Source organism: Ornithinicoccus halotolerans (assembly GCF_009602535.1).
GTDB lineage: Bacteria > Actinomycetota > Actinomycetes > Actinomycetales > Dermatophilaceae > Ornithinicoccus > Ornithinicoccus halotolerans.
Genome location: NZ_WIQI01000001.1, coordinates 56,769 through 113,456 on the forward strand (window position 1 = coordinate 56,769; position 56,688 = coordinate 113,456).

Consider the following 56,688-nt stretch of genomic DNA (forward strand, 5'->3'; position numbering starts at 1 on the left):
CCCGACCCGCACCCTGCAGCACGAGGGGCTGCTGTGCTGGGACGCGGAGGACCTGCGCGCGCAGGTCCTCGCCGGGCTGCGGGCGGCGGCCCGGGTCGGGCGGGTGGACTCGGTCGGGATCGACTCCTGGGCGGTCGACTACGGTCTGCTCGACGGGCACGGCGCACTGCTCGGGCCCCCGGTGAGCTACCGGGACTCGCGCACCGACGGGGTGATGGAGCAGGTGCTCGAGCGGGTCCCCGCCGAGGACTTCTACGCCACCACCGGGTTGCAGTTCCTGCCGTTCAACACCGTCTTCCAACTGGTTGTCGAGCAGCGGCAGGCGCCGGCCCGGCTGGCGCAGGCGGCGCGGCTGCTGCTGCTCCCGGACCTGCTGGGGTACCAGCTCACCGGGCAGGTCGGCGCGGAGGTCACCAACGCCTCCACCACCCAGCTGCTCGACGTGCGGACCCGCACGTGGGCCCGCCCGCTGGCGGAGAAGGTCGGCGTGCCGCACCGGATCCTGCCGCCGCTGCGCCGGCCCGGTGACCGCGTGGGCACGCTGCTCCCCGAGGTTGCCGACGCGACCGGGCTGCCGGCAACCACGCCGGTCACCGCGGTCGGCTCCCACGACACGGCCTCCGCCGTGGTGGGCGTGCCGCTCACCCCAGGGCAGCCGGCCGCGTACATCTCCTCGGGCACCTGGTCCCTGGTGGGGCTGGAGCTGCCCGAGCCGGTGCTGACCGACGCCGCGCGGCGCGCCAACTTCACCAACGAGGGCGGCGTGGACGGCACCGTGCGGTTCCTGCGCAACGTCTCCGGGCTGTGGGTGCTGGACGAGCTGCTCCGCGCCGCCGGCCAGCAGGAGGAGCTCGCTGAGCTGCTGCAGCGGGCGGCGACGGTCGAGGGTCCGGTGCCGGTGGTCGACGTCGACGCCCCCGAGTTCCTCCCTCCAGGTGACATGGCGCCGAGGATCGCCGAGCAGTGCCGCCGGACCGGGCAGGCGCCGCCGGAGGACCTGGTCACCACGGTGCGGGCGGTGCTGGAGAGCCTGGCGCTGGCCTACCGGCGCACGGTGCGGGAGGCCGCGGCGCTGGCCGGCCGGCCGGTCGAGGTGGTGCACGTCGTCGGGGGTGGCTCCCGCAACCGGCTGCTGTGCCAGCTCACCGCCGACGCCTGCGGGCTCCCGGTGGTGGCCGGGCCGGTCGAGGGCACCGCGCTGGGCAACGTCCTCGTGCAGGCCCGGGCGCTCGGGGCCGACCTGCCCGACCTGGCCGCCATGCGGGCGCTGATCCGCGCGACCGAGCCGCTCGTGCGCTACCAGCCGGCCGGGACGCAGCAGCGCTGGCGGGACCTGGAGGACCGGCTGACCGGCTGAGTTCCCAAACGTTCAAGCCGCGCGCCGGTGGGCCGTGCCAGCCTGGGGCCCATGACGCACCACGAGGAAACCGCCCTGCACGCCAAGCTCGTCGTCCACGACGCCGACGCCGCGATCGGCTGCTACCAGGCCGTCTTCGGCGCCGAGCTGGAACAGCGCTACACCGCCGGCGACCAGGTCGTCTTCGCCGAGCTGCGCATGCTCGGGACGGCGGTCCAGCTCAAGGACGAGGACGAGCACGACCCCTCACCGCGGACCCTGGGCCGTCCCGGCGTGCTGCTCGACGTGGTCACCGACGACCCGGACGCCGTCGCCGCCCGGATGGAGCAGGCCGGTGGCGAGGTGCTCTTCCCGGTCACCCAGCAGCCCTACGGGCCCCGGCAGGGCCGGGTGCGGGATCCGTTCGGGCACGAGTGGCTCGTCGGCACGCCGCTGACGACGCCACCGGAGCAGATCCAGGCCGCACTGGACCGCTACGTCGAGGGGCAGTAGCGGCGAGCGGCGGCCGGTGACCAACCCGTGCGAGTGCTGCGTTGCTCACGCGCCCGGGCCGGTGGGTCGTGATGGACCCGTGCGAGTGGTGAGTTGCTCACCGCCTACCGCAGGGCCCGGTGTCAGGACCGCTGCGGCGTGCGGTGCAGCGCCCTCCGGAGCCGCGTGGGGGCCGCGCCGAGCCGCTCCTCGATCCCGGCACGGGTGCGCTCGTCCAGCACGCCGTAGCTGAACGCGTCCTGCCCGTCCGCACGAGCGGCCTCGGCGCACTCGCGTAGCAGCTCGCGGGCCACCCGCAGGTCCTGCGCCTCCCCGAGGACGTCGGTGAGGTCGTGCCAGGCACGGGCACCGCGGCGAGCGGGCTTGCCCAGCTCCGGTCGCAGCACCTCGCAGGCGAACCGGGCCGCCTTGGCCTGCTTGCGCACCTCGTGCCAGCCGGCGCTGCGCCGCGCCAGGCCGACCGCGGGGCCGAGTGCCTCGACCTCACTGGCGGCGCGGTTGGCGCGTCGGCGCGCCCAGCGCGTCCGGTCGAGCAGGTCGTCGACCGTCACCGTCGTGTCCTCGCGCAGCGGCACCGCCTCGGCCCACCGGGTGAGCTGCGCCTGCAGCACCGGCGGCATCGGCGGGCCGGACCGCAGCCTGCGCCGCGCCTCCCGCTCACGGCGCCGTAGCTCCCGGCGCACCCGGGTAGTCACCGGGCCGACGCGCTGGTCCCGGGGAAGGACGGCGACCTCCGCGAGGAGCAGGCCACCGGCCTCGGTGACGTCCCGCAGCTCACCCAGCCCGGCCGCGTACTCCCGCAGCCCGGCCCGCAGCCGCTCGGCCTCGGACCGCTCCAGGTACGGCCGGGAGACGCGGGTGGTCGCCCGCACCCGGCGCGCGGAGGTGCGGCTGTCGTGGACACCCTCCTCGTCGAGCGACCCCGCGAGATCGAGGAGTGCTCGGGCGTGGCGGGAGAGGTACCCCGCCAGCAGCTCGCGTGCCTCGGCAGCCACCCGGCCAGGCTACGACCGACCCGGCACACTTGGACCTGACCGACCACCTCGAGGAGGAGAGATGCAGTTCCTGCCGAAGCCGCCGACGCAGAAGGGACGGGAGGAGTGGTTCACCGGTGACGTCTACCTGGACGTCATCGCCAAGGGGGAGGAGCCCTCGCGGATCCGGGTCAACGCGGTGCGGTTTACGCCCGGAGCCCGCACGGCCTGGCACCGGCACGCGGTCGGACAGACGCTGCACGTGACCGACGGGCTTGGGCTGGTGCAGTCCCGCGGCGAGGACGTCGAGCGGATGCGGGCCGGGGACACCGTGCACACCCCCGCGGGGGAGTGGCACTGGCACGGCGCCGACCCTGAGCACCACATGACGCACCTGGCGATGTGGGAGTCTCCCGGCCCGGACGCCGGTGTCCCCGAAACCGAGTGGGGCGAGCACGTCACCGACGAGGAGTACCGGGCGGACCCGCAGCCCGGCTGATCGGGGCGCGCTGCCCCGGCGTCACGCCGGCGTTACGCGGGCGTCGCGCCTGGCGGCGGAGGCGGCCAGCCCCGCCGCTACAGTGCTGGCCATGGCGGCCGGACCTGGAGCGGTGAGCAGCCAGGGCCTCTACCGGCGGCTGGTGCGCGCCGACCGTAGCGGCCAGAGCAAGCCCGAGCAGCAGCAGGTCGCCCGCAACGGGCTGCGGCACCTGGCGGCCAACGGCCTGCAGGCCGTCGGGGACCAGGTCGTCAACGCCCGCACCGTGCTGCCGTGGCTGCTGTCGGCGCTCGGGGCGCCAGGGGCGTTGATCGCGCTGCTGGTGCCGGTCCGCGAGTCGGGGTCGATGCTGCCGCAGGCCTGGCTGGCGCCGGTCGTGGAGCGCCGGGCGCGCCGGGCGCCGCTGTGGGTGCTTGGTGCCGCGGGGCAGGCGCTGGCCGCGGCGGGGATGGGGCTCGCCGCCGCCACCATGACAGGGGTGGCCGCGGGGCTGGTCCTGGTGCTGTGCCTGGCGCTGTTCTCGCTGGCCCGGGCGCTGTGCTCGCTGGCCGGCAAGGACGTCCTCGGCCGGACCGTGCCCGGAGGGCAGCGCGGGCAGATCAACGGACTGGTCACCGTGGCCGGGGGCGCCGTCGCCATCACGCTGGGGCTCGTGGTCCGGGGGCTCGGTGACGTGGGCGCCGTGGCCCCGCTCGCGGCGCTGCTCGCGGGTGCGGCCGTGGCGTGGGTGGCGGCGCTGCTGGTCTACCGGCGGATCGAGGAGCCGGTCGAGGAGGTGTCCGCGCGGGGCGCGGCGCGCGGCGATGAGCAGCCGGCGAGAGGCGAGGGCCAGGAGGGCGGTCTCGCCCGCAGCTGGCGGCTGCTGCGGCAGGACCCGGTGCTCCGGCACTTCGTGGTGGTGCGGTCGCTGCTGCTGGTGTCGGCGCTGAGTCCGCCGTTCGTGGTGGCCCTCGCCGCCGAGCGGGAGGGCAGTGCGCTCGCGGGGCTGGGGTCCTTCGTGATCGCCCAGGGGGTTGCGGCGCTCATCGGTGGCCGGCTCTTCGGCCGGCTCGCCGACCGCTCATCCCGGACGCTGATGGCGGCCGGCGCGGGCGCGGCCGCACTGGTGGTGCTCGCGTTCCTCGCGCTGCTGGCCGTCCCGGCGGCGAGGGACGCGATGCTGCTCTACCCCGCTGCCTACCTGCTCCTCGCCCTCGCCCATACCGGCGTGCGGGTGGCCCGCAAGACCTACGTGGTGGACATCGCCGAGGGGGACCGGCGCACCGACTACGTGGCGGTCTCGAACACCGCGATGGGCGTGCTGCTGCTGGTGGCCGGCGCGGTCTCCGGGGGGCTGGCGGTGCTCGGGGCAGAGGCGGCGCTGGGCTTCCTCAGCGGGTTGGGCCTGCTGGGCGCCGTCCTCGGCCGGCGGCTGCCGGAGGCGCGGGAGGAGGCCGCGACTCAGACCCGCGGCGCCCCGTAGGTGCGCTCGACGGTCACGGTCATGACGAGGCGACCTTGGTCGACCTGCGCCTGCCGGTACTCATCCCAGTCCGGGTGCTCGCCGGACAGCCTCCGGTAGTAGTCGACCAGCTGGTCGACCACCTCGTCGTGCGGGTCGGCCGCCACCGCGCTGAGCTCGGCCCGGCCCTCGGCGACCAGGTATCCCCAGAAGTCCTCGGTGCTCACGTGCAGCGCGACCCAGGGCTCCCGGGCGGCGTTGTGGGTCTTGGCCCGGTCGGCGGTCACCGAGACCCGGGCGGTGCCGGCATCGCGGTGGTACTCGTACAGGACGTTGGACAGCTGCGGGCGGCCGTTGCGCCGGATGGTGACCAGCGTGCCCTGGGACCGGGCGGCGAGGAAGTCGTGGTGCTCGTCGGAGATGCGCTGTGGGTCCATGCCGTGGCAACGCACCGACTCCCGGATGGTATCCCGCGCCGGCCGCGACGACGAGGTCAGCCGGCGGTGCGCACGTCCGACCAGGTCGCTACCTCGGCGTCCAGATCCAGCTGCTCGACGACGGCGGCATCCGCGTACTCGCCCCACGCCTCGCGCGGCAGCAGCCACATGATCTCGAACTCGTTGCCATCAGGGTCGGTGCCGTAGACGCTCTTGGTCGCCCCGTGGCTGGACTCGCCTGCGTAGGCGCCGGCTTCGCGCAGCTGGGTGCGGAACTCGACGAGCTCCCCGATGGTGTCGAGCTGCCAGGCCAGGTGGTAGAGGCCCACGCCACGGCCGCGTGGACCCTCAGGTGCGTCGATGCCGAACAGGCCGAGGTCGTGGTGGTTGCCGGACCGCGGCAGCCGCAGGAACGCGGCGTCGAGCGCATCCACACGAGTGACCAGCTCCATGCCGAACACCTCGGTGTAGAACCGCAGGGACCGGCTCAGGTCGGCCACGAAGAGGACCGCGTGGTTGAGACGGGTGGGGGAGACGGCGATGGGAATGCTCCTCGGGACGTGAGCCAGCAAGCACGCGGCTCAGACGGTCGTTGTGCATTCAACTATAGCGGACGCTGCAGGAGCCGAGCATGCCGTCACCCACGGCGTCCGGACCGCGGTGGTGGAGGTTGACGCCCCGTGGGCACCGGCGTATACCGAGACTGAGGCGGTCTCCCTACTCCCCGCAGAGGTCGTGATGGCGCCAGTCGGTGCTGGTCGGCGGGTCGCCGTGGCGGCGGCCGCGCTGGTGCTCATCGGCGGGTGCGGAAGCGGTGCGCTCAGGCCGCCGGGGCAGGCCGACGACCCGCCGGCAGCCACCAGCCAGCAGAGCAGCGGCGCGGAGACCACCGGCTCGGCGGGCACCGGCGGCGCCACCGGCACCCGTCACACCCCAGGTGCCGGTGGTGGTACCGGCGACGCCGGTGATGACGACGGAGAGCTGTTCTCGTTCGGGCTCCCGGAGGGCCCCAGCAGCATCGCGGGCATCCCGGTCGACGACGTCTACATCCCGCTCGCGGCGGGCCGCTGCGCGCAGGCCCAGACGGACCTGGACCTGCGGTGGGAGGACTTCGAGTCCCCCCGCACGGTGCTGCTCTACCAGGCGGGGATCAGCCTGTGCCTCGGCGACGAGGCCGCTGCCCGCGACTGGCTCGCCCGCGCCGGCGAGCTCGGCTGGTCGGGCGTCGGGCGGGAGGTGCCGGTGGTCAACGACGCCGGTGTGCAGACGGGCACCTTCCGTTACGACTGCGAGCTGTACCGCTCCCTCGTCCACGTGCTGGCCAGGGTGCCGAGGGACTCGGTGAGCTGTCCCGACGGGGAGGCGCCCCCGTGGTCGCAGCCGGGCGTGGACCCACGCCTCGGCACCGCCGGTCCGGCGACCACGGCGACGGGTGACGACACCGGGACGGCGACCGACAGCGGCGCCACGGACACCGGCACCACGGACACCGGCACCACGGACACCGGCACCACGGACACCGGCACCACGGACACCGGCACCGGCCCGGGCGACGACGCCGCTACCGACACTGCCGCGCCCGGGGACGGGTAGGCCCGGTGGACCGCGCGCCCGGTAACGACCCACCCCACCCGTTCACCCGGCAGCCGCCCGTGGTGGAGGGACTGGCGACCGTGCTCCGTCCGGCCATCTCGCTGTTGGCGAACGTCGCGGTCGTCACCGCCCTGCTCGTCTACTTCGGGTGGCGGCGCAGCTCCGTGCACGCCCAGCAGCTCGGGTTGTCGGAGACGGTCTTCGGGATCACGACCCAGGACTACCTGCTGCGCAGCGTCCGACCGGTGCTGGTCCTGCTCATCGGTGTCGCGGTGGCCGGCGTGCTCTGGGTCCTCCTCGACCGGTGGCTGGTGCGCCGCCTGCCGCAGCGCTCCGGGCGGCGTCACGGCGGTGACCCTGCCCGGCCGCTCACCGCCTGGGTACTGCGGCTGCTGACCTGGGCATGGCTGGTACTGCCGACCGCGGTGTTCCTGCTGGGTTTCGTGTGGCGGGCGGTGGCGTACGTCCTCTTCCCGGCCGCGATCGGCGTCGGGGTGCTGCTGCTGCTGTATGCCGCTCACCTGCGCGGGGTGGACGCTGCCGGTGACGCGCACGCGCCCCGCCGGGTGCAGGTGCTGCGGGCGAGCGGGGCACTGATTGCCGGGGTGTGCATGTTCTGGACCGCCGCCAACTACGCCTACCTGGAGGGGGTGCAGCTGGCACGAGCGGTCGATGAGGACGTGTCCGACCTGCCTGGGGTGGTGCTGCACAGCGACCGGCCGCTGCATTTGGAGGGGCCCGGGGTCACCGAGCAACGGGTCGGCGATGAGGCGGGGGAGGAGCCGGCTTACCGGTACGGAGGGCTGCGGCTCCTGGACCACTCCGGCGGCCGCTACTTCCTCGTCTCGGACGGGTGGAGCCGCGAGCACGGCGTGGTGCTCGTGCTGCCTACGGAGGACCCGGGCGTGCAGGTGCAGTTCGTGCGGGGCTCGGGGTGAGGCGCCGGAGGGCCGCTGGCACGCCGCTACCGGTCGGGCATCCAGTCGGCGGTGAGGGGAATGGGCAGCGGGACGACGGTGCCGTCCAGGCCGTGGCTCAGGCACCAGGAGGCGGTCTCGCGGCTCAGCCGGTCTGGGCCGGCGAGCAGGAGCCGGCGCAGCTGCTCGTGGCCGGCCACGCCGTCCGGGAAGTGGACGGTGCGCGGCAGCGCCGCGAGGAACAGCTGGACTCGGCGGGGCCAGGCCGGCATGCCCCACCACTGCTCGCTGCTGCAGCGGCAGGTCTGCATCGCCACGTACAGCCGCGCTAGCCGGGGGTCGCGGGCGGCCATCTCGGTGAGCACGTCGGCCACGCCGACGGCATGTCTGGTCAGCTCCTGCAGTCCGCGCTCGCTGCGGGCGTAGGCGCTCAGCGTGCGCCCGTCCGGCAGCAGCCGGTGCGGAGCGGTGAGCAGCGCCGCTACCCGGTGCCAGTCCGGCGGCTCCTCGACAACCAGCACCTCCCGCAACTGCCGGGTGAGCGCGGCGGTGTCGCGCATCATGTCGGGGCCGTCCAGGCCGCCGGGCGCGGAGTGCCAGTCCTCCCAGACGCTGTTGCGCAGCAGGTGCGTCACCGCCCCGACCGCGGCGGCCCAGCCCAGCTGCTCTGGATCCTCGACGTCGACGCCGCGCAGGCTCAGCGCCTCCCGTGCTGCCTCGGGCAGCAGTTCAGACACGGCCTCGACGTCCACGGTCCGACGTTACCCCTGCCGGCGACCGCGGGCCGGTCCTGGCGGCGCCGGGACCTGGACCGCCGCGACCGTGGCGGTTCTCCGGGCCTACGGTGCAGGCACATCGTCCCCTGCTCTCACCGGTCGCCTCGCACGTGCGCCTTCTTGACGGTGGGGTCGGCGGAGGAGACCATGCCTTCACACCTGGCAGGTGCCGCTGTCGGGGTCGAGGGGGAGAAGAGGGAGTGATCGGGGTGGGTTTGGACGTGTTTCCGGGGGCGATCCGAGTCAGTGGCACGTGGACCACGGACGTCGCAGTGGACCGGGGCGCAGTCCCCGCATCCGGTGCCGTGCTCCGTAGAAGGAGGGGGAGCTGGTGAGTGAGTGGTTGCCGCAAGAAGAGGAGCACCGCGGGCGTCGAGCCCGCATGGCGTGGGGTGCCGGGGCGCTGGTGTTGGTGTTGGCCGCGGGGTTCGCAGTCGCGGTCCTGGCGATGGGCGGTGAATGGGGAAGGGACGCGGCGGACGCCGGTCCTGGTGAGGCGTCCGCGACCGTGCCCGCCCCGAGCACGTCACCAGCCCACCCGGAGCAGACGGAGCAGCCGACCCCCACCCCTGAGGTGACGACTGCCCCGCCGACGGAGACGGAGGAGCCGGAGGAGACGACCGCGCCGCCGTCGGAGACCGACGGGACACCGGAGCCGAATACCGGCACCGACGACCCGGCCGCTACCGACGACAGCGAGCAGCCCGGGACGCCCACCGACTCTGCGGGTGGGGACAGCGAGTGGGGAGAGCCATTGGCCGAGTGCTCCACCAGTGCCTACACTGCCGGGTCGGCGCAGACTGAGGGGTTGCCCGAGGAGGTCGCTCGCACCGCGGTCGCGCTCGTCCGCGACGCGATGCGCTGTGATGAGCAGGCGCTGGTCGAGCGCGCCGCACGGGACGACACGTGGCTGTCCGTGGGCGAGGTCACCGCCCAGGAGGCGCTGTCCATCCCACAGGAGGACCCGCAATACCTGGTGATGGCGGCGCTGCTGACACAGACCGACTGGACGCTCCTGCAGCTGGGCACCCAGGAGCCCTTCTACGCCTGGCCCGCCGTCGCCGATACGGAGACGGCTTCCGAGGAGGACTGGCAAGACCTGCGCGAGGCGGGGGTCATGGACCCCGGCCTGCTGGAGGACATGCAGCGGCACGGTTACTACAACGGCTGGCGCGTCGGAATCACCAAGTCCGGCGAGTGGCGGGTGCTGGTCGCTGGTGACTGAGGTGTTGCAGCCCGGCCTCGCGCCGGCCGACTCGGTGCGCTGACCCGCTCGAGCGCGGGCCGCTCGACCGCTCGCGCTGCGCCCCTTCCCCGGCAGCGGCGGCGCTGCCATGCTGGGCCGCACCAGTCGGCATGCGGGTCGGCGGGATGGCCAGGGAGGTGCCCGTGGGGCAGCGGTTGCCGATCATCTACGTGCGTGGGTTCTCCGGCGGCCAGTCGGGGATCGACGCCTCGACCGACGATCCGTTCTACGGGTTCAACGTCGGCTCGACCCACGTGCGCGTCGGGGCGCACGGCACGCCCACGTTCTACCAGTTCGAGAGCCCGCTGCTTCGGCTGATGCTGGACCACGGCTACGAGCTGAAGGTGCACGGCGGCCAGCTGGCCTGGCTCACCGCCCAGCCGGAGGGCTCGGTTCCGGCGGCGACCATCTGGATCCACCGGTTCTATGACGTCTCGGCCTCCACCTTCGGGCAGGCGCCGCAGGAGTACAGCCTGGAGGCGGCCGCCGAGAGCCTGCTGGAGCTGATCGAGCTGGTGCGGGACAGGACCGGCGCGCCGCGGGTGTTCCTGGTGGCGCACTCGATGGGGGGCCTGATCTGCCGGTGCCTGCTGCAGAAGGTGATCCCCGAGCGGCACGGCGAGGGCGCCGCCGTCGACTACGTCGACCGGCTGTTCACCTACGCCACGCCGCACGGCGGCATCGAGTTCGACATCGGGTTCGGGCTGATCGAGAAGGTCCGCGACCTGCTGGGGGTCCACGGGGCGGACATCTTCGGCCCGGACCGGATGTGGTCCTACCTCAACCCGGGGGACCCCGGCCCGCGACCCGGGGACTGGGACCCGCGGCAGGTGCCTGCGCACCTCTTCCCACCGGAGCGGATCTTCACGTTGGTCGGGACGAACCCGGAGGACTACGACGTGGCCCGGGGGTTGTCCTCCCGCGCCGTGGGGGTCAAGAGCGACGGGCTGGTGCAGATCGAGAACGCCTACGTCCCGCAGGCCCGGTTCGCCTACGTGCACCGCAGCCACTCCGGCCGCTACGGGATCGTGAACTCCGAGGAGGGGTACCAGAACCTGCGCCGGTTCCTGCTGGGCGACCTGGAGGTCACCGCCGACCTGGTCGGTGTGCGGCTGCCGGAGGACGGGGAGGAGGTGGTGTGGCAGGCCGAGGTCGAGCTGGCGGTCCGGGGGCTGCCGGTGCTGCTGCACCAGCAGGTGGCCGCGCATCACTGTCCGGTGATCCTGGAGCTGCCGGCCGACGACAGCGACCGGCCGCAGCCACTGGTGACCACGTTCCTGATCACCGACCCGGGACTGCGGCCGCCGTCGGCCCAGACCGCCCGGTACAAGCTGGACGTGCGGCTGCTGTCGCTGCGGCAGCGCCGCAGCGTGTTCGACTTCGGCGACCACCTGGAGCAGACGCCTGACTTCACCGGCACGCTCGTGGTCGACATCGGCGACCGGGACGGTCAGCTGGTGGCGTGGGCGGTGTGGCAGTCGGAGCTGAGCGTGCCGCTGCGTGACTATGCGCCGACCGGGCCGCCGCTGTCCGATGAGGACACCGCGCCCGGGCGGTGGGTCAAGCGCATCGGCTTGCCCGCGCATGCCCGGGAGTTCCTGGGCGAGCAGGCCGCGGTTCGGCTGACGGTGCGAGACCGTCACGGCGAGGGGACCGCGCCGGCCGAGGCCGGCCTGGGACGGGCCTGACCGCCATGGCAGCCTCACTCCCGACCACGATCGAGGGCGTGCTGACGCGGCTACGGGCCATCGACGGCTCGCTGCCCTCTGGTGACGGTGCGGCGGTGTTCAACCGGATGTACCTAACGGTCACCGAACGGGTGGCCGAGGCGATCGAGCGCGCCGAGTTCACCGACGCCGGGTTCATGGCTGAGCTGGACGTCCGGTTCGCGAACCTGTGGCTGGCTGCCTACGACGCTGTCGCGGCCGGCGACCAGCCGACGTCGGCCTGGCGACCGCTGTTCGAGACACGGGCAGCGGCAGGGGTGCTGCCGGTCCAGTTCGCGCTGGCGGGGATGAACGCCCACATCGAGCACGACCTTCCGCTGGCGGTGGTGGCCACCTGTCGTGCCCGCAGCCTGGATCCCGGCCCGGCGGTCCGGGAGGACTACGAGCGGGTTAACGCGGTGCTGGCGGGGGTGGAGTCAGAGATCCGCCGCTCGTTCCTGACCTGGGTCGGCAGGGGGGTCGACCAGGAGGTCGGCTCGGTGGTGCACCTGGTCAGCGCCTGGAACATCGACAAGGCCCGTGATGTCGCGTGGGTCACCGTGGAGATGCTGTGGGCGCTGCGGGCGCTGCGGCGGCTCTACGAGCGCTGTGTGGCCACGCTCAGTGACACCGTCGGCATGGCCTCCCGGGCGCTGCTGACGCCGGTGCCGGGGGTGCGCGGACCGATCGGGTGAGCGCCGGCGGGGCCGCCTGGGGCGCCCTGGCCGTTGTGGTCGTGGTGGTCGTGGTCGGCCGCCAGTGGGCTGGTCTCGTGTGCGACCGCCCTCCTGCTGAGGCAGGTCAACCCGACCGGGAGTCCGCTGGCGCAGGAGTGGTACGGCGACGTGCAGTCGGCCTCCTCGGCGCTCGATACTGAGCACGAAGCCGCTTCCCCTGGCCCACCTCCTGGGGCTGGCGTCCCTTTGCCGCGATCATCGGGTTCATGGCCGCCCGGCCACGGGGCCGTCTCCTCGGTGGCCTCCTCCGAGGGCCACCGACACGCCGGAGCATGGCCGCCATCCCCGTGGATGACCCGTCGGGCCCAGGAACGGCCGGCGACAGCTCAGACCCGCCCGAGTGGCCTACCTCGGCTCCGTGAGCAAGTCTTTCCCTCATGGCCAAGCACACGCTGACGATCAGCCTGGACGCAGAGATCACCGACGAGGCCGCCCTTGTCGAGTCCGTCCAGTCCGAGACGCCCGGGGACTCGCTGTCCCCGCAGGACATCCGCGAGGAGGACCGCGCCACTGCCACCCTGGTGGCAGGCGTCTCCAAGGCGCTCAAGGGTCTGTCGGTCCCGGGCGTGGAGATCGGTGAACCGAAGGTTGTCGCGCGCGACGAGTAGACCTGATCCACCGCACCAGTCCGGCCGACTCCGGTCGGGATGAGGACCGAGGGCGATCCCCAAGGAGCCGATCAGGAGGTGCTCCGGGGCCCCGTCTGCTGGCCACGCTGGTCGGTTGACGGCCTGCTCGGCCTCTGGTGGAGCGCCGATCAGATGTCGAAGTAACACCTGAACTCCATTCTCACCGAGTGTTGCGCAGGGCCGTGACCTGCGAGGATCCCATCGTACCGGTGCCTCCCTAGGTAGGTGATCGGCGTTTAGTAAGCACCCCACTATGCGAAAGCTATGGCAATGAGAACCCGCTCAAGCAGCCCGGGCGCGGATCTAGCCCTCGCCACCCACGGGCGCTTCCCTTCAGTCCAGCTCGGGTGCCATTCCCTCCAGGAGTCGCTCCAGGAGCAGACGCCAGCCGTCTTCTGACAGCGGCTCGTCCCAGACCGGTGCGAGTGCGGCGACGCCGACCAGGAGCGCGTTGAAGAACTTCGCGACAGTCGCAGGGTCCAGATCCTCGGTGAGGCTGCCCTCGCGCTGACCGCGGGCTATCAGCGCGGCCAGCTCCTCGTTGGAAGCCTCCACCCGCTGCCTCATCACCTCATGGAGCCGGGGCTCGCGGCGCGCAGCGACCAGGGCTTCCATCGCCATCGGCCGCATTCCCAGGTCGGGGTCGGAGGCCAGTGCCGGCCCGATTGTGGCGATGATCTGACGGGCATCTAGATCCCCGAGCGCCTCCAGCTGCTCCAGGGCGGTGGTGCGCTCTTGCAGTCCGGTCGCGGCCAGCAGCAGCTCGTGCCGGCCGGCGAAGTGGGCGTAAATCGCGCCGGTAGTCATCCCGGCCCGCTTGGCGATCTCTTGCACCCGGGCGCCCTCGTAGCCACGCTCGGCGAACACCTCGGCCGCGGCGCGCAGGATGCGCTCCCGTCCGGTGCCGCGCCCGGAGGCGCGCTTCGTCTCGTCCTCAGTTGTCATGAGCCCAGCGTCTCACACACAGAACGTTCTTTACGTTGACATCACGTGGTGCTCCATGGTTCTCTAGATAAAGAACGTTATCTATGACTCTGAGGAGAGCGACATGCGACGGATGTGGAAGGCCGCGGCCGGCGCGGCGCTGGCGGTCGGAGCGGCGCTGGCCGCGCCGGCCGCCGGTGCGGTGGACGCGGTGGGCGTGGTGGAGGAGGGCGTCGAGGTGGACGGTGAGCGGATCGATGAGTGGATGCAGGACCGGATGGGCGCCCACGGGATCCCGGGTGCTGCGGTGGCGGTGGTGCGCGGTGGTGAGGTGGTGCACCTGGCCGGGTACGGGGTCGCCGACCCTGAGGGCACGCCGGTGACGCCGCACACGCCTTTCGTCATCGGCTCGGCCAGCAAGCCGTTCACCGCGATGGTGGTGCGGCAGCTGGTCCAGGAAGGAGAGCTGTCGCTGCAGGACCGGGTCGAGCCCTACCTGAGCGGGCTGGTCGAGGAGATGCCTGCCGGGTTCGAGGACGTCACCGTCGGCCAGCTGCTCAACCACACTGGCGGGCTGGGCATGGAGGTGGGGCTGGCAGGCACGGTGGAGGTCCACGAGGGTGAGGACGCCCTGGACCGCCGGGTGGCCGAGCTGCTGGACCAGCCGCTAGCCCGGGAACCGGGCCAGGAGTGGGAGTACAGCAACGCCGGGGCCATGCTCCTGGCGGCGGTGGTGGAGCAGGTCACCGGGGAACGGTTCGCTGACCAGCTGCGCGGCCGGGTCTTCGACCCGCTGCAGATGAGCGACAGCTTCGCCTCCGAGGAGGATCCCCGAGCCGAGGCCCTGGCCACCGGGCACTGGTCCTGGTTCGGCCAGTGGCGAGCCTCGGGCCTGCCGTACGACAACGCCGGCGTGGCGATGGGCTACATCGGCTCTTCGGCCCACGACCTGGCTCGCTTCCTCCAGGCTCACCTGGGCCACCACGACGGGCCCGGCGTCATCCCAGCCACGGCAGCCGAGATGGCCGCCGGTCCGGTGGCCGACACCGGCTGGGACTTCCCGCTAGAGGGCGGCTACGGGCTGGGCTGGTTCGTCGACGACCTCGGCGGCGAACCCGTGGTCAGCCACTCGGGCTCCCTGGGCCACTTCACCGCCCACCTGGTGATGGCCCCCGGGGCCGATGACCTCGGCGTGGCGGTGCTGTCCAACGCGAGCGCCTTCGTCGCATCCGGGCACGAGGGGCAGTACGACCTGAGCCTGGGGCTGACCCGGATGCTGCTGGACCAGGACCCCGAGCCGACGACGGCCAGCCCGCTGATGACCGTCGTGGTGCCTGTGGCCTGCTGGGCGCTGCCGGTGCTGCTGACGGTTGCCGCCGCGCGGTTCCTGCTGGTCACCCGCCGCCGCTACGCCGGAACCGTCCAGGCCAGCCGACGCGTCTGGGCACGGCTGGTGGCCCTGCCCGCCGCGGCCTACCTGGCCCTGGGCGCAGTGATCCTGACCACGGTGCCGCTGGCATCGGCGCGCCACTTCTACCCCGACGCCGGGTGGGGACTGACCGTGAGCGCCTACCTGGCCCTCAGCTGGGCGGTGCTGCGCACGGTGCTGGCCGCGACCGCGCTCACCTCAGCAACCAGGAAGCCGGGAGCCGACACCGCGACCGGCGAGCACCGGTCTGCCAGGCGCCCACAGCCGGTCCCTCTCACCCGCTGAGAAGCACACACGCCCCGACTTCTAGCCGGCCACCGGCGCACGCACCCGCGGCCACCGACCACCACCCCAGAAGGGAGACCCGATGTTCACACCACGACGCATCACCTACAGCGTGCTCGGCCTCTGCGTCGGCCTGGCAACCCTGTTCGGGGTGGCCGCGGCAGGGATGAGCACCCTGATGCGCACCCCGGCGCTGCCGGTCGCAGACCCCCAGCACCCGTGGCCCGAGCCTGTCCCCTCCTCCGATGGCCCCATCGTGGTCGCGGTCGCCCTCGGCCAGAGCGGCACGGTGGCCAGTGACGCTCTGGCCCCATACGAGGTGTTCGCGAGCTCACCGCGGTTCCAGGTGTACACCATCGCCCAGACCCGCGGCGCCACCCACCTGGCAGGCGGACCGGCGGCCCTGCCGGTGCACACCTTCGGCGACGCCGACCGCGGCACGGCGCCCGAGCCCGACATCATCGTCATCCCCGCCGTCGGGGACCCCGCCGGCCCCCAGGAAGCACAGCTGCGCCGATGGGCCCGACGGCAGGCCGACCGCGGCGCCCACGTGCTGGGGGTATGCGCCGGGTCCCGGGTGCTGGGCGCCGCCGGACTGCTGGATGGCCGGCAGGCCACCTCGCACTGGGACACCATCACCCGCCAGGAGGCCGACTACCCGCAGACCGACTGGATCCGCGGCCGCCGCTACGTCCAGGACGGACCGGTGACCACCACCGCCGGAGTCACCTCTGGGATCCCAGCGGCACTGAAACTGGTGCAGGACTTCGCCGGCGAAACCGAAGCCCGCCGAGTCGCTGACCTGGTCGACTACCCCGGCTGGACACCGGACTCCACCACCATCCCCGGCCACCGGTTCACCCTCTCCGACGTGCCGATGATGCTGGCCAGGGGCCTGCCGTGGTTCCGGCCCACCTACGCCGTCGCACTGGCCGACGGCATGAGCGAGCTCGACATCGCCGCCGCCTTCGAGGTCTACGACGTCTCCGCCGCCGCCCGCACCCTGGCAGTCACCCCCGACGACGGTGCGATCACCACCCGTCACGGCCTCGTCCTGCTGCCCACCCCGCAGAGCGCGGCCACCACCACGCCGACCCGACTCCTCGTGCCCGGAGCAGCCCACCCCGACCAGGTTGCGCCCGCGATGCGCCACTGGGCAGCAGCCCACGAAGCAGAAGTGACGCCCCTGAGCAGCGCCGGCAACGGCCACTTCGACGCCGCACTGGAAGACCTCGCGCGACACGCCGACCGCAACATCGCCGCCTCCAGCGCCAAACGACTCGACTACCCCACCGAGCACCTCACTCTCGCGGGCAACGGGTGGCAGTGGCGACCCCCAGCGCTGTTCGGCCTCAGCCTCCTTTTGGCCACCGTTGTCGGCTCCCTGCCGGCCATCGGACGACGAGCCGTCCGCGTCGGCCGCGCCAGGTGATAGCCGGGGTCGGAGGCGAGGCACCGGCGGCCTGGGCTGCTGTCGGGTCGCCTCAGCCAACCCGCAGTGTTCAGGACTGACTGAGCTTGGCCTCGACTCCGAAGTACGCTGCACACACGCCGCGACGCCGTCGCGTGCGGACCGCGCGTGGGGCTCGACGGCTTTCTTCTGTGGCATCTGTTCGCAAGCTGAGGCTCGCGACTACGGCGGTGCACTCAAAGATGCCAGGCGCGCTTCAGCCGTTGTCGGCGGCCTCTGTTCCGTTGCTTGCCACCGACAAGGCCGTGACCGGTGAGCAGCCTTTGCAGTCCTGGGCAGGAGCCTTTCGCTGGCCCGACGAATCGGGCAAACGAGGCTGCGTGCTCAAGCAGTGCCCGCCCGGGCCGCCCAGGCGGCGATCTCTGCGCGGTTGCGCAGGCCCAAGCGGGTGCGGATGTGCTCCACGTGGGACTCGGCCGTGCGCGGTGAGATGACCAGTCGGGTGGCTATCTCCCGGTCAGTGAGGCCCAGCGCCACCAGGTTGGCCACCTCCACCTGGCGGGCGGTCAACGGCCCGGCGCCAGACCGGTCCGCCGCCCGGAGGACTGGGGGGCCGGCCGACGGGCCGCCCAGCGCGAGGGCGAGCGCCGCGGGCCGATCCAGGGCGCTGCCCTCGCCGTACCGGGCCGACCACCGGTGCGGCCCTAGAGCCTGGCGGGCCGCCTCCAGGTAGTCGTGCTGCAGCGCGACGACCGGGGCGGGTGCCTCGGCGGGGATGGAGCGCCACAGGGCGTCCTCGGCGCCGCTGAGGCGGGCGGCGTGGCTCCACTGCTGCTGCGCGGATGCGGCACAGGCGAGCGCCCCGATGCACAGCGCGCTGCCGCTGCTGTCGTCCACGGCCTGCATCAGCACCAGCGCCTCCTGCTCCAGCTCGAGCGCCTGCCGGGCGTCGCCGCAGCGCAGCTGGACCAGGCCGAGCCCCCAGAGGGCGTGCGACTGGGTCCATGGGTTCCCGTGCTCGTTCAGGGCCAGGCTGCGGAGGAAAGCCTCGTTGGCGTCGTCGAGGCGCCGCTGGAGCAGCGTGACCACCCCGATATCGGCCCAGCAGAAGGCGGCGAGCCGGTTATCGATGCGCACGTACAGGGCGGCCGCCTCGCGCAGCAGGGCCTCGGCGGCGTCGAGGTCACCGCCGAAGAGGGCGGCCTGCCCAAGATACTGGGTCGACATCGCCACCACGGTCGGATCGCCACTGGCCTCGGCCAGATCCCGGGCCTCGGTGAGGAGCGGCGCCGCTACCGCCGGGTCGGTGCCCGCGAGGGCCAGGTAGCCGGCGACGGCCAGCGCCCTGGCCCTGTCCGGGTGGTCGGGGCACGCTGCCAAGAGCATGTCGAGTCGGTGCCGGCCCTCGGCGAGCCGTCCGCGGGCCTCCCAGTAGAGCCAAAGGTCGCTGGCGATCGCCAGTCCGGCGGGCTCCTCGCCCGGGGTTGCGGCGCAGTAGTCCAGGGCGGCGCTGATCTCGTGGTGGTGCCGGCCCAGCTGGTCGAAGGCGGCCACCTGGTCGGGGCCGAGGAACTGCTGGGCGGCCGAGGCGGTCATCGCGGAGCACCACCGCTGGTGCCGCTGCTGGAGCCGGTCGGTTTCCTCGGACGCGGCGAGCCGGTCGCGGCCGAAGGCGCGGACGGTGTCCAGCATCCGGAACTGCGCGCGGCCCTGGACGGTGACCTCCAGGAGGGAGGCGTCGACGAGCCCGGTCAGCGCGTCCAGGAGCCGGTGCGCCGGCAGGGCGTCGTCGGAGCAGACCGCCTCCGCGGCCTCCACGTCGAAGCCGCCCGCGAAGACCGAGGCCCGCCGCCACAGCAGTCGCTGGGGCTCCTCCAGCAGGTCGTGGCTCCACTGCATGGTCGCCAGCAGCGTCCGGTGCCGCTCGGGGACGGTCGCCCCCGACCGCCGCAGCAAGGTGAACCTGTCGTCGAGACGGTGGAGGACCTCCGCGGGGCTCAGGGTGCGCAGCCGCACGGCCGCCAGCTCGATCGCCAGCGGCAGCCCGTCCAGTCGGCGGCAGATCTCCAGCAGCTGCGGGCCGTCGGCGGGGGCGAGCCGCAGCGCCGGCGCGGCCGCCTGCGCCCGCTCCTGCAGCAGCTGCACGGCCTCGCCGGGCCGGCCCTGGCCCGCCACCGCCTCACGAGAGACGCCCAGCGGGGGCACGACGAGCAGGGACTCCCCGTCCACGTCCAGCGGCAACCGGCTCGTAGCCAGCACCGACAGCTGGGGGCACGCGCCGAGGAGAGCGTGCACCACGACAGCGGCGGCATCGCGCACGTGCTCGCAGTTGTCGAGCACGACCAGCACGCGCTGGTCCCCGATGACCTGGGTCACGTAGTCGGTGAGCACGTCGGCCGAGGGGTCCCGCACCCCCAGCGCGGCCGCGACCTGCTGCGGGACCAGGTCGGCCGTCTGCACGGCCGTCAGGTCCACCAGGAAAGTGCCGTCCGGGTACCTGTCCGCGAGATCGCTAGCGGCCCGCAGCGCGAGCCTGGTCTTGCCGACGCCGCCGGGCCCGACGAGGGTCAGCAGCCGGGAGGCCGGCAACAGGCGGCGCACGTCCGAAAGCTCCTGCCGTCGGCCGACGAAGGAGGTGCGTTCCGGTCGCGCCACAGCGTGCGGGACCCTCATCGCGTCAACGTACTCCAGCCCGGCACGCCCGTACAGGAATCCGGAGAACTACCGATGCCCGGTGGCGCCGCGTCGCCCACGCTTGGGGCGTGAGCAGACAACAGGAACAGGGCACCGACCGGGACCCTGAGCCGCTCCTCTTCCTCGTGGAGCTGCGGGCAGCCATCGGCGTGCCCACCGACCTCAACGCCATGCGGGGGTCCCTGTACGCAGCGATCACCAAGCTGCAGTACGGCGGTGTGGACATCGGCCAGGCGGACGCGTTCCTACTCCCGGGTGATGCCCGGTGCCTCTGCCTAGTGCAGTCCTCCGACCAGGCCTCGGTCGCGCTCGCCTGCGACGCCGCCGGTCTGACGGCCGCTCCGGTCCACGAGGTCCACCGGTTGCCGGCACCAAGCCGCGCCTTCCGCGACCCCCAGGCGGAGCAGCCCACCGTCCCGGCTGCCGTGGTCGGCATCGCCCCGGAGACACCATGATCGAGGCGCGGCAGTTGACCAAGACCTACGGCCGCACCAGGGCCGTCACCGATCTGTCGTTCGCCGTCAGTCCGGGACGGGTCACTGGCTTCCTCGGGCCGAACGGCGCGGGCAAGTCGACGACCATGCGCCTCATCATGGGACTCGACCGTCCCACGGATGGCCAGGTGACCATCGGAGGCCAAGCCCTCCGCGACTACCCCCGACCGCTGCGGGTCGTCGGCGCCCTGCTGGACCCGGGGGCCATGCACAGCAGCCGCAGCGCCTACCACCACCTGCTGGCGCTCGGGCTGACCAATGCGATCCCCCGGCAACGGGTGGAGGAGGTGCTCGCCATGGTCGGCCTCACGGACGTGGCCCGCCGGCGGGTCCGTACCTACAGCCTGGGCATGCGGCAACGAGCGGGCATTGCGGCAGCCCTGCTCGGCGATCCGGAGGTCATCCTGCTGGACGAGCCGGTCAACGGCCTGGACCTTGACGGCATCCGGTGGATGAGGGGACTGCTCCGCCGGCTGGCCGGGGAAGGCCGCACCGTCTTCGTCTCCTCCCACCTCATGAGCGAGATGGAGCTCATCGCCGACCATCTCGTGGTGCTGGGCAAGGGGCGCCTGCTGGCCGATGTGCCGATCGAGGTGATGCACGGCGGCTCGGGACCGCGGGTGGTCGTGCACTCCCCTCACGCGGCGGCTCTGCGGGAGGTCCTGGCGCGAGACCAGGCGGCGGTGACCATGACCGGCGCCAACGAGCTCTCGGTCGTCGGAGTGCCAGGGTTCCAGATCGCGAAGGTCGCCCTCGACCACGGCTTCCTCGTCGAGGAGCTCAGGACCGCCGAGACCTCCCTGGAGGACGCCTATCTCTCCTTGACGCAGGGCGATGTGGAGTACCCCGTCGGCGGGACCGAGCCCCGGCAGCGGGAGGGGACACAGTGAACGGCCGCCGCTCCCTGCCGCGACGCGTCATCCTCGCCGAGCTGGTCAAGCTGGGCAGCCTGCCCTCGAGCATCTGGTTCCTCGCGACGACCTCCGTCGTGATCGTGGGCTTCGGCGTCTACGGCGCCATCGGCCAGACCGTGCAGGAGGACATGGGCCTGGCCACCTACGACCCATTGGGCGGGACGCTGGGCGGAATCAGCTCGGCTGCGGTGGTCGTGGGCACGCTCGGCGGGCTCTTCGTCACGGGTGAGTACATCAACCGCATGGTGCGCACCACATTCAGCGCCGTGCCCCGACGCTGGGAGGTGGTCCTGGCCAAGGCCGTCGCGGTCGCGGCCGCGACGTTCCTGGTCGTCCTCGCCTCGCTAGCCCTGACACTGGGCGCAGCCGCCCTGATCCTGGGCAACCGCGGAATGTCCCTGGCGCTCGGGGCACCTGGCGCCGCGCGTGCCCTGGTCGGGTCGGCGCTGTTCCTCGCGCTCGTCGGTGTGATCGGGGTGGCACTCGGGTGGCTGTTGCGGTCGACCGCGGGGGTGCTCACCGCCATCGTCGGACTCCTGTACGTCCTGCCGATCATCAGCATCCTCCTTCCCCGCTCCGTGGGCGAGCACGTGATCCCGTACCTGCCCAACAACGCCGGGGTGGCCGTCATGCAGCTGGAGAGCTCCGGCCTGCTGACACCGTGGACCGGCTTCGGGCTCTTCGCGGCCTACGCGCTGCTCGCCCTCGCCCTCGCCGCCGCCGTCATCGAGATGCGGGACACATGACCAACACCGACCACCCCTGTCATCCACCAGCGGCTGGCCTGGCACACCACAGACAGCGAGCACTCACCAGGAGAACCTCATGACCGCCACCTACCACTCCCCGCGAGGCGCTACCTCCCAGCTCCGGCCCCTGTCCGCCGGGCCGGATGACCGATCCCTGCGACCCTTGCTGGTGTTCGCGGCCGTCGCCCTCCCGGTGGGCTGGCTCCTGCTCTCCCTCTACCAGATCCTTGACCTGCCGCAGGAGCTATTCGTCCTCGGGGCCACCTTTCTCGGGCTGGTCACTCCCGCGCTCGCACTCACCTACCGGCAGCGCGGTCGCGCAGGCGTATACGCGCTCCTGAAAGATGCGGTCAGGCCGTCTCGGCCGCTCTGGTGGACCCCGCTGGCCGTGCTGGTCCTGCCGGTCCTCGTGTGGGGCACGGCCTCACTCTTCGGCGGTGCACAACCGCTGACCGCCTCGTTGCTGATCGAGGCGGGAGTCCTGTTCGTGAGTGCCGCGCTGATCATCAACATCTGGGAGGAGATGGCCTGGACCGGGTTCGTGCAGCGGCGGGCCATGGCGCGGTGGGGTCTCCTCATCGGCAGTGTTGTCACCGGCCTGCTGTTCGCGGCCATCCACCTGCCGCTGGCCTTCGACGGTGCCTCCGGCGCCGGCGATGTCGGTCTGGGTGTCGCCGTCCTGCTCGGGACCGGCATCGGCCTGCGCCTGCTGATCGCCCGCCTGGATGTCTGGAGCGGTCGCAGCCTGTTGACGATCGGCCTCCTGCACGCCTCGTTCAACACCACCGCGGTCTTCATCGATCCTGCCTACGACTGGATCCGTCTGGGCGTCACGATCCTGCTCGGCGTTCTCGCCGTCACCGTCCCTAGCCGGAGGACTTGAGCACCTCTCCCCGGGCCCAAAAATCACCCGAGCCTGCGCCCCTCCCGCGGGCGCACTACCGCAGGCAAGCGCGTGTGCGGTTGCAGGCGGTTCGCGGTGTACTCCTGGGCGCCGGCCGCGACGCCGGAAGCAGCGGCTCGCCCCCGGGGGGCGGCCCGGCCGGGGAGTGCCGGTCAGTGCGAGCGCTGCGGCGCCGCGCCCTCCTCGAGGCGGCGCAGCCCCTCGAACAGGGTGTGGAACGGCGACGGCGCGCTCCACCGGTACCGGCTGATCCGGTACGACGCCTGCTCGATCGGGGTGCGCCACCGGGTGGCGAACTGGTAGATGCGGTGGAAGGCCGCCAGGTCGGCGGACCGCGCATGGACCGGGCGGCGCTTGGTTGCATTACGGTAACGAAGCCTTGTGCATCCCTCTCCTGAAGAGCACGCTTAGGTCACGAATAGGTCAAGGAATCGTCTGGTGCAGTCCAGACGTGGGGGGGCGCACATGGCTGGGCGGCGGTTCACGGTGGTGGCAGCGGCAGCGGGACTGCTGCTGGCTGGATGTGGTGTGGGCGGCGAGGGGCAGGTTGTCGAGGCGGACGCGGCCGACCAGGAGACGCACTCCGAGCGCGAGGCCGACGAGGGCCGGGAGCAGGAGAGCGACGCGGCGACCGAGAACCGGGCCAAGCAGGCCGAGAAGAGGGCTGAGCGGGCTGAGGAGCGGGCGCGTCAGGCCGAGAAGAGGGCCGAGGAAGCGAAGACCAAGGCCGCCCAGGCCCAGTCGAGGGAACCAGGGTCCGTGGACGCTGACGCCGTCGCTGAAGAGCTGGCCCAGAGGCCCGAGCTGCAGCGGATGTCGCTGGACATCGGATGGGAAAGCGTCACGGACGCCGAACGTGAAGCCTTCTGCGCGTCTTGGGCGATGGACGGTGACGTTCGCGAGCTGATCCTCGACGCCACGATCGAGGCCGCCCGGGGCGTCATCGAGCGGGACGTAGCCAGTGCCTACTACGACGAGAAGTGCTCCTGACCGGTCCCAGGCCGGGACGACGGCCGGTGATCCCAGCGCGGCGCCGGCCGCGATGACCAGCGGTCCGGCGGCGTCGCCGGTGTCGGAGCACAGCCGCCAGACGCCCAGGAACGCGGACCTGTCTCTAACGGGTGCGACGTCGGCGCCGATCGTCATGTCGACGCCGTGCTCGGTGCAGAGCTCTCGGAGCATCCCCGCCCCCGGCGGCACAGCCGGGCGACCGCGGCGGGAACCGCGGTGAAGGCGCTCCCAACGGGGGAGCAGGGGCTACTGCCGGTACAGCCAGACCTCGACCTCGTCAGGGCTGACGCGGCGACCGATGCGCTGGGCGGCCTCGCGTGCCCACCGGTCCACCAGCTCGACGTAGGACCGGTACGTGCTGGCCCGCCACTGCGGCAGCGTGCTCAGGGTTGTCCACCGGTAGCGGTCGCGCAGGACGGTCGCGACGACGGTGTCCATGATGACGGCCCGGTGCTCGGCATCGCCGGCACCGGCGAAGTACAGGTATTTGGTGAAGAACGCCGGGCCGAGCTCACGGATGCGGTGGTCGCCGCGGGGCTTCATGCTCTGGTAGGCGGCCACCGGGTCGGTCGCGGCCAGTTTGCCCGCGCCGTGAAGCCGGGTGGCGGCCTCGACGGATCCCAGGGCAGCCACGGCCCCGACCCGGGCGCGCTGGTTGCGGTACCCGCTCCCGGTGCCCCACGCCAGGACGTGCCACAGCAGCCGGAGTACCGCCTCGGTGTCGCCGGTGGCGGTGTCCTCGGCGAGCGCGAACAGCTGGCCGCGGGTGATGCCTGGCCGCCCGTCGCGTCCGGCGGGGGTCTGCAGCGGTCCTCCCGGCAGCCCATGCTCGGTCAACCGGGAGTCCCACCAGCGGGGATCGACGGGAACCCAGTGCTCGTGAACGTGGGCGTGCCGGCTGGTGGAGGCGAGCGCCGTGACCAAGTCGGGCGGGACGGGCAGGTTCACCGAGGGGGACTGGCTCATCCGCGACAGCATGGCAGAGGTCCGCACGTCGCTCACGGATCGCCACGGGGGGCCCAGGCAGTGCGGCTGCTCAGCCCGGCGTGACCTGCCGGGACTGGCTCTGGCGGGCGGAGTTCTAACGGCAGCGGCACGGCAGGTGACCGGGGACGGACGGCGCCGGTACGCAGCCGCACCGGCGCGTGGAGCTCCCTTGCCGCGGCGCGTTCCCGCGCCAGCCCCGCGTGGTCAAGCCGCTCCGGGTCCACGGCGGTACTGCGAGAGTCGGGTTTGGGGGGCCTGTTGCACCGAGGCTGTGAAGCCGATGAGTGCGACCAGAAGCGGGTCGTAGCCGCCAGTCGCTGGGTGAGCCGGTCACGAACGGGACCTGCTCGACGGCCGCCCCCGAGCCCGCTGCTTCAGCGTCGGTGCGAGCTGGAGCAACTCTTCGGCGTCCTGGCGCAGGTCCACGCGCATCGCGCCGGCGGGCAGTCGCCAGGACAGGCCGCTGTCGGCTGGCACGCCGGTGGGCAGGATCCGTCGCCAGGTCTCGCCTCGTTCTCGCCAGCCGTCATCGCCCAGCTCGAGGGCCTGCGCATCGGTGGCGTTGGTGTAGGAGTACTCGATGATGCCGTCGGTGGCCTGCAGGACCTGGTCGTAGGCGTCCTGGTTGGTGAACAGCATCACGTACAGCGACCGGTCGTCCTCCGGGTCGGGTAGCAAAGTCAGCGCGTGGCGGGCAGCCTGGACAGGCCGACGGAGGCGCACCACTTTGCCAGCCCGCCTGGTGGTGTCGGTAGGACCGTCTTGTCTCGTCGGCTAGGCAGGCTGCCCGGATCTCCTCGGTGAGTTCGGCGATCGGGTCGGGGGTCGGGACGACCTGCAGGTGCCGGCCGCGTCCGCGGTCGGCGGCCGTGACTGGCTGGGAGGGTGGGGGACCGAACGGTAGTGGAGCTGAGGGGGTCGGCTGGGAGGGCTGTGCCACGGCAGAGCTCCTGGGTAGGGGACGTGTCGCCGGGGGACAGTGCGTGCTGTGGTCGGTGGTGCACTCACCTGCATGTCGCCGGGGCTTGCGGCCAGCACGCACTCGGTGGAGATGTGGTGAGTCGTGGCGAGCGGCCAGGGGGGTGCTGTCAGGTGTTGTCGGTCTTGGGTTCGATGTGCCCGGTTTGCAGGATGGCCTGGTCTGGGGCGCCGTCTTGTTGACGTCGACGAAGGGGAGCAGCGCGTTGGGCCCCGCAGAGGTCGCCCGTGCGCGCGGGTGGGTGGTCGTGGCTGGCGAGGGGCTGCCGGTGGCTGCCGGGGCCGGGTGCCTGCGCGGGACCGGTAGGGGCGGCCTAGGCACAGCGCGTCGGCCACGCCCGTGATCCCGACACGCACCACGCGTACGGCGGGCTACTGGCAAGGAGCCACCCCGGGTGAGGCAGCCCCGGAAGTTCCGGCGTCGCGCACGCGCCGGTACGCCTGGTGCCTGGCGGGCCGGTCTGCGTCTTCGTGGCCGGCAGCTCACGCGCTGGGGGGTGACCTTAGTTGCGGGTGGCCGACCCGCGGTGTGAGGGTCTGACCTGCGATGACACGTGAACAGCGCCAACCTCGACCGCTGGTTAGGGTGGTAACCAGCGGTCGAGGTTGGCGCAATATTGGGCTCCGCGTCCGAAGTTCCCCACGCAGGTCGTGGGGCGTGTGATGCAGCTGCTAGTCGTTACAGCGAGGAGATCCTGTACGTCGCCCCTTGATGACGAAGCGGGCGATGTCCGGGCCGGGATATTCCCGCGGCGCGGCGACGGCACCGGCCGGACCAGGGCAGGCGGATCCTGCTCGCCGTCGCCGGCGGCTCCCGCAGCAACTGGGCGAGCAGGTGAGGGGCGTCGGGGTCGCTTCTGGCCGGTCGGGGTCGTCGCCTGTCGTCTCGAGAGCGGGGGCCCGGTCTGCGGGCTCCGACTGAGCCACCGGCTCTGGGAAGTCGGTGACCGGCGTCGTGTGCGGTTGGCGATGCGCTCGACGTGGTCGCGAGCCTTCTCCGTTCCGGTGCCGCCGACGGTCCGCGTCAGCCGCGACCGGATAGCGGTCTCCTTGCAGCGGGAAGGTCAGGCGGGCGCGGACCGCGGCCCCTCGTCATACCGGGGTTCGCAGCTGGTCCCATCGGGTACTTGGTGCATTCCCTTCTGGGCCTCCTTGGGCACGATGTCCTGCTCCTGGGACGTCTCCTGCTGCTGGGACGTCTGCTGCTGGCGCCAGTCGTGCACGGCGTCTGCTGCGACACCGGCGGAGAAGTCCCCGAGCCACAAACCTGCCACGCTGGCGAGGGCGACCAATGCCTTTCGTACCCGCCCCGGCGGCTTCGCCGGATGACTCGGCGGGGCATGGCCCGCGCTGTCGGTGTGGACGTTGACCTGGATGCCAAGCAGGGCTCTCAGCTCGGAACCGTGGCTGGCGCTCTCCACCTCCAGCCCGTACGCGACCGGAGTGAGCTCTCGCAGTGCCGCGCTGAGCGGCATCGCGCGAACGCGGCGGTCCTGGAGGGCTTGGTAGAGCTCAGTGTCGGGGTCGTCGGGTACGTCCGGGTCGGGCGGCTCGTTGAGGACCGCCAATGCCTGGGCGAGAATCCACCGTTCGTGCAGGGCCAGCAGCATGTTCCCAGCCGCCGCCGCGGTCGGCTCTGGTATCCGCACCGCCAGCCCTGTGGGCACGGGCACCGCCGGCAGCCCGCCCTCCACCGACGCCTCGACGTGCTGCCAGAGCCGCTCGGCCCGGGGCATCATGCGAGACAGGGTCCAGTCGAGGGAGGGTTCCAACCCCAGCTTCACGCGCACTTGGCCGCGCACCTGGTCCGTCACCGGCAGCACGCTGCCTGCCGAGCTGCCCATTCGTCCTAGTCCTTGATCGGAAGCGCTAGCGCCACGTTCCGGCTCCGGTGGCTGCACGACCATGGCGGTCCTCCCTCTCCCTGCATCTTCAGATTAGCGCCGGTTCGCGTGCGCTTGCCATGGTCAGTTTCATAGGGGCTCCTCACAGGCGTTGCTCCGTTGTGGTGTCCGGCGGCGCAGGGTGCCGGTGTCAGTCGTGACGAGCAATCACGTTCGCCGGGTCGTGCCCGGGCGCGGAGGGCCGGGTGGCTGGTGGTCGGTGGCAGGCGACGGGGTGGCGGGTGCGGTAGTGGGCGCGGGCGGTCGCGGCGGTGAAGTGGGCGGGGTCGTAGAAGACAGCTCTGCCGTGGACGCGGGTGGTGTAGATGCGGGGCCGGCCGGTGGTGTCGGTCTCTCGGCCGCTTAGGTCGCGCCGGGCGCTCTGGTGGGGGGTGGCGCCGCCGATGCGGATGCCGTTGGCCGCGGCCAGGTGGAGGGCTTCGTGGGTGTCGATGGCTCGGGGTGGGCGCTGACGGAGTAGGGCGCGAATGAGCTGTTCGCGGGTGTTGCCGCCGCGGTAGGAGGGCTGGTGGCCGTGGAAGAGCTCGCCGAGGATCTTGTCGGCGATGCGGTCGCCGGTGTGGGCGGCCCAGAGCCGTTGGGGGCGGGGGCAGCGCCGGTTGGCGGTGGGCGCTGAGGTTCTGGTGTTGAGGAGGGTCCAGCCGCCGGTGGCGAGCTTGCGGGCCAGCCGGGCTTCGAGGAGGTGGCGCAGGTCAGTGCTGGGGGAGTAATCGGTTCGGCGGATGAGGGCGACGGCGGTGGGGTGCAGTCTGCCGAGGCGGTTGCTCCAGTGGTGCAGGGAGACCCCGGCGCGACGGGTCTGGGCGTGAGTTCGTCGACGGGTCGTTCTGGCGGGAGCCGGGGCGGGGCACGAGCACGATGCTGACGCGGTTCGTCCGCTCCGGCGGGCACGTGCAGTGGCCGCGCCACTTCGAGTCCTTCGACTGGTAGCGCTCGCGACGGGCACCCTCATGGGCGGGCCGCCAGCCGTCCCGTTTGTCTCGACTGTGTGACATGTGCGTGTGTCACGGAATCCTGACGGTGGCGCTGTAGATCCCCAACCGCGGCACACCGAGGTACACGCACACTCGCGTGCGGGACACTGCGGCCGCCGGTGGGGCTCGCCTCTTGGCGCTCGGGGGTAGCGGTCGGCACCGGCCGGGAGCACCCTGGTGGGATGGACGGCGCCGTGGCCGCCGACCATTGGCTGGACGTCACTGCCGAGCTGCTGCAGCGGCCACTGACACGGTTCCCGCACGAGCTGGTACAGCGCGAGCTGCGGGCCACCTTCGAGGTGCGCACGGTCTCCTGGAACTGGGCAGACGGATCCACGCTAGGTTTCCACCTCGACCCTCCGGTCGGGGGCTGGGGTCCGGGGCTCGTGCCGCTCGAGCACCGGTTTGCCTACTACCGGCATCCGCTCATCCAGTGGTTCGGTGCTACTGGGGATCCCAGGCCGCAGACGGTCGGGCGGGTGCCGGCACAAATCAGTCCCGACCGGGACAAGGCCGCCATCGCAGAGCTCCTTGCCCCCGTCGGTACCGAGCAGCAGCTGTCGGTGCCGTACGTGCTGCAGCCCGGAACCCACCGGGCGTTTGTGCTGGCGCGATCCGTCGACGATTTCACCGATTCCGACCTGGTGTTGGCCGGGCGGCTGCAGCGGCTGTTCCAGGCGGTGCACGCGCAGGTGCGAGTGCTGGGTGCGATGTCGATGGTGAGCGTGGAGGAACTCCGGCGGGCCGGGCTGACCGGGCGGGAAGCCGCGGTCCTGGCGCTGGCCGCGCAGGGGCTGACTACCACGGCGATCGCCCACCGGCTCGGGATGGCTCCCGGCACGGCCCGCAAGCACCTGGAGCACATCTACCGCAAGCTCGGGGTGAGTGGCCGGGTGGAGGCCGTCCAGGTCGCGGCCATGCTCGCTGCAGAGGGCATCGCCCTGGAGGCCGAAGCTCCGCTCCCCGCTCCGTGAGACGTAATCCGGGCAGTCAACCCTGTAGCCCGGTCCAGGAGCTCCCGGTACCGGTCGCTGCCGTCGAACCGGGCCGGGTCGACCCCCGGCGCTCCAGACCATGCGCCCGTACACGTCGGGGTGGCCGACGGCGGCCTCCGTCCGGGCGTCTCTGTCCGCACACGGTATTGCTTACTCGTCCCCCGGGGGATGTGCCCTCCTGTAACCACGGGCGCAGGCACGGCTCACATCTCGCCCACCCCGATCATCGGGGTATTGCCCAGCGGCGGGTCCTAACGGCGCAGTCGGGAGTAGGCGGTGGCGGTTCAGCCTCCGGCACGGTTCTCGTGGCTGGTGTCAGGTTGTCTGCGGGACGAGCAGCACAGCTCACGTCGTGCCGTGTGCCTGGCACCGGGGGCCGGCGGCTGGCGGCCGGCGGCGAAGATGATCGCCAGGACGGCGCAGGCCAGCAGGGGTCCCCAACACGGGAAGGACCACTGGCCGAAGAGCAGCAGGGCGTTGAGCAGCTTTCGCTCCACCAGCCACAGGAACGCCGCCGCGGCCACGGTCGGGGCCGTGTAGGCGGGGATGCGCAGGTCATGGGGTCTCGTTTCGGTTGGCAGGCGCCACGGGGCGGGCCCGAAGCGGTGGTCTGGCCGGGTCGACCGTGCGCGTGCTGGCGGCCGGAGCAACCGCGCACGGTCAGCGGCGGGACCAGTCCAGGACCTGCTTAGCGGGGCGTCGTAGCTGGCCTCGATGGCGTCGGTGACCGAGTCGGCGACGCCGTCCAGGTAGCAGCCGGTCCACGTTGGCGAGCAGGTTGATCAGGTCGACTTGGTCCTCGGTGGCGTTGATGGCGTCGCGGACGTCGTCGCAGGCACGGTTGAGGACCCGCTGGACCTGGTCACGGGTGTACGGGCCGGGCTTGGGCGTGGTCATGGCCGGGAGTGTGCTGGGCCGGGTCGGTGGGGCAGTCGCCGCGACCGGGGCCGCCGGGGGCTAGCGGCCGGTGGCGGCCGGGGTGCGGCGCCAGGTGTCCGGGCCGGTGGCCTCGATGAGGCCAGCTTGGGTGAGCGCCCGGGCCAGTGCGCCGTTGTCGTCGACGTCAGCGAACCGCAGGTGGGCGGTGGCGCCGGCGGCGTCGCAGGTGCAGACGAGGTGGGCGAGCACGGCACCGGCTCGGTGCAGCTCGGGCGGCAGGGCGGTCAGGAAGTCCCAGCCGGTCGGTGGTGCCCACCCGGGCGGGGGGTCCGCGTGCTGGGACAGCGCGCGGCGCGGCGCGGCCGGCGGCAGGGTGTACTGGCCGGCGTCGGGATGGCGTGGCCGAACCGGACGGCGAGGGGTGAGGTCCAGGGTGTCCTGTACCGGCCGGGTCGTGTCCGGTCCGACCGGAGCCTCGCCGGGCCAGCGGTCGGGCGCGGGCCGGCGGTTGCCCGAGGGAAGCCCGAACCCACCGGTGGCGCCGGGTCCCTCGCCGTGCTGGCGGGGTTGCGGGGTGCCGGGGCGGGGCAGCAGCTGCAGCGGGTCGTGGGGGTCACGCAGGCGCAGGTCCGCCAGGGCGGGGGTGAGCAGCCCGCGGTCGGGGTGCAGGTGGCAGGCGGTCAGCGGGTGGTGGACCGGGTCGGCTCCGAGCAGGTGGGTGGTGATGGTCACGGTGGCGGGGTCGCCGGGCACCGGCAGGTTGCCCGGGTCGGTGAGGTCGGCGTCGGGGTGCGGGTCGGGCACGGCCAGGGTGATGCCCAGCCAGTAGCCGTAGGCCTGCTGATGCAGCCGATGCAGCTGGTCGCCGGTGTCCGGGCCGAACAGCCAGCTGGTGCGGGTCACCTCCTCCCGGTAGCGGCTGTCCCGTTCGGCCCAGGTCTGCACCGGCAGCCCGGAGAGCTGGACCTCCAGGGACTGCGCGGCCCGGGGCAGTGTGACGTGGACGTCGGCGCGGGTGCCGTTGTCCAGCCGGGCCTCCAGTCGCACCGGGTGGCCGTGGGTGGTGAGCCAGGCGGCCAGGGCGTGCTGGGCGGCCAGGTGCAGGTACCGGTCGAGCGGGTCGACCCCGTGTCGGGTCAGCGGGCACTGACGGGCCCGGCCGGCCTGGTGGGCGAAGTGGGGCCGGTTGACCTTGCCGGGCTTGGCGACCAGTTGGCCACCGCAGCCACCGGCGGCAGTGGAGCACCGGAACAGGTCGTGGCGGGCGCCGAGCGCGACGGCCTGGTCGTGGTCACCCGGCATCAGCAGCCAGGCGGTGCCTGCAGGGCCGTCGGTCACCGCGCACGGCAGCTGCTTGCGGCGCGGCCGCGGCGGTTCGGTGTCCGTGATCATGGCGATCCCCCTTGGTGCCGGTGGCGGCCCCTTGCCGCCGGCGGTGCAGGCACGGTAGCGGCCGGCACCGACAGCGGGTGCGGGTCACCCGGGGCAGTCGGTGAGGGGCAGGGCGGGGGTGCTCAGCCCTCGCCGGTCAAGGGTGCAGGTGGTCAGCTGGTGGCTGACCGTGGTTATCGAGTCGGGGTGGCGTGGGGCAGGCGGTCCGTGCGTCGGTGAAGGCGGCTGGGTGGGTTCGGCCGTCTCCGGTGGACGTTGTCGCTGGGGTGCATGAGCGGGTGGTGGCTGCTGTGCGGGAGGTCGTTGGGGGGTTGGCCGGGGAGGTTCTGTCGATGGAGCGCTGGGTGGCGTCGGGGTTGCGGGAGTGGGGGCCGCGGGTGGCGTATCCGGTGTCGTTGTCGGGGGGTGACCATGGCTGGGTCGTGGAGGGCGTGGCGGGGCAGGTTGCGTTGGTGCGGGTTGGTGGGTTGGGTCCGGGCATGGTGGTCGACTTGGCGGGGCTGTGGATCCGGCGGGTGCGGCTGGGTGGGTTCGTCTCGGCGCCTGTGGCGGTGCAGCCGGGCTTGTTCTGACTGGGGCGGTGGGGCCGGTCGTCGGGTGGTTAGGTGAAGTTAGGTCGTCTGGGCGGGTCGGGCTGGGTCGGCCGGGTGTTCCTGTGGGCCGTCAGCTGCTGCGGTGGTGTCGTGAAGGAGGGTCGCGTCCCGCCAGGCGCGTTGTGTCTTCAGGGCGCTGAGGCTGTGCTTGGTGCGGAACTGGGCTTGCGTGGTCCCGGCTGCCTGTTCTTGGGCGGCGATCTGGGCGAGCGCGGCGCGGTCGGGGTCGGTGCCTGGGTCGGCGTAGAACTTGCCGTCGCGTAGCAGCTGCTTGGTGGTGTCCAGGCTGGCGTCGAGACGGTCGGCGATCTGGGCACGGGTGAGGCCGGCCTGCTGGAGGCGGACCGCTTCGGTGCAGCGGGTGAGGCGCTCGTCGCGGGTGGCGGTGTTGAAGTCGTTGCGGCCGCGGTTGTTGCCCCGAGGCTCCCGGACGGGCTTGGCTGGGCGGGGCCGGGTGGGTGACCACGTCCACGTGGTGGCGCCGGCGGTCCCGGGCGGCAGCCAGGGCGCGAACAGGTCCGGTAGTCGGGGCAGGTCGGCGTGGGTGAGCTCGAGGACGGTCAGGTTGTGGCGGGCGGCGAGGCGTCGTTTGACGTCCATCCGGGCGGCGTAGGTGGGGTTGTCGGGCATGCCCCACAGCTCGACGTAGGTGCCGTCGGGCAGTAGCCAGTCCCCGCGGCGCTGACCGGTCGGGTTGAGCTCGGTGTCGGTCGGGTAGCGCGGTTCGCGGTCGTGGTCGATGCCGTGCTGGTGGAGGAAGTCGCAGATGGTCTTCTCGCCGAGGGACAGGCAGGTGTGGCCGTCGCGGGCGGCGATGGTGGTGCCGCGGCCGGTGCGGATGCCGTCGGTGGCCAGGCCAGAGGCGACCAGCAGGTGGGTCCACGGGTGTTCGCCGCGGCGGATGCAGAACCGCAGGAGGAGCAGCTGGTCGATGGTGGTGGGTGTGACCGGCTCGGCGGGGTTGACGTGGAGGGTGTCGAGCTGAGTCTCGAGCATGGGGGCGCCGTCGAACTCGAGAGGGCCGAGCATCCCGACGGCCCGGGCTGTGGTCTTGCGGTCGCACTGGACGCCTTCGGCGGCGGTGGCCAGGCATCCGTGGCAGTAGCCGAGCGGCTCGGTGCAGACCGGCGTGGTGAACGCGAGGCTGGCGCGGCCGCACAGCCGGCAGGGCGCGATGGTGCGGGTCAGGGTGTGGCTGCCGAAGAGGGCCTGACGCTGCCGGACGTACCGTTCGGTAGTGCGGAACGCCTCTGGCGGTTCAACCGGCGACGGCTCGGACTGCGGCAGCCAGGTTGTGGTCGGGGGAAACGGGCCGGTCGGCAGCAGCCGGCGGGTCGAGGCGAGCAACTCGACGCGGCCGGTGGGCAGGGGCTCGTTTGTTGGGTCCTTCTCGATCGAGTAGGGGATATCGAGCTCGTTACGTAACGCCCACGGGGTGCGGGGCAGCCAGGTGTCGGCGGCCTCGAACCCGAGCCGCGCGAGGTAGGCCCGGACGGGTCCAAGCAGCCGGCTGTCCTGGACGTACAACGCCCGGCGGCTCGGGACGTAGTAGGCCAGCCACCGGTAGCGCCGGGACCGGTCCGGGACGGATGCCCCGACGCGGATGAGGTCCTGGGTCCAGCGCGTGTGCAGGTTCGGGATGGTCCCGGCCGGCCAGTTGGGGTCGGACGCCGGGGCGAGGGGCTGTGCGACTGGGATGTCGGCGTCGGCCAGCATGGCCAGGGCCTGGTCGCGGTCGCGTTCGTCGGTCAGCACCAGGTGCCCGTGGGTGAGGACGCCGATGTGCCGGCGGGGCCTCCTTGTCGTACAGCTGCAGCGTGCGGGTCCGGCCGGGGACACCGGTCAGGGTGATGGTGAGGCCCTGGACCGGTGGTGGCGGCGGGGGCAGCTGCTGCAGCTGCTGGAGCGCCTCGCTGGCCTCGGGCATGGGGAGGGTGTGCGGCCGGTGGGGGCGGCGCTCGCCGGGGTTGCGGTGCCAGTGCGGGCCCGGCGGGTCATGGACGGTGAGGAACTCCTCGATCGCAGCGCCGAGATCGGGAAGCCCCGGCAGGTCAAGCCCGAGGCTCCCGTACCAGTAGTCAGAGACGATGGCGGTGCAGGTCACTGCAGACCGGGGGAGGGCGGCTCGGGCGTAGTCGGCGAGGCCGGCCAGGGTGGTCATGCCGATCTGTTCCAGGTCGTCGTCGTACAGGTAGCCCAGGTGGCGCTCGTCGGGTGACCCGCCGAACGAGGCGGGCGCCGCGACCGAGATCGCGTTGCGGTTGTCCGTGTTGTCGAAGTGGTGGATGAGCTCGACCTGGACGCTGGTGTGGCCGCGGCAGCCGGCGACGAACCGCTCGAGGGTGGCCTGGGGCTCGTCGCCGAAGGTGCTGAAGCCCAGCAGGGTGTGGCCGCCGGCCGGAGGCAGCACGACGTTCCGGCCGTGCCAGGCGATGCGGTAGTGGGTCATCGGTGCGGTGTTCCCCCTGGGTGGTGCGACCCGGGCCGGGCCTGTGCAGGAGCGTAGGTCAGGGCGGTGACTAGGGCTGGGCGGGCTGGCTCCCAGAGGGCGGGGTCATTGGGGGTCGCCGGGGCAGTGCGCGGGCGTGCCGTCGTCTCGGGTCCACCGGTGGGTGGGGTGCATCCCGCAGATGGCGAGGCCGCACGGCTGGGCAGAGAGGTCAGCGCGCGGTAGCGGTTGTGGGCGTGCTTGTGGGAGGTGAGGTGGACGGTGGCGAGGCGGACAGGTCGGTCATGGCTGGCACGGTGCCGGGTCCGGCTGGTCGGGCAGTCGCGCCGCGGCGGCCGGGGACTGCCGCTTGTTGCGCCCCGAGCTGCGCCAGGCCCTGCCCTGGCGGTCGTGGGACGTCAAGGACGTGTTCGGTGCTCGAGGAAGACGCGGTGGTGCTGGGCGGCCGCTATGAGCTCGGTGAGCTGCTGGGCCGGGTCGTCTGCGTCAGCAGCTACCCAGCACCGCGTTGGACGCCTTTGGGTCGCTGCTCAGCCGCAGGTGGCGGTGCTTCCTCCGCCGGAGTAGGCGCAGCTGTGGGCCAGCGTGCCGGCCTCGTTGCGCAGCACCGCCTTGTCGCCGGTGTTGTTCCAGATGTGGCCCCACCCGGCGTAGAGGTGCCCGGCGGTCGGTGAGCCCTTGCCGGAGTGGACGGTGACGGAGGCCCCGGACTTCAGTGTGAAGGTCGGGAACGTGAACCGGTGACCGGCCGCGTCCTGCAGCGTCCATCCGGTGAGCTTGCGGCCGTAGGCACTGCGGTTGGCGATGACGACCTTCTCGCCGTTGACGTTGCTGCTGGTGTCGCTGCCGGAGGGGTTGTAGGTGATCGAGGCGAGGCGCACCCCCTTGACGGGTGAGCCTGTGCCGCTCGTCGTCGTCACCGGGGCCGGGGTCCAGGCGACGGTCACGTTCCTGCAGCCCGCGGCCAGCTCCCGCAGCCGCCGTTTCTCCGCACCGTCGACGGCCAGCTTCCAGCGCAGCTTGACCACCGTCCACTCCCGCACGTAGCGGCAGCGGTTGTACTTCGGCAGCCACTGTGCCGGGTCGCGGTCGGCCTTGGAGCGGTTGACGGAGGCGGTCACCGCCACCAGCGCCCGCTTGTCGCCGAGGTCGTTGGCGAACCGCTGCCGCGTTGCGCCGTCCCACCGTCGGGCACCCGACCCCCACGCCTCGGCCAGCGCCACCATGTGGTCGACGTCGAGGTTGCCGGGTGCGGTGTGGACGACCTTGTCGTAGTAGGAGACCCACCGGCCGGACTTCACGGTGCAGCCACCGGTCACCGCCACGGTCGACTCCTGGCGCAGCACCTCGTGCCGGGTGTTCTGGCAGTCGCCGTCGGCGTCCACCCAGTGGCGGAACAGCGTGCGGTCGTAGCCACTGTTGGCCTCGGCCGCGACCGGCAGCCGCTCGACCGCGTCCCGCAGGCGGGTCTCCGCCGCGCCGGCGGTGCCCACCGGCCCCAGGAACATCACCAGCAGGGCGACGAGCAACGCGCCGACCGTCGCGCGTGGCAGGGCGCGGGACGCTGAGGAAGGGACGGGCACGGCAGCCTCCGGGCAGGAAGGGAGGGCTCCGGCGGAGCTACCCCAGGTGAGTGCCCGGAATCCCACGCCCGGACCTGTCGAGCATATGTCCCTGCAGGTCATTGCGCTGTAGGGCGGTGGTAACGATTCGGCATCAGGGAGGGGCGCGCCGCCTCGCGACGGCTAGCGTCACGTCCGTGACCGTCTGGTTCCAGCGGGCCGAGAGCGCCGTCATCGCCCTCGCCGTCCTCGTCGCCTTCGTCCAGCTCGGCTTCAGCTGGTGGTGGCTGCTGGTGCTGTTCCTGCTGGTCGACGTGTCGATGGTGGGCTACCTGGTGTCACCGCGGATCGGTGCCTGGACTTACAACGCCGGGCACAGCTACCTCGGTCCGGCAGCGTTGGCCGCCCTGGCGTGGGGGACCGGCTCATCGGTGGCAGCGTTCGTCACCTCGGTGTGGGCGTTCCACATCGCCGTGGACCGCCTGCTCGGGTACGGGCTGAAGCACCCGGACGACTTCACCCACACCCACCTGGGGCACATCGGCGGGCAGCGGGCCCGCGCCTGAGGTCAGCCTCTGGTGGCCGCGGCCGCGACGATCGAGGCGGCCGCGGACTCGATGTCCTGCCGGGGTGGTCCAGCGCCCGAGCGAGAGACGAAGGGCCGCCAGCGCACGGGCGTCCTTCAGGACCATCGCCGTCAGCACGGGGGAGGGGGTGTGGCTGCCGCTGTGGCAGGTTGACCCGGTCGGTAGAGGCGTTGAGGCTGGTCGCGCCCAGCTCCTCGTACACCTTCCGGTCGCGGCGGCACCTCTTCACCGTCGGCAGCGTCAGGATCACCGTGTGCTGCGGGGGAGCCGGTGTCGGTCGCCTAGCTGACCACGGGGTCTGTTACGGCGTATAGCGGCGTCCTGGACGGGGCGGCGTAGCCCATCCCCGGCGTGCAGCCGCCGGTCACAGGGTCTCCCCCAGGGCCGCGCGGCAGGTATCGATCATCATCCTCTGCACACTCGTGCACAGCTGCCTCCGGGGGGACTACGGGCCAGAGCGCATCCAGGCCAGCGAGGACAACCTGCACCAGCAGGTGTCCACGCCTGACCTGGGTCCTGCCGGCAGCGCAATGCGAAAGGCATGCGAAAGCGGGCCCCGCGGAGGGGCCCGCTTTCGCGTTTGCGCAGCTTAGGGCGCCGTTCCGGCGCGGACCTGGCTGGGTGTCTAGATGTCGAAGTACATCTCGAACTATCCCCGCGGCGTCGGCACGCGTTGGCAACGTTGACGGTAGCCCTCCCACGTGCGGAGATGTCCTCGACGCCGTTGGCCATAGTTGGTAGCCGCTGAGCGTCTTGCGGACTCTGTGCGGACTCAACCGGGCGCTCGCGGCGCCGCATGGAAGGGCGCGCCGCTGGGGTCATGTCGCTGCCTTGGCGAAGTCGCGGGAGCGGTAACCACTACGGTCGGCCGGTACACCCTCGACGCGTGGCTGGGACAGAGCAGCGACGACCCGAGCTTCCTCGAGGTACTCGCGCACAGGAACGGCTGTGCGCTGTGCCGTCGTGCTCGGCAAACTGCCAGGTCAGGAGCGCTGTGCATTGAACTGTGTTGGAGTGAGAACCGGACCCGCCACGTGCCTACTTCATGCCGGCCTGGAGACCACAACGCATATCAGCGACATCCCTCACCAGCACTTGCACCAGCCCATCGGTCCGACCATCACGTCACAGCTGGGGCACATCTCCCCCAGAGGGTGCACGGGGACACGAGGCGGCAGGCCGGGAGTGACTGTCACCTGGGCCCGACCCCGCATGGGCTCCGGGCGGTGTCGGTTCCCGCCAGTCAGTTCCTTGGCCAGCCGCAGGGTCACCTCGCTATAGCCCTGAGCGCGCAGTGCATCACGCAACGCCTTCGCCCCTCGGCCGGGGTTCGCCTTCAGCCACGCACGGCCGGCCGTCCTCCAGTTGCGGCGGCTGGCTCGTGCGTGCCCTCGAGCCCCAACTCGCCGTGGTGACGCGCTGGCACGAACCACAGGCGTCCGTGCTGCGCGGCTCACAGGTCCACCACCACGACGGTGATGTTGTCATGCCCGCCTTCGGCGATGGCTGCGGCGACCAGCGCCTCGCAGGCCGCGCCCGGGGACCCGACCGCCACCAGCTCTTGGATCGCGGCGTCGTCCAGCTCACCGGTCAGCCCGTCGGTGCACAACAGCAGCCGCCCGGTGGCCTCGGGCAGGACCTGGATGCTCGGGAACGGTGCCGTCTCCTGATCCAGTCCGAGCGCCTTGGTCAGCAGTGACTGGCCCGCGTGGGACCGGGCTTCCTCCTCGTTGATCTCGCCGAGGGCGACCAGTTCGGCGGCCTCGTTGTCGTCGGTCGTCAGGCGAGTGAGCTGGCCGCCCCGGTACAGGTAGGCGCGGCTGTCACCGACGTGGGCGATGCCGACGTCGCCGTCATCGTTGCGGTAGGCCGCCACCAGGGTGGTGCCCATCCCGGCGTGGGCGGGCCACCGCTGGGCGCTGCGCTCGATGTCGGCGTGGGCGGTCAGCACCGCCTCGAGGAGCCCCCATTCCACCCCCTGGTCCGTCCCGGCAAGGACGCGTGTGACGCTTCGGGTGGCCTGCTTGCTGGCGATGTCGCCGTGCGGGCATCCGCCCATCCCGTCGGCCACCACCCACACCTGTGGACCGATCCGGAAGGCGTCCTCATTGCGGGTCCGGACCAGGCCTTGGTGGGTCGAGCACGATGCCGCGTGTGTCCTGGGGTGCATGATCTGCTCCTCGTGGTCGCTGCCTCCCTATGAGGCCGCCTGAGGACAGATTCCTCGTTCTCGGGTCGTTGCGCTGGAGAAGGCAATACCCGGGATCACTCCGCCGGTGGGAATGGTTCTTCCAAGTCTGCGGCGGTCAGCACGCCACTGACGGATACCAGGTACTCGCCCAGTTCGTGCAAGCTCTTGAGCGGAACACCACGGTGCTTGTTGACTCGCCGCATCACCCGGTGAGCCCGCTGTTTGATCTCACTCGCGGCCACGTTGTCGCCGATTCCGGCCGCTGCCGCGGTAACCAAGTTGCCCGGAGCCGGCTGATCGTTGATCAGATGGACGAACATGTGCGCCAACTGGTATCGCTCGACCGGATTGAGGTCCACCTGGGCACCCGGGAACTCGGTGCCGATCCGTGCCAGTGCGTCAGCGTCACGACGAGGGTGCACCACCTTCAGCGTCTCCACCTGGTCTTGCGGTACCCGCTGGATGTCCAGTCGCAAGGTGATGCGCTCATCCAGGGGCCAGGACAGCACCCAGGTGCCCTGCTGCAGCATGATCAGCGCTCCGGGCTGGAATCGGCCGTCCTTGACCCACTGGCTCGTGGCGGATACGGGCACGCTTGGACTGTTCCTGAAGATCCAGCCATCCGGCGCGGCGCGGAAGTTCCCCAAGTCTCGAGGCGCCCATGGCCTCCGGATCCGGATCGCGCAGGTCGGTCCACGCCCGACGCCAGCCTCCTCCTGCCGCGGAAGCAGGCCAGAACCGTACTCCTCACCGCCGACCTGCAGAGTGAACTCTGCTCGCCACACCCGAGCCCGGGGGTTACCGGGATTCTCAAGGCTCATGCCGCCTCCTCACTGTCCGTCGTTCAAGGTCACCCGCCGAGGTTGGCCTTGCCCTCAAGAGGTGGCCCTACCGCGGCAGTCCCCTGGTGGGCAGCGCCACTCAGAACGATTGGGCGTTCGGTTCGGCTGGCACCCTCAGTAATGCTCGGCGATGTAGGCGTAGGCCCGGTCGAATAGCTCGCCGGCCGGGGGCAGGGCGTACTTCTTCAGGACCTTGCGAACTTCGATTCGCACCAGCCGGTCGCCCGCCTGGTCGGCAGACCAGCCGTCGTAGCGGACTTCTTTGACGATGCCGTCGACGTCGTAGACGACGTCGCTGATGATGTGGGGGGTCTCTGGTGGGGCGTACTGGTCGAAGATCTGGGTCAGGGCGCCGACGTTGGGGTCGGGCAGCAGGTCCAGGCCGCGCGTGCCGGCGGTGTCTTCGGCGTGCTCGGCGGCGGTGACGTCGCGGGCGAGCTCGAAGATCTCCCGCAGGAGGGCCTGGGAGTCCTGGGCCCGACCCACGGCGCGGTCGCGCAGCTGCTCTAGTCGTTCCGCGAGGCCGCGGTAGGCGGGATGGTCACCGTGGGGTCCGGCCATGCGTTTGCGGATGCGGCCGGCGATAGAGTCGATGACCTCATCGGCGGTCTTGGTCTTCACCTCGGCGTCGTCGGGATCGATCAGGCCCTCCTCGACGAGCTTGGCGATGGTCTCGACATCGGCGATGACGGCGGTGACCGAGGAGTCGGTGACGGTGACCTGGCCGATGTGGCCGTGCACCAGATCCAGGGTCTTGGCGCCAAGGCGGTGCCACAGCAGCTCGTTGCTGGTGTCGACCGGCATCACGGACTCATACACCTTGGACAGCCACCGGTAGTCCTCCCGGTGGGCATCCAGGCGCATGTCGGGGTAACAGGTCTCCCAGATGCCTTGCAGCAGCTGGAATCGGGCGGCGAACCGGTCCCGGGTCTTGCCGTCGGGGATGCGCTGCCGGGCTGCCTGAAGGGACTCGAACGTGGCGCTGGTCCGGTCGATGCCGGCGAACCGGTCCAGGACCTCGTCCAGCTCGTCGGTGAAAGTTTCGATGAGGGCGTCGAGCTCGATCTCGCGCTGCTTGGCTTCTGGGTTGGCCGGGGACATGGCGCGTGCGAACCCGTCGCCGAGGCCGACGTAGTCCACGATCAGCCCGTACCGCTTCTCCTGCCCGGTGTGCGGGTGCTTCCAGCGCCGGTTGGTGCGGGAGATCGTCTGGTACAGGGTGTGCAGCTTCATCGGCTTGTCCAGGTACATCACGCCCTCAATGGGTGCGTCGAACCCGGTGCCGAGCTTGGAGGTGACGATCAGGAACTTCAACGGCTCCCCTACTTTCCGGAACCGGTCTAGCAGGTCGTTCTCGGCGTGGGCGGACAGCTTGTACTCCTGCCACTCCGGCGGATCCTTCGAGCCGACCGACATGACCACCGCCGCCTCATCCGGTGCCTCACTCTCGCCTGCGCGGGCTAGGAGCTGGCGGGTCAGCTCGGCCTCGTAGGCCACGCACAGCGCCCGGTCGTTGACCACCACCTGGGCCTTCATCCCGAGCGGGTCGACGGTGGCGTAGAAGTGGGCGACCATGTCGGCCACCACCGCCTCGATCCGCTCGGGGTTGGAGAAGAACGTGGAGACCGTGGAGACCTTCTTGGTCAGGAACTCCCGCTGCTCGACGTCCAGCTCCTCGGCCTCGGCCAGCGTCTCGAACGCGGCCTCCAGGCCCTCCCGGTCGATGTGGAAGTCCACCAGGCGGGGCTGGACGTGGATCGGCACCGTGGTCCCGTCAGCGATAGAACGGTCCGAGTCGTAGGTGTTCAGCGCGTGCCCCGGGTCGTCGGGGTCACCGAACAGGGCGAAGGTGTTGCGGTCCAGGTCAGCGATGGGGGTGCCGGTGAACCCGAAGAACCGGGCGTTCGGCAGCGCCGCCCGCAGGTGGTTGCCCAGCTGGCCCTCCTGGGTCCGGTGGGCCTCATCGACCAGCACGATGATGTTGTCCCGCTCGTTCAGCAGGCCCGCGCCGGCGAACTTGTGCACCGTGGTGAACACCAGCCCGCGCTGGTCCCGCGCCAACGCGGCCCGCAGCTCAGCCGCCGACTCGGGCGTGGACAGGCGCGGCATGTCGGTGGTGCGGAACTGCTCATAGGTCTGGGCGACCAGCTGCACCCGGTCGGCGATCATCACCACCGTCGGGTTCGCCAACGCGGGGTCCCGCAGCAGTTGGGCCGCGGCGAACACCATCGCCAACGTCTTACCCGAGCCTTGGGTGTGGTGCACCAGCCCCTGGCGCTTGATCCCGTCCCGGGCGCGGGCGCAGATGGCCTCCACCGCCTCGTACTGGGGATAGCGGGCCAGGATCTTCACCAGCCGCGGGGCCTGCCCGTGACGGGTCTTCAGCTCGTACACGGTGTAGTTGGCCAGCACGTTCAGAACCGTGCCCGGGTCCAGCAGCAGCTGAACGCACCGCGCCACCCGCTCCCACCCGGCCAGGGTCGCCGGGTCGGCGGTGGAGCCCCACATCTGCCAGGTCTCGATGTCCTGCCTGACCGCGCCGTAGTGGAACTCCCGACCCTCGGTGGAGAACGACAGCAGGTTCGGCACGAAGAACTCCGGCCAGCCCGGCTCGTAAACGCCGGCGATGTCCTTGGCGCCCTTGACCCAGGACACCTTGGCGTCCACCGCGGTCTTGGCCTCCCCCACCACCAGCGGCAGCCCGTTGACCCACAGCACGATGTCGAACCTGGCCGAGTGCCCCGGCGTGCCCATCGTCACCTCATCGGAGACCACCAGGCTGTTGGCGCCCGGGTTCTCGAAGTCCACCAGCCGGATCGGCTCATGGAACTTGGTGCCGGTGAACTGGTAGGTCGCCATCCCCCGCAGCCAGGAGGCGAACGCCCGGTTGGTCTCCACCAGCCCCTCGTCTGCCACCGACAGCACCAGCATCCGCAGCTGCGCCAGCACCTCCTCGGCCCGCTCGGGTCGCTCGGCGATGACGGGGTTGAGCCGCACCAGGGCATCCACCAGGGCGGACTCGACGAACACCTGCTCGGTGCCCCGCGCCAGCTGGTGCCCCGGCACGTGCCGCCACCCCCGGTCTTTCAACAGGTCGATGACCGGGTCCTGCACCGTGGTCGCCTCGTTGAACCCCACCATCAGGCCACCCCCTCCAACAGCTCGTCATACGACTCCGGGATCTCATGCTCACCCGAGAGCAAAGCGGCAAGCAGGGCTGATCGCAGCTCCCTGAGTTGTAATGTGTGCCGCTGGCACCTGTCTCGGGCATCGTCAACCGTGTCCATGACCTCGACAATGTGTCGCTGCTCGGCCAATGGGGGTAACGGGCACTGATAACTCAGGACGTCCGAAGCTTTGCTGCGGCTGCGACTCCCGGTAGTCCCTTTGGCCCTTGATGTCAGGTACTGCTGGAACTGCTCGGTCCTTGCTATGAGTCGAAGATAGCCGAGGAGCACGTGAGCTTCATCAGGCACAAGGACTGCAAACTCCGTGGAGCAAACAGCACCAGCCTCCGCGACTACGTGGCGTGGAATCCGCGGATTGAGCATGGAGATCAGAAGCGCCGGTTCCTTGATGAGAAACTTGTTGGATCCGATATCCGCCGCCCTGACATCCTCAGGAATCCTGCCTGCGTCAAGCCCGGGTATCGAGTAAAGCCGAACTTCTGCGGGCATGTTACTCGGCGAGACGGAGGTTCGGTCGACGCGCGCAATGTCTCCGAGGGTAACTTCCGCCCATCCTTCACGAGCCGAGCTCGGCAGCAGCGCTGTCAACAGTTGTGCGTCGAGCGTGGGGAGTGCTGCGCCAGGAACCTGAGAATCACTCAGGGCCTCGGCTGCTTCCATGGCGTCGTACACGGCGCCGATCAGGTCGACGATGCGCCGCTGCTCGTCCAACGGCGGCACCGTGAACCGCAGCGCCTTCAAGGCCCCGCCGCTGATCTCCTGGAACGTGGAGCCTCCTGAGTTGGCGCGCAAGTATTCGGTCGAGTGGCCCAGGAGGTAGTACCAGAACTCAGGCAGCTGGTCGTCGTTCAGGACCAGGCTCTTGAACCCCTGATTGGTGGCAATGGGGCCAGACGCTACGGACACGTAGCCAACGGGGGCCCTGCTGGTCAGCAGTACAGCTCCTGGGGGGAGCAGGCGTGCCCCTGAGTTCTTCAGGCCCTCCTCGGTGATCGTGCGCTCACCGGAGGAGGTGTATCGTGCTGGCCGCTGGGAGAGGTCTTTAGGCGTCAGCCACTGCACCTCGCCGCCCCAATACTCCGCCACGGAACTTTTTGGAGTGCCGCCTCCCATCACCTGTGCCACATCCCCCACCGACACGGTGCGCCAACCTTCACGCATCGAACCCGGCCGCCTTCAGCTTCTCGTCCAGGACCGCCTCAGCGGCCGTCAGGCGTTCGCGGGCTTCCCGGTAGGCCAGTAGGGCTTCTTCAACGTTGGCTTCTGCGACGGTCTCGCCCTTGATGTAGCGGCCGATGTTGAGATCGAAGTCGTTGTCGGCGATCTCGGCTAGGTTCACTAGCCGCAGGCTCAGCCCGTTCTCGCCGTCGATGTCCTGGCCCCGCTTGTAGGCGACGTCGATGACCTCGATGTCCTCATCGCTCATCGTGTTCTGGTTCTTGCCCGCGGCGAACCGGGCGCTGGCGTCGACGAACAACACCTTCCCGCGCCGCTCGGCCGGCTTGGAGGCCCGGAAGATCAGCAGGCACACCGGGATGGAGGTGGAGTAGAACAGGTTGGAGGGCAACCCGATCACCGCCTCCAGGGTGTCGTTTTCGATCAGGCACTGACGGATCGCGGCCTCCTTGCCGCCACGAAACAGCACCCCGTGCGGCATCACCACCCCGACCCGGCCGGTGTCGGGCCTCATGGTGGAGACCATGTGCTGGATCCAGGCGTAGTCGCCGTTCTTGGCCGGCGGCAGCCCGCAGATCACCCGGCCGTAGGGGTCCTTGGCCCAGGCGTCGGCGCCCCAGTTCTGGAGCGAGAACGGCGGGTTGGCGATGACCACGTCGAACTTCTCCAGCCCGCTACCGGTCAGCAGCTTGGGCTCACGGAAGGTGTCCCCGCGCACCACACGGAAGTCTTCCAGGCCGTGCAGGTACAGGTTCATCTTGGCGATGGCGGCCGTGGTCAGGTTGATCTCCTGCCCGTTCAGCCGCAACGTGCGCGGATCCCCGCCCGCGGCCTGCACCGCACCCACGGTCTCCACCAGCATCCCGCCAGAACCACACGCCGGGTCAGCGATGCTGTCCCCGGACCTGGGGTCCAGGATCCTGACCAAGAGATGCACCACGTGGCGGGGAGTGAAGAACTCCCCGGCCTTGCGACCAGAAGCTTCAGCAAACTCCCGCAGCAGGTACTCATACGCCGCGCCGAGCACGTCCCCGTCGACCGAGTCCGGGTCCAACCGCACCGCGTGGAAGGCATCCAGCAGCGCGGTCAGCGCCGGCTCGGGCAGCCGGTCCTTGTTGGCCCAGTTGACGTCCCCGAACACCCCGGCCAGCGTCTTGGGGTTGGCCTGCTGGATGCGCTGGAGCGTGGTGGACAGCTTCACCCCGACATTGACCGCGGTGGAGTGCACATCCGCCCAGTGGCACTTATCCGGAATGGTGAAGGTGTGGTAGTCGGCCTCGATCTCGGCGGTCAGGTCCTGTCCGAAGTCGGCCACGGCCCGGGCCTTCTCGTGGTTGAAGGAGTCAGAGATCCACTTGAAGAACATGACCGGGAACACGTAGGACTTGAAGTCGGCCGGGTCGACCGGGCCCCGCAGGGCGTTGGCTGCCGACCACAGCACCGACTCCAGCTGCTGCTGGGTCACGCGCTGCCCTGCAGGGGTGTGCACTGCCATAGATGGTCCCTCCCGCTGTAGGCCGACGTACCCCGGTGCCTAGCCACTGCCGCGGCGCTCAAGCACAGTGCAAGCCTAGTGGCACGCCGCGACCAGACTTCTTAGCGTCGCCCGGTGACTTCGGCTCCGGCGGTCAGCATACGTTGGCCTCCGAGACGTCCCCGCGCTCCTCACTCCACCCATAGGCCCTCACCAGGCTCACCTGTGCCCGTTCACGACCCGCGCGCCGCCGGCCGCTGCGATCCAGAGCCACCGATGGAGAATCCGACTACGGGCCCTGACCCGCCCCCGCCCTCTCACCGGGCGCAGCGCCCGCTGTCCTACCCGGGCCGGGTAGCCTCCGGCTCGTCGGGCACGAACGGACAAGCGCGCCTCAGGAGGGGTCATGGAGGGACGAGAACTCGCCCGTATCATCCGCCGGCTTCCGATCGAGCAGCCCATCACCGACGCGTACCAGTCCACGCAGCCGATGGGTGCCTCTCGGCCCGGAGGTCCCTTCCGCGACCAGCGCGAGCACCTCGTTGGCTGGCTCAGTGAGATCTCCGGGCCCGGCGCCTACAACCGGCAGGCGACGAACGGGGACGCCACGGCCGCCTACAACCACTTCCAGTGCGCCCCAGGGCTGCTATGGCTCGCCGAGGCACTCGGGGAGGATTCTGACGTAGTACGGCATGCAGCCCGGGCCACCCAGGCAGCCCCGGGCAGGGCCGCCTCACAATGCGCCGCGATCCGCCGCCTGATCCCGTGGTCCCGCGTCGAGGACCTTGCCCGAGGCCAACGGCGGCGCTGGCTTCCGTGGTGAGATAGCGGCGCTGCCCTGGAACTTCAGGCCCCGGACGACAGGCGCGCATGTAGGAGGGCTGTCTCCTCCTCCCCGTAGTGTGCAGGCAGGACATGGCGAGCGACGCGAGGGGAAGGCGGTCATGAAGCGATCGACGTGGAATCGGAAGATCCCGGGGGGCCTGCTGCTGGGGCTGGCGATCTTGGGGATCGCTAACGGCGGCAACGTGCCCGTAATGCTGCTGCTGGGCGGGCTGGGCCTGGTTCTGCTCCTGGCTGGGCTGTTGGACAAGTCCGAGGAACGGGTCTAGAGCCAAGGGGGAGACAAACGGCAGCGTTAGGCAGCGTTGCTATCCAGTGGACCCAGGAGTCGGGGCGGTGGTGCGCACCAGCAGCCGCCGTCTCGCAGGCCCCGGTGCGGCGGCGAGCACAACGTCTCCTCGTCGGGTACCACCGATTCCTTGTCCAGTTCTGGCCATCCCCATCCCAACGGCCCCTGCAACCTCGCCAGGTGCTGCATCATCCCCTCCACCGAGGGGACCGTCATTCGACTCACCCGGCCCGTCTACTGGAACCCACCGACGCCTCGGACCTGGCTGACGGGGGTGCTGGCTGACGTGCCAGTCACGTGGGATGTTTGTCCGCGACTGCGATAGCGCGGTAGGCGTCAGCGTGAATGGGAGGGCCAGCCTGCATGTCTACCCACTGGGTGACCTTGCCGCGCCGGCGTGAGGACCGGTCGTCCTGGGTGGTCCACAAGACGATGTCCAGTACCCGTACCGGGGTGAGGTGCACCGCACTGGCGGTGTCTTCCTGAACGCTTTGTCGTAAGCCCCTTATGAGCGTTCTGTTCTGTTCCTCGGCAAGCCAGTCCGCCAGGGAGTGCACGACCCGTGCGATGTTGGCGCGTCGAGGGCCGGCTGCCACAGAGAACGCATTCGGGGGCAGCCCGAAGGCGCGGGCCAACTGGCGGTCCAGAACCGGAACAGCATGAGGTCGGTACAAGCTGGCGAGCTTGGTGGTCTTCGGACCCCAGAAGCCCTTAAATCCGAAGTGGGCGAGGTCGACGACGGCCTCTCGTTGGCGAGCGGGCAGCTCCTCGAGGGAGACGTCTTCCGGAACCCGCGCCACGCGCGAGGCGAACTCCCTACGCAGTCGAGGCGTGAAGGATGCCACGTTCGTGGCGTCTGCCCGGCCGTTGAGAGCGTTTGCGTAGAGCACGGACCAGGGGGAGACCGTTGAGAATAGACCAGCCCGTCGAGCGTGGACCGATGGCAGATCGAAGGTTGCGTACCCGCTTCGGCTACTCGTCAAGTACGCCCTTAGCCGCGCCCGTGCGTCCTCCAACGAGATAGGTGGGAGTCCGCCCTTACAGGACGCTGTGACGTCGATGAACATGGCAGGCATAGTGACTGTGGACTCTACGCCGACCGAGCGATTCGGACTGCATAACCCGCCAGCCAGCGGTCGTTCTCAGGAGCGCGCCGTGCCGCTAGTACCCCTCTGGCACCACGACTGTGCGGGGCATGCTGCTCCTGCAGCGCCTTGCGGACGATGGCGTAGACGGTCCCCGGTTGGCATACCTGCTGGTAGCTCAGCCCCTGGGCGACCAGCTGCACCGCCCTGGCACGCCGGGCTGCGGCCAGGGCGCGGTTGTTGTGCCGGGGGCTCGACAACCGTGTCGTCGAGGGCGCTCACCCCGAGTGGGCTGATCGCGCAGGCACTGCGGCCACCCTGGCGCCCGCGGTACGTCGACGCATCACAGCAGAACTGCTCCAAGAAGTGGCGGCCGTCTACCAGGCGGCGAAGCCCCAAGGCACTCCGACGAAGGCCGTGAAGGACCACTTCGGGCTAGCTACTTCCACAGCTTCCCTCTACGTGAAGAAGGCTCGAGACGCCGGGCACCTGGAGCCGCCCGAGTAAGCGGAGAAGTGGTCCCTCCCGTTTCGCCCCGCCCAAACAGAGAGGACGCGCTTATGGCAGCATCGCCAAGCGCCCCAACGGCCGCTGGAGGGCCCGCTACCGAGACCCCACAGGCCACGAGCACGCACGACACTTCCCGCGAAAGGTCGACGCCCAGCGATGGCTGGACGACGTCACGGCCAGCGTCGTCCGCGGCGACTACGTCGACCCGGCCCTGGGACGCTTGACCGTGGGGGAGTGGTGCGACAAGTGGCTGGAGGGCTACGCGGGTCACCGGCCCACCACTGTGCGGGCAGCCAAGACACATATCCGGCTGATCCGTGATGAGTTCGGGTCGATGCGGCTCTCAGCGGTCAAGCCGTCTCACGTCAAGCGGTGGACGGCCCGGCTCACGGCCGAGAACCGGGCGCCATCCTACGTCTATGCGGTCTATCGGCGGTTCGCGCAGATCATGGGCGACGCTGTCCATGACGACTTGATCCGCAAGTCTCCCTGCTCCCGTAAGACAGCGCCAGCGCAGGGAGAGCAGCGCCCCTACGTCGCCACGACCGAGCAGGTGTGGGGCCTGTATGAGGAGTTCTCCGAGCACCTACGGCCCGCGGTGCTCCTCGGTTCCTTCGTGGGGCTCAGGGTGGCAGAGGCGGCCGCGCTACGGGTCCAGGACGTCGACTTCATGCGGGGCGTCGTGACCCCGGTTCTCCAGTACCCGGCTGAGCCGCTGAAGACGGAGGAGTCGCGCACTCCCGTCCCCATCCCACGAGAGCTGGCGATGCTCCTGGCGTCCAGCGTGGAGCGGTTCGGCGGGGAGAGGGTCGTCACCAACGAGGTTGGCCGTGGGACCACCCCGTGGGCCATAGAACGAGCGATGCGCTCAGCGCGGGCGAAGGTCGACGGGCTCCCGGGGGAGTTTAGGTTCCACAACCTCCGGCACTACCTGGCAAGCCTGCTGATCGGCAACGGCCTCGACGTGAAGGTGGTCCAGCGGCGGCTCAGGCACCGCAACGCCACCACGACACTGAACACCTACGGGCACTTGTGGCCGGACGCAGACGAGTCCGCACGAGAGGCCATCGCTGCGGTGCTGGCTTCCCGTGCGGACTCATTGCGGACTGACACGTCCTGACAGCCCGCTGACCTGCTGCTTCTCTCAGATGTCGAAGTACATCTCGAACTCGTGCGGGTGCGGGCGCAGCCGGATCGGGTCCACCTCGTTGGTGCGCTTGTAGTCAATCCAGGCGCCGATGAGGTCCTCGGAGAAGACGTCGCCCTCGGTGAGGAAGGCGTGGTCGGCCTCCAGGGCGTCGAGCACGGCCGGGAGCGAGTCGGGCACCTGGTCGATGCCGGCGAGCTCGGCCGGGGGCAACTCGTAGAGGTCCTTGTCCACCGGCTCCGGCGGCTCGATCCGGTTCTTGATGCCGTCCAGCCCGGCCATCAGCTGGGCCGAGAACGCCATGTAGGGGTTCGCCGACGGGTCCGGCACCCGGAACTCCACGCGCTTGGCCTTCGCCGAGGTCCCGGTGATCGGGATGCGCACGCAGGCCGAGCGGTTGCGGGCCGAGTAAACCAGGTTGACCGGGGCCTCGAAGCCCGGCACCAGGCGGTGGTAGGAGTTCATCGACGGGTTGGTGAACGCCAGCAGCGACGGCGCGTGCCGCAGCAGCCCGCCGATGTACCAGCGGGCGATGTCTGACAGCCCGCCGTAGCCGGACTCGTCGTAGAACAGCGGCTCGCCGTCCTTCCACAGGCTCTGGTGGGTGTGCATCCCCGAGCCGTTGTCACCGAAGATCGGCTTCGGCATGAAGGTGGCGGTCTTGCCGGCCGCCCAGGCGGCGTTCTTGACGACGTACTTGAACTTCATCATGTCGTCGCCGGCGTGCAGCAGGGTGTTGAACTTGTAGTTGATCTCCTGCTGCCCCGCGGTGCCGACCTCGTGGTGGGCGCGCTCGACGTCGATGCCCACCGAGTCCAGCTGCTGGACGATGCCGTCACGGATGTCGGCGAAGTGGTCCACGGGGGAGACCGGGAAGTAGCCACCCTTGTAGCGCGGCTTGTAGCCCCGGTTGCCGCCCTCCTCGGCGCGCCCGGTGTTCCAGGCGGCCTCGATGGAGTCGATGAAGTAGTAGCCGGCGCTCTGCTTCGTCTCGAAGCGCACGTCGTCGAAGATGTAGAACTCGGCCTCGGCCCCGAAGAAGGCGGTGTCGGCGATGCCGGTCGACCGGAGGTGCTCCTCGGCGCGCGAGGCGATCTGCCGCGGGTCACGCCCGTAGGGCTCGTTGGTGAACGGGTCAACGATGGAGAAGTTCATCACCAGCGTCTTGGCCGTCCGGAACGGGTCGACGTAGGCCGTCCGAGGATCCGGGATCAGCTTCATGTCCGACTCGTGGATGGCCTGGAAGCCCCGGATCGAGGAGCCGTCGAACATCTGGCCGGTGGTGAAGCTCTCCTCGTCAACGGTCGAGGCAGGCACGTTGAAGTGCTGCATCACGCCCGGCAGGTCGCAGAACCGGACGTCGACGAACTGCACGTCCTCGTCCCGGATGAAGGCCAGGACCTCCTCGGGGGTGCTGAACATGTGTCCTCCTGATCGTGGCGGGGGGGCCGCGGCGCAGCTCAGGGTAGCCAGGTCGCGGACGTCGCGTTCGACCCTACGGGAAGCGGAGTTTCTCGACCGTGACCCTCATGTTTCAGCCATGTTACGGCTGACTACGCTGCCGGGGTGACCGCTGGCCGGGACTTCCGAGGAGCCGAGCTCGGACTCCCCGAGCACGGTCAGCACGCCATGGCCGGCTTCGGCCGCCGGCTGGTCGCGCTGTGCGTCGACTGGGCGCTGTGCTGGCTGATCGCCTACGGCATCTTCGGCGTCGGCCTCGGCACCACCGGGGCCGCCTCGTTCGTGCCGCTGGCCGTGCTGGCGGTGGAGAACCTGCTGCTCGTCTCCACCGCCGGCACCACCGTCGGTCACCGGCTGCTCGGGTTGCAGGTGCACCTCCTCAACCGCACCGGTAGCGGCTCGGTCCTGCTCGGTCCGCCCGGCCTCCTCCGCGGCGCGGTGCGGGCCGTGCTGCTGTGCCTGGCGATCCCGCCGATGGTCTGGCTGCGGGACGGCCGCGGCCTGCATGACGTCGCCGCGGGCACCGTCATCGTCCGCTCCCGCTGACCGGGAGCGGTCAGGCTCGAGCAGGCAGGACGGGCGCGGGCGCCTCGGCGCCGCCCCACCGGGCGAGCGGACTGCGGCTGACCAGCTGTCCCATCGCGAGCAGGCCGGCGGCGTAGAGCAGGCTCGCCCCGTAGGAAGCCCACACGCTCAGGCCGGCCAGGCCGAACTCCACGACCACGAAGGCCGCCAGCAGTGGTGGCAGCCAGCGGGGACCGAGGCCGGCACGCCACAGGGCCACGGCCGTCAGCACGATCCCCAGCACGGTGCCGAGCAGTCCCATGGCCATGAACGGAATGCCCCAGCCGCTCTCGACACCGCCCAGGACACGGGCGTAGGCGTCGTAGTGCTGCGGGTCCCGAGCCATCTCCAGCATGACCAGGCTCTGGCCGCCGTAGACGGCGTGGCCGAACCCACCAAGAGCGCAGAGCGTCCCGGCCAGGATGGCCAGCACCGGCGTGCGCGAGCGCAGCAGGTGCGCGACTCCCAGCAGGCCGACGGCGAACGGCAGCTGGGCCAGGGCGAACAGCGCGGCGGAGGCGCCGGCCGTCGTGCCGTCGGCGGCGATGGCGGCCAGCCGGTCGGTGTGGTCACCGGCGAACTCGGGCATCAGGGCGATGCTGGCCACGGTGATCGCCGCGCAGATCACCAGGCACGCGGCGACGGTCCTGCGCAGCAGCGGTGCGGTGTCCTTCATGGTCATCCTTCCGGTCGTGCGGACCCCTCGGGCCCGGCTGCTCCGACGCTAGGGACGGTGCCGGCATCGGCGGATCGGCCGGTGGTGGGTCCCTGGCCCGCCGCCCGTCGCGTCTCGACGGGGCCGGTCGCGACCAGAGGTGACGAAACTGTCGACCTGAGGATGACGCGCCGAGCTGCCCGCGCGCCCTAGCCTGTGGGCTGTGGAGCGTCTCGCGTGGTCGCAGCGGGCCCAAGACGCGGGCCTGGCCGTGCTGGTGGCCGCGGTGGGGCTCGCCGAGGTGTGGCTGCCGCTGGAGTCCGTCATGGGGGACGGCTCCCCGTGGGTGAGCTCGGTGGGCATCCTCGTCGTCGCGGCCCTGCTGACCCAGCGGAGGACGAGGCCCTGGCTCGCGTTGTCGGTCATGGCGGTCTGGCCGGTGCTGGGCGTCGTGACCGGGGGGCAGCTGCAGATCCTGTTCTTCGGACAGCTGGTGCCGTTCCTGGTGATCGTCTACTCCCTGGCACGACACGGCGTCGGGCGCATCACCTGGCTGGGAGCAGCGGCGGCCGCGGCGCTGATGATCCTCGCCGACATCTTCGTGGACCTGCTGCAGGAACCCACCGAGCTCATCTTCCACTGGGGCGTGGTCACGCTGGCCTACCTCAGCGGCCGGGGGCTGCGGGCCTCGGAGGACCGGGCCACCGCGTCGACCCGGCGCGCGGTGGAGGCCGAGAACGCCACCCGGGAGCGGGCGCTGGCTGCCGTCGCCGACGAGCGGGCCAGGATCGCCCGGGAGCTGCACGACATCGTGGCCCACTCGGTGAGCGTCATGATCGTGCAGGCCGGGGCGGCCGAGCAGGTCGTCGAGGAGGACCCCGAGTTCGCGCGCCGCGCGCTGCGCACGATCCGGGGCACCGGGACGGAGGCACTGGCGGAGATGCGCCGTGCGGTGACCATGCTCCGCGCGCCCGAGACCGCCGACCTCTCGCCCCAGCCCGGGGTCCAGGCGCTGCCGGCGTTGGTCGAGGCCGTGGGGGACACGGGGCTGCAGGTCGAGCTGACGGTCACCGGCCCCCCGGCAGACCTGCCCGCGGGCCTGGACCTCACCGCGTACCGCATCATCCAGGAGGCGCTGACCAACGTGAGGCGTCACTCCGGTGCCGGGCGGGCGCAGGTCACGCTGGACGCCAGCGGCGACACGCTGTGCATCGAGGTGACCGACCCCGGGCCCGCGCGTCCGAACGGCCAGGAGCCGGGTCACGGCCTCATCGGGATGGCGGAGCGGGTAGCGCTGTTCGGCGGGCGGCTGGAGACCGACGCCGACGGCCCCGGGTTCGCCGTGCGCGCCGTCCTGCCCCTGGAGTCACGATGAGCACCAGCGTGGTGGTCGTCGACGACCAGGAGCTGGTCCGGATCGGCTTCCGCCTCATCCTCGAACGAGCCGGCCTGGACGTCGTCGGGGAGGCGGCCGACGGGGCCGAGGCCACGACCGTCGTGCAGGAGACCGGGCCGGACGTCGTCCTGATGGACGTCCGCATGCCCCGGCTGGACGGCATCGAGGCGACCCGCCGGATCCTGGCCGGACCGGGACCGCACCCCCGTGTCCTGGCCCTGACGACGTTCGACCTCGACGAGTACGTGTACTCGGCGGTGCGGGCAGGGGCCTCCGGCTTCCTGCTCAAGGACGTCTCGCCGGAGGACCTGGTGCACGCGGTGCGGGTGGTGGCCCGGGGCGAGTCCATGGTCGCGCCGGTGGTGATCGCGCGCCTGCTGGAGCGGTTCGCCCGCCGCCCCCCGGCCGGGGAGGCGCCGCTGGCGCTGGCCGGCCTGACCGACCGTGAGCGCGAGGTGGCGCGGTGGGTCGCGCGGGGCCTGTCCAACGCAGAGATCGGGACCCGGATGTTCCTCAGCGAGGCCACCGTGAAGACCTACGTCTCACGGCTGCTCACCAAGCTCAGCCTGCGGGACCGGGTCCAGGTGGCGGTGCTCGCCTACGAGTCCGGACTGGTGCAGGTCGGCGAGGCGGAGGACCACGAGCGGAGCTGACGACTCGAATTGCACTGTGCGACCAAGGACCCACTCGCCCGAGGCACGCTGGAGCCGGCCACATCGCGTGCCCGGGTCCCTGGTGCCGCCCCTAGGCAAGGGTATCTGACAGATATAAATTAGCCCCGTGGCGCGCCCCTCGAAGACCCGATTCGCGATCCTCGGCATGCTGACGATGGAGCCGATGACGGGGTACCGCCTGCGCGAGACGATCGCCGCGTCGGCCGGGCACTTCTGGCAGGAGAGCTTCGGGCAGCTCTATCCGACGCTGCACGCGCTGGAGCGTGAAGGGCTCATCGCGGCCCGCCGCACCACGGGCAGGGGCGGGCACAAGTTGGAGTACTCGATCAACGACGCGGGATGGGACGCCTTGCGCAGCTGGCTCGCGTCCGAGGCGGAGTCGCTGGCCTCCAACCGCAGCGAGCTGCTCCTGCAGCTGTTCTTTGGTCGTCATGCTCCTCCGGGCGTCGTCGTCGGTCATCTCGAGCGACACCGCGCCACACTGCTCGCGGCCCGCGAGCAGTACCGCGAATTTGAGCGCGCGGTGCTCGCCGAGCGATCACCCGACCGCCCCTACTGGTTGGCCACCATCCGACACGGTCTGGCCATGACCGAGGCTGGGCTGGCATGGGCCGACGAGACGATGGCAGACGTTCGCGAGGCCGGCAAGGAGTCGGACACATGAAGACACCGCAGACCAACGTCGAGACAGACCACGTGCGATCGACGCCGTTCGCATGGACGCATCGGCATCGCCGGCCCCTGGGACTGGCTTTGACGGCAGCAGCAGCCGGCATGACCGGTCTGTGGCTCGTCGTGGTGCCCGCCAGGGCCGAGCAGACAAGCGGGCTACAGGAGCTCGCCATCCGCTGGGGCCACCCGGCCTGCTGGGCGTTCCTCGCCGTCGTCGGCGTCCTGGTCGCGGTGGACGCGCCGAAGCGAGTCCGTGACGGAGCCGGCATCGCGGCTGCCGTCTGCTATGCAGCCTTCATCGCCGGGATGGTGCGCTGAGCCACGCCCAGCGGCCAGCTCGGCGGTGTCAGCGGCCGCGGAGCGCCCGCCGGTCCACACGCGCCTTGCGCGGGTCCATCCCGGCTGGCACCGGCGGCTTGGCCTGGCGGCCCAGCGCCTGCAGACGCCGGTGCACGACGATGGCCTCCTGCTTGCTGATCTTCTTGTCGAAGCGCTTGAGCCGCTTGGTCAGCTTGTGCAGCGGCACGTCCTGGTCGCCCTTGCCGACGTGCAGGGTGTGCACCGGAACCTCCGGGCCCACCACCCGGGTCACCTTGCGCTGTTCGGCCTTGGCCAGCCGCTGCGCGGAGCCGCGGGGACCCTCGGTGATGAGCACGACGCCGGGGCGCCCGACGGCGCGGTAGACCATGGCGGCGTTCTGCAGGTCGCGCATGCCGCGGACCTTGCCGCCGGACTCGGCCGCTACCGGCTCCTGCTCGTAGAACCAGCCGCGCCGCAGCGAGCCCAGCACGGCTGCGGGCGCACCCGGCTGGCCCTCGATCTGGGTGAACGCCGCCCGTTCGGCCCGCCGGCCCAGGATCGCCACGGCGGCCAGCACGGCCAGCGGGATGCCGATGAGCAGGCAGTAGATGACCAGGTCCAGCCACAGCCCGACCAGCAGCGCGACCAGGATGATCCCGAAGAAGGCCAGCGCCATCCACCACACCGACGCCGGGTCGTTGCGCCGGGTCATCTGGAAGACCTGGCGGATCTGGGCGAGGCGGCCCGGGTTGTTCGGGTCGCGCTGCTTCTTTGTGCGGCGGCCGAAGCGGCGCTTGGGCTCCTCGGAGCTGCTGGAGTCGGTGCTGGCCATAGCGGTCAGGATACGTGGGCGGAGTCGCGGGCCACGAGCGCGGCCGCCTCCTGCCGGGCCGGGGAGTCGAGCTTGTCGGCCAGGTGGGACAGCGCGTCGGGGATGGGGCGCCCGGAGCGGACCATCGCCTGCGCCCAGAGCCGGCCGGCGCGGTAGGAGGAGCGCACCAGCGGGCCGGCCATGACGCCCTTGAAGCCGATCTCCTCGGCCCGGTCGCTCCAGTGCACGAACTCCTCCGGCTTGACCCACCGCTCCACGGGGTGGTGCCGGGGGGAGGGCCGCAGGTACTGGGTGATGGTGATCAGGTCGGTGCCGGCCTCGTGCAGGTCCCGCAGCGCCTGCTCGATCTCGTGGTCCTCCTCGCCCATGCCCAGGATCAGGTTGGACTTGGTCACCAGCCCGGCGTCGCGGCCCATGGTGATGACGTCCAGCGACCGCTCGTAGCGGAACGCCGGCCGGATCCGGCGGAA

The 56,688-nt window shown here is 71.1% G+C and carries 51 protein-coding genes (2 of these 51 running past the window's edge); 27 read left to right on the forward strand and 24 right to left on the reverse strand.

Annotated elements, in window-relative coordinates; all coding sequences use genetic code 11:
* Positions 1-1,357, forward strand: partial view of a rhamnulokinase gene (locus GFJ45_RS00265; RefSeq protein ID WP_153392773.1) — the 3' portion only. Its footprint begins 116 nt before the window's first position; 1,357 of the gene's 1,473 nt are visible here — the last part of the coding sequence; its start codon lies beyond the left edge, outside the window; it ends in the stop codon at positions 1,355-1,357.
* 51 nt (positions 1,358-1,408) lie between these two features.
* Positions 1,409-1,849 (forward strand): VOC family protein, encoded by a 441-nt coding sequence (locus GFJ45_RS00270; protein WP_153392618.1) that lies wholly within the window; start codon positions 1,409-1,411, stop codon positions 1,847-1,849.
* Between the two features lie 122 nt (positions 1,850-1,971).
* Here GFJ45_RS00270 and GFJ45_RS00275 read toward each other — a convergent pair whose 3' ends face one another.
* Positions 1,972-2,844 carry a CHAD domain-containing protein gene (locus GFJ45_RS00275; protein WP_153392620.1) on the reverse strand — a complete coding sequence of 291 codons (873 nt, stop codon included), beginning with the start codon at positions 2,842-2,844 and terminating at the stop codon, positions 1,972-1,974.
* A gap of 61 nt (positions 2,845-2,905) precedes the next feature.
* Between GFJ45_RS00275 and GFJ45_RS00280 the strand changes: the two genes are divergently transcribed.
* Complete coding sequence (locus tag GFJ45_RS00280) at positions 2,906-3,322, forward strand: (R)-mandelonitrile lyase (RefSeq protein WP_153392623.1); 417 nt, start codon at positions 2,906-2,908, stop codon at positions 3,320-3,322.
* Positions 3,323-3,413: 91 nt separating this feature from the next.
* The gene (locus GFJ45_RS00285; RefSeq protein WP_153392628.1) at positions 3,414-4,784 is read left to right on the forward strand and encodes an MFS transporter; all 1,371 of its coding nucleotides are present in this window, start codon (positions 3,414-3,416) and stop codon (positions 4,782-4,784) included.
* Here GFJ45_RS00285 and GFJ45_RS00290 read toward each other — a convergent pair.
* Together GFJ45_RS00290 and GFJ45_RS00295 are read right to left on the reverse strand one after the other, a co-directional pair.
* Positions 4,763-5,200 carry a PPOX class F420-dependent oxidoreductase gene (locus GFJ45_RS00290; protein ID WP_153392631.1) on the reverse strand — a complete coding sequence of 146 codons (438 nt, stop codon included), beginning with the start codon at positions 5,198-5,200 and terminating at the stop codon, positions 4,763-4,765. The two genes, GFJ45_RS00285 and GFJ45_RS00290, sit on opposite strands and share 22 nt — an antisense overlap.
* A 56-nt stretch (positions 5,201-5,256) precedes the next feature.
* Entirely contained in the window at positions 5,257-5,772 is a 516-nt protein-coding gene (locus GFJ45_RS00295; RefSeq protein WP_228386258.1) for a VOC family protein, read from the reverse strand.
* Between the two features lie 163 nt (positions 5,773-5,935).
* Between GFJ45_RS00295 and GFJ45_RS00300 the strand changes: the two genes are divergently transcribed.
* Positions 5,936-6,793 carry a hypothetical protein gene (locus GFJ45_RS00300; RefSeq protein WP_194288428.1) on the forward strand — a complete coding sequence of 286 codons (858 nt, stop codon included), beginning with the start codon at positions 5,936-5,938 and terminating at the stop codon, positions 6,791-6,793.
* A 5-nt stretch (positions 6,794-6,798) separates the two neighbouring features.
* Entirely contained in the window at positions 6,799-7,731 is a 933-nt protein-coding gene (locus tag GFJ45_RS00305; protein WP_153392637.1) for a hypothetical protein, read from the forward strand.
* 26 nt (positions 7,732-7,757) lie between these two features.
* Here GFJ45_RS00305 and GFJ45_RS00310 read toward each other — a convergent pair whose 3' ends face one another.
* Complete coding sequence (locus tag GFJ45_RS00310; protein ID WP_153392640.1) at positions 7,758-8,462, reverse strand: hypothetical protein; 705 nt, start codon at positions 8,460-8,462, stop codon at positions 7,758-7,760.
* A gap of 355 nt (positions 8,463-8,817) precedes the next feature.
* Between GFJ45_RS00310 and GFJ45_RS00315 the strand changes: the two genes are divergently transcribed.
* The 4 genes from GFJ45_RS00315 (at position 8,818) to GFJ45_RS00330 (ending at position 12,783) form a co-directional block, all read left to right on the forward strand.
* Positions 8,818-9,711 carry a hypothetical protein gene (locus GFJ45_RS00315; protein WP_153392643.1) on the forward strand — a complete coding sequence of 298 codons (894 nt, stop codon included), beginning with the start codon at positions 8,818-8,820 and terminating at the stop codon, positions 9,709-9,711.
* A gap of 164 nt (positions 9,712-9,875) precedes the next feature.
* Positions 9,876-11,420 carry an esterase/lipase family protein gene (locus tag GFJ45_RS00320; protein ID WP_153392646.1) on the forward strand — a complete coding sequence of 515 codons (1,545 nt, stop codon included), beginning with the start codon at positions 9,876-9,878 and terminating at the stop codon, positions 11,418-11,420.
* A 5-nt stretch (positions 11,421-11,425) separates the two neighbouring features.
* A complete protein-coding gene (locus tag GFJ45_RS00325) occupies positions 11,426-12,133 on the forward strand; it encodes a DUF5995 family protein (protein ID WP_153392649.1) in 708 nt (235 codons plus the stop codon).
* Between the two features lie 419 nt (positions 12,134-12,552).
* The gene (locus tag GFJ45_RS00330) at positions 12,553-12,783 is read left to right on the forward strand and encodes a hypothetical protein (RefSeq protein ID WP_153392653.1); all 231 of its coding nucleotides are present in this window, start codon (positions 12,553-12,555) and stop codon (positions 12,781-12,783) included.
* 354 nt (positions 12,784-13,137) lie between these two features.
* On the opposite strand, the gene GFJ45_RS00335 is transcribed toward GFJ45_RS00330, so the two are convergent.
* Positions 13,138-13,749 (reverse strand): TetR/AcrR family transcriptional regulator, encoded by a 612-nt coding sequence (locus GFJ45_RS00335; RefSeq protein ID WP_153392656.1) that lies wholly within the window; start codon positions 13,747-13,749, stop codon positions 13,138-13,140.
* A 103-nt stretch (positions 13,750-13,852) separates the two neighbouring features.
* Here GFJ45_RS00335 and GFJ45_RS00340 point away from each other — a divergent pair, with 103 nt between their 5' ends.
* Both GFJ45_RS00340 and GFJ45_RS00345 read left to right on the forward strand, forming a co-directional pair.
* Positions 13,853-15,442, forward strand: a complete 1,590-nt coding sequence (locus GFJ45_RS00340; RefSeq protein ID WP_153392659.1) for a serine hydrolase domain-containing protein — start codon at positions 13,853-13,855, stop codon at positions 15,440-15,442.
* Between the two features lie 82 nt (positions 15,443-15,524).
* A complete protein-coding gene (locus GFJ45_RS00345; RefSeq protein WP_153392662.1) occupies positions 15,525-16,874 on the forward strand; it encodes a DJ-1/PfpI family protein in 1,350 nt (449 codons plus the stop codon).
* A gap of 363 nt (positions 16,875-17,237) precedes the next feature.
* On the opposite strand, the gene GFJ45_RS00350 is transcribed toward GFJ45_RS00345, so the two are convergent.
* Positions 17,238-19,454: an ATP-binding protein gene (locus GFJ45_RS00350; RefSeq protein WP_194288430.1), complete on the reverse strand. Its 2,217-nt coding sequence runs from the start codon at positions 19,452-19,454 to the stop codon at positions 17,238-17,240.
* Positions 19,455-19,615: 161 nt separating this feature from the next.
* Here GFJ45_RS00350 and GFJ45_RS00355 point away from each other — a divergent pair, with 161 nt between their 5' ends.
* The 5 genes from GFJ45_RS00355 to GFJ45_RS00375 all read left to right on the forward strand — a co-directional run bounded on the left by GFJ45_RS00355 (position 19,616) and on the right by GFJ45_RS00375 (position 23,598).
* Positions 19,616-20,002 (forward strand): hypothetical protein, encoded by a 387-nt coding sequence (locus GFJ45_RS00355; RefSeq protein WP_153392668.1) that lies wholly within the window; start codon positions 19,616-19,618, stop codon positions 20,000-20,002.
* The gene (locus tag GFJ45_RS00360) at positions 19,999-20,931 is read left to right on the forward strand and encodes an ATP-binding cassette domain-containing protein (protein WP_153392671.1); all 933 of its coding nucleotides are present in this window, start codon (positions 19,999-20,001) and stop codon (positions 20,929-20,931) included. Before GFJ45_RS00355 ends, GFJ45_RS00360 begins: the two co-directional genes overlap by 4 nt.
* Positions 20,928-21,701 carry an ABC transporter permease gene (locus GFJ45_RS00365; protein WP_153392674.1) on the forward strand — a complete coding sequence of 258 codons (774 nt, stop codon included), beginning with the start codon at positions 20,928-20,930 and terminating at the stop codon, positions 21,699-21,701. Before GFJ45_RS00360 ends, GFJ45_RS00365 begins: the two co-directional genes overlap by 4 nt.
* A 79-nt stretch (positions 21,702-21,780) precedes the next feature.
* Positions 21,781-22,587 carry a CPBP family intramembrane glutamic endopeptidase gene (locus GFJ45_RS00370; RefSeq protein ID WP_153392677.1) on the forward strand — a complete coding sequence of 269 codons (807 nt, stop codon included), beginning with the start codon at positions 21,781-21,783 and terminating at the stop codon, positions 22,585-22,587.
* Between the two features lie 549 nt (positions 22,588-23,136).
* Positions 23,137-23,598 carry a hypothetical protein gene (locus tag GFJ45_RS00375; protein ID WP_153392680.1) on the forward strand — a complete coding sequence of 154 codons (462 nt, stop codon included), beginning with the start codon at positions 23,137-23,139 and terminating at the stop codon, positions 23,596-23,598.
* Positions 23,599-23,865: 267 nt separating this feature from the next.
* Here GFJ45_RS00375 and GFJ45_RS00380 read toward each other — a convergent pair whose 3' ends face one another.
* From GFJ45_RS00380 to GFJ45_RS00390, 3 genes are all read right to left on the reverse strand, one after another.
* Positions 23,866-24,585, reverse strand: a complete 720-nt coding sequence (locus GFJ45_RS00380) for an 8-oxoguanine DNA glycosylase OGG fold protein (RefSeq protein ID WP_153392683.1) — start codon at positions 24,583-24,585, stop codon at positions 23,866-23,868.
* 351 nt (positions 24,586-24,936) lie between these two features.
* Positions 24,937-25,284 carry a hypothetical protein gene (locus tag GFJ45_RS00385; protein ID WP_153392686.1) on the reverse strand — a complete coding sequence of 116 codons (348 nt, stop codon included), beginning with the start codon at positions 25,282-25,284 and terminating at the stop codon, positions 24,937-24,939.
* Positions 25,285-26,648: 1,364 nt separating this feature from the next.
* The gene (locus GFJ45_RS00390) at positions 26,649-27,428 is read right to left on the reverse strand and encodes a hypothetical protein (protein WP_194288431.1); all 780 of its coding nucleotides are present in this window, start codon (positions 27,426-27,428) and stop codon (positions 26,649-26,651) included.
* 1,216 nt (positions 27,429-28,644) lie between these two features.
* On the opposite strand from GFJ45_RS00390, the gene GFJ45_RS00395 reads away from it, so the two are divergent.
* Positions 28,645-29,436 carry a helix-turn-helix transcriptional regulator gene (locus GFJ45_RS00395; RefSeq protein ID WP_153392692.1) on the forward strand — a complete coding sequence of 264 codons (792 nt, stop codon included), beginning with the start codon at positions 28,645-28,647 and terminating at the stop codon, positions 29,434-29,436.
* A 305-nt stretch (positions 29,437-29,741) separates the two neighbouring features.
* Here the strand turns inward: GFJ45_RS00395 and GFJ45_RS00400 are convergent, their stop codons facing one another.
* The 4 genes from GFJ45_RS00400 to GFJ45_RS00420 all read right to left on the reverse strand — a co-directional run bounded on the left by GFJ45_RS00400 (position 29,742) and on the right by GFJ45_RS00420 (position 34,076).
* Positions 29,742-29,981 carry a hypothetical protein gene (locus GFJ45_RS00400; RefSeq protein WP_153392695.1) on the reverse strand — a complete coding sequence of 80 codons (240 nt, stop codon included), beginning with the start codon at positions 29,979-29,981 and terminating at the stop codon, positions 29,742-29,744.
* Between the two features lie 136 nt (positions 29,982-30,117).
* Positions 30,118-30,354, reverse strand: a complete 237-nt coding sequence (locus GFJ45_RS00405; RefSeq protein WP_153392697.1) for a hypothetical protein — start codon at positions 30,352-30,354, stop codon at positions 30,118-30,120.
* 60 nt (positions 30,355-30,414) lie between these two features.
* Complete coding sequence (locus GFJ45_RS16200) at positions 30,415-31,728, reverse strand: competence protein CoiA family protein (RefSeq protein WP_194288432.1); 1,314 nt, start codon at positions 31,726-31,728, stop codon at positions 30,415-30,417.
* 611 nt (positions 31,729-32,339) lie between these two features.
* The gene (locus GFJ45_RS00420; protein WP_153392702.1) at positions 32,340-34,076 is read right to left on the reverse strand and encodes a hypothetical protein; all 1,737 of its coding nucleotides are present in this window, start codon (positions 34,074-34,076) and stop codon (positions 32,340-32,342) included.
* 13 nt (positions 34,077-34,089) lie between these two features.
* Between GFJ45_RS00420 and GFJ45_RS16205 the strand changes: the two genes are divergently transcribed.
* Positions 34,090-34,539, forward strand: coding sequence for a hypothetical protein (locus GFJ45_RS16205; protein WP_194288433.1), 450 nt, complete (start codon positions 34,090-34,092; stop codon positions 34,537-34,539).
* 761 nt (positions 34,540-35,300) lie between these two features.
* Here the strand turns inward: GFJ45_RS16205 and GFJ45_RS00425 are convergent.
* Entirely contained in the window at positions 35,301-36,353 is a 1,053-nt protein-coding gene (locus GFJ45_RS00425; protein ID WP_153392705.1) for a lamin tail domain-containing protein, read from the reverse strand.
* A 176-nt stretch (positions 36,354-36,529) separates the two neighbouring features.
* On the opposite strand from GFJ45_RS00425, the gene GFJ45_RS00430 reads away from it, so the two are divergent.
* Complete coding sequence (locus tag GFJ45_RS00430; protein ID WP_153392708.1) at positions 36,530-36,898, forward strand: DUF4260 family protein; 369 nt, start codon at positions 36,530-36,532, stop codon at positions 36,896-36,898.
* A gap of 1,474 nt (positions 36,899-38,372) precedes the next feature.
* Here GFJ45_RS00430 and GFJ45_RS00440 read toward each other — a convergent pair.
* The 5 genes from GFJ45_RS00440 to GFJ45_RS00460 form a co-directional block, all read right to left on the reverse strand.
* Positions 38,373-39,089, reverse strand: a complete 717-nt coding sequence (locus GFJ45_RS00440; protein ID WP_153392711.1) for a PP2C family protein-serine/threonine phosphatase — start codon at positions 39,087-39,089, stop codon at positions 38,373-38,375.
* A 95-nt stretch (positions 39,090-39,184) separates the two neighbouring features.
* Entirely contained in the window at positions 39,185-39,703 is a 519-nt protein-coding gene (locus GFJ45_RS00445; protein WP_153392714.1) for a hypothetical protein, read from the reverse strand.
* Positions 39,704-40,066: 363 nt separating this feature from the next.
* On the reverse strand, positions 40,067-43,093 hold the full coding sequence (locus GFJ45_RS00450; RefSeq protein WP_153392717.1) for a type I restriction endonuclease subunit R: 3,027 nt from the start codon (positions 43,091-43,093) through the stop codon (positions 40,067-40,069).
* Positions 43,093-44,301 carry a restriction endonuclease subunit S gene (locus GFJ45_RS00455; protein ID WP_153392720.1) on the reverse strand — a complete coding sequence of 403 codons (1,209 nt, stop codon included), beginning with the start codon at positions 44,299-44,301 and terminating at the stop codon, positions 43,093-43,095. The genes GFJ45_RS00450 and GFJ45_RS00455 overlap by 1 nt, the downstream gene beginning before the upstream one ends.
* A complete protein-coding gene (locus tag GFJ45_RS00460) occupies positions 44,294-45,781 on the reverse strand; it encodes a type I restriction-modification system subunit M (protein ID WP_228386259.1) in 1,488 nt (495 codons plus the stop codon). The genes GFJ45_RS00455 and GFJ45_RS00460 overlap by 8 nt, the downstream gene beginning before the upstream one ends.
* Positions 45,782-46,734: 953 nt before the next feature.
* Here GFJ45_RS00460 and GFJ45_RS00465 point away from each other — a divergent pair.
* Positions 46,735-46,902, forward strand: a complete 168-nt coding sequence (locus tag GFJ45_RS00465; protein WP_153392727.1) for a hypothetical protein — start codon at positions 46,735-46,737, stop codon at positions 46,900-46,902.
* A 313-nt stretch (positions 46,903-47,215) separates the two neighbouring features.
* Here the strand turns inward: GFJ45_RS00465 and GFJ45_RS00470 are convergent, their stop codons facing one another.
* A complete protein-coding gene (locus tag GFJ45_RS00470; RefSeq protein WP_153392730.1) occupies positions 47,216-47,989 on the reverse strand; it encodes a DUF6308 family protein in 774 nt (257 codons plus the stop codon).
* Between the two features lie 754 nt (positions 47,990-48,743).
* On the opposite strand from GFJ45_RS00470, the gene GFJ45_RS00475 reads away from it, so the two are divergent.
* On the forward strand, positions 48,744-49,637 hold the full coding sequence (locus GFJ45_RS00475; protein WP_228386266.1) for a tyrosine-type recombinase/integrase: 894 nt from the start codon (positions 48,744-48,746) through the stop codon (positions 49,635-49,637).
* Positions 49,638-49,661: 24 nt separating this feature from the next.
* On the opposite strand, the gene glnA is transcribed toward GFJ45_RS00475, so the two are convergent.
* Positions 49,662-51,086 (reverse strand): type I glutamate--ammonia ligase, encoded by a 1,425-nt coding sequence (glnA, locus tag GFJ45_RS00480; RefSeq protein ID WP_153392736.1) that lies wholly within the window; start codon positions 51,084-51,086, stop codon positions 49,662-49,664.
* Between the two features lie 144 nt (positions 51,087-51,230).
* Between glnA and GFJ45_RS00485 the strand changes: the two genes are divergently transcribed.
* Complete coding sequence (locus GFJ45_RS00485) at positions 51,231-51,671, forward strand: RDD family protein (RefSeq protein ID WP_228386260.1); 441 nt, start codon at positions 51,231-51,233, stop codon at positions 51,669-51,671.
* A gap of 10 nt (positions 51,672-51,681) precedes the next feature.
* On the opposite strand, the gene GFJ45_RS00490 is transcribed toward GFJ45_RS00485, so the two are convergent.
* Positions 51,682-52,365: a hypothetical protein gene (locus GFJ45_RS00490; protein ID WP_153392739.1), complete on the reverse strand. Its 684-nt coding sequence runs from the start codon at positions 52,363-52,365 to the stop codon at positions 51,682-51,684.
* A 202-nt stretch (positions 52,366-52,567) separates the two neighbouring features.
* Between GFJ45_RS00490 and GFJ45_RS00495 the strand changes: the two genes are divergently transcribed.
* The 4 genes from GFJ45_RS00495 (at position 52,568) to GFJ45_RS00510 (ending at position 55,404) form a co-directional block, all read left to right on the forward strand.
* Positions 52,568-53,719, forward strand: coding sequence for a sensor histidine kinase (locus tag GFJ45_RS00495; protein WP_153392742.1), 1,152 nt, complete (start codon positions 52,568-52,570; stop codon positions 53,717-53,719).
* Positions 53,716-54,393, forward strand: a complete 678-nt coding sequence (locus GFJ45_RS00500; protein ID WP_153392745.1) for a response regulator transcription factor — start codon at positions 53,716-53,718, stop codon at positions 54,391-54,393. The genes GFJ45_RS00495 and GFJ45_RS00500 overlap by 4 nt, the downstream gene beginning before the upstream one ends.
* Before the next feature lie 127 nt (positions 54,394-54,520).
* Entirely contained in the window at positions 54,521-55,078 is a 558-nt protein-coding gene (locus GFJ45_RS00505; RefSeq protein ID WP_153392748.1) for a PadR family transcriptional regulator, read from the forward strand.
* On the forward strand, positions 55,075-55,404 hold the full coding sequence (locus GFJ45_RS00510) for a hypothetical protein (RefSeq protein ID WP_153392751.1): 330 nt from the start codon (positions 55,075-55,077) through the stop codon (positions 55,402-55,404). The genes GFJ45_RS00505 and GFJ45_RS00510 overlap by 4 nt, the downstream gene beginning before the upstream one ends.
* Positions 55,405-55,432: 28 nt before the next feature.
* Here GFJ45_RS00510 and GFJ45_RS00515 read toward each other — a convergent pair whose 3' ends face one another.
* Positions 55,433-56,218, reverse strand: a complete 786-nt coding sequence (locus GFJ45_RS00515) for a DUF4191 domain-containing protein (protein WP_194288435.1) — start codon at positions 56,216-56,218, stop codon at positions 55,433-55,435.
* Positions 56,219-56,223: 5 nt separating this feature from the next.
* Positions 56,224-56,688, reverse strand: the 3' end of a protein-coding gene (gene lipA / locus GFJ45_RS00520; RefSeq protein WP_153392754.1) for a lipoyl synthase. The gene runs 561 nt beyond the window's last position; only the last 465 of its 1,026 coding nucleotides appear in the window; its start codon lies beyond the right edge, outside the window — the gene reads right to left on this strand; the stop codon is at positions 56,224-56,226.

Excerpts from the sequence above, each read along its gene's own strand:
- GFJ45_RS00270 (WP_153392618.1), top strand. The coding sequence starts at position 1,409 with ATGACGCACCACGAGGAAACCGCCCTGCACGCCAAGCTCGTCGTCCAC.
- GFJ45_RS00280 (WP_153392623.1), top strand. The coding sequence starts at position 2,906 with ATGCAGTTCCTGCCGAAGCCGCCGACGCAGAAGGGACGGGAGGAGTGG.
- GFJ45_RS00285 (WP_153392628.1), top strand. The coding sequence starts at position 3,414 with ATGGCGGCCGGACCTGGAGCGGTGAGCAGCCAGGGCCTCTACCGGCGG.
- GFJ45_RS00290 (WP_153392631.1), bottom strand. The coding sequence starts at position 5,200 with ATGGACCCACAGCGCATCTCCGACGAGCACCACGACTTCCTCGCCGCC.
- GFJ45_RS00325 (WP_153392649.1), top strand. The coding sequence starts at position 11,426 with ATGGCAGCCTCACTCCCGACCACGATCGAGGGCGTGCTGACGCGGCTA.
- GFJ45_RS00330 (WP_153392653.1), top strand. The coding sequence starts at position 12,553 with ATGGCCAAGCACACGCTGACGATCAGCCTGGACGCAGAGATCACCGAC.
- GFJ45_RS00335 (WP_153392656.1), bottom strand. The coding sequence starts at position 13,749 with ATGACAACTGAGGACGAGACGAAGCGCGCCTCCGGGCGCGGCACCGGA.
- GFJ45_RS00340 (WP_153392659.1), top strand. The coding sequence starts at position 13,853 with ATGCGACGGATGTGGAAGGCCGCGGCCGGCGCGGCGCTGGCGGTCGGA.
- GFJ45_RS00345 (WP_153392662.1), top strand. The coding sequence starts at position 15,525 with ATGTTCACACCACGACGCATCACCTACAGCGTGCTCGGCCTCTGCGTC.
- GFJ45_RS00360 (WP_153392671.1), top strand. The coding sequence starts at position 19,999 with ATGATCGAGGCGCGGCAGTTGACCAAGACCTACGGCCGCACCAGGGCC.
- GFJ45_RS00370 (WP_153392677.1), top strand. The coding sequence starts at position 21,781 with ATGACCGCCACCTACCACTCCCCGCGAGGCGCTACCTCCCAGCTCCGG.
- GFJ45_RS00380 (WP_153392683.1), bottom strand. The coding sequence starts at position 24,585 with ATGAGCCAGTCCCCCTCGGTGAACCTGCCCGTCCCGCCCGACTTGGTC.
- GFJ45_RS00390 (WP_194288431.1), bottom strand. The coding sequence starts at position 27,428 with ATGGGCAGCTCGGCAGGCAGCGTGCTGCCGGTGACGGACCAGGTGCGC.
- GFJ45_RS00395 (WP_153392692.1), top strand. The coding sequence starts at position 28,645 with ATGGACGGCGCCGTGGCCGCCGACCATTGGCTGGACGTCACTGCCGAG.
- GFJ45_RS00405 (WP_153392697.1), bottom strand. The coding sequence starts at position 30,354 with ATGACCACGCCCAAGCCCGGCCCGTACACCCGTGACCAGGTCCAGCGG.
- GFJ45_RS16200 (WP_194288432.1), bottom strand. The coding sequence starts at position 31,728 with ATGATCACGGACACCGAACCGCCGCGGCCGCGCCGCAAGCAGCTGCCG.
- GFJ45_RS00440 (WP_153392711.1), bottom strand. The coding sequence starts at position 39,089 with ATGCACCCCAGGACACACGCGGCATCGTGCTCGACCCACCAAGGCCTG.
- GFJ45_RS00450 (WP_153392717.1), bottom strand. The coding sequence starts at position 43,093 with ATGGTGGGGTTCAACGAGGCGACCACGGTGCAGGACCCGGTCATCGAC.
- GFJ45_RS00455 (WP_153392720.1), bottom strand. The coding sequence starts at position 44,301 with ATGCGTGAAGGTTGGCGCACCGTGTCGGTGGGGGATGTGGCACAGGTG.
- GFJ45_RS00465 (WP_153392727.1), top strand. The coding sequence starts at position 46,735 with ATGAAGCGATCGACGTGGAATCGGAAGATCCCGGGGGGCCTGCTGCTG.
- GFJ45_RS00470 (WP_153392730.1), bottom strand. The coding sequence starts at position 47,989 with ATGTTCATCGACGTCACAGCGTCCTGTAAGGGCGGACTCCCACCTATC.
- glnA (WP_153392736.1), bottom strand. The coding sequence starts at position 51,086 with ATGTTCAGCACCCCCGAGGAGGTCCTGGCCTTCATCCGGGACGAGGAC.
- GFJ45_RS00490 (WP_153392739.1), bottom strand. The coding sequence starts at position 52,365 with ATGAAGGACACCGCACCGCTGCTGCGCAGGACCGTCGCCGCGTGCCTG.
- GFJ45_RS00500 (WP_153392745.1), top strand. The coding sequence starts at position 53,716 with ATGAGCACCAGCGTGGTGGTCGTCGACGACCAGGAGCTGGTCCGGATC.
- GFJ45_RS00510 (WP_153392751.1), top strand. The coding sequence starts at position 55,075 with ATGAAGACACCGCAGACCAACGTCGAGACAGACCACGTGCGATCGACG.
- GFJ45_RS00515 (WP_194288435.1), bottom strand. The coding sequence starts at position 56,218 with ATGGCCAGCACCGACTCCAGCAGCTCCGAGGAGCCCAAGCGCCGCTTC.